At 53.8% G+C, this 42,408-nt stretch carries 45 protein-coding genes, 1 tRNA gene and 1 other annotated feature; of the genes, 24 read left to right on the forward strand and 22 right to left on the reverse strand.

The annotated features are described in order from the left end of the window. Positions 1–94: 94 nt before the first annotated feature. The 10 genes from DXB44_RS14830 to DXB44_RS12700 all read left to right on the forward strand — a co-directional run bounded on the left by DXB44_RS14830 (position 95) and on the right by DXB44_RS12700 (position 6,197). Positions 95–451 carry a hypothetical protein gene (locus DXB44_RS14830; protein WP_243111158.1) on the forward strand — a complete coding sequence of 119 codons (357 nt, stop codon included), beginning with the start codon at positions 95–97 and terminating at the stop codon, positions 449–451. Beyond that, positions 439–627, forward strand: a complete 189-nt coding sequence (locus DXB44_RS12660) for a helix-turn-helix domain-containing protein (protein WP_118658958.1) — start codon at positions 439–441, stop codon at positions 625–627. The genes DXB44_RS14830 and DXB44_RS12660 overlap by 13 nt, the downstream gene beginning before the upstream one ends. Next, positions 620–1,312, forward strand: a complete 693-nt coding sequence (locus DXB44_RS12665; RefSeq protein ID WP_069423988.1) for a response regulator transcription factor — start codon at positions 620–622, stop codon at positions 1,310–1,312. The genes DXB44_RS12660 and DXB44_RS12665 overlap by 8 nt, the downstream gene beginning before the upstream one ends. Before the next feature lie 5 nt (positions 1,313–1,317). Then, positions 1,318–2,235 (forward strand): HAMP domain-containing sensor histidine kinase, encoded by a 918-nt coding sequence (locus DXB44_RS12670; RefSeq protein WP_117930518.1) that lies wholly within the window; start codon positions 1,318–1,320, stop codon positions 2,233–2,235. 134 nt (positions 2,236–2,369) lie between these two features. Then, positions 2,370–3,296 (forward strand): ABC transporter ATP-binding protein, encoded by a 927-nt coding sequence (locus DXB44_RS12675; RefSeq protein ID WP_055186326.1) that lies wholly within the window; start codon positions 2,370–2,372, stop codon positions 3,294–3,296. Next, positions 3,289–4,074 carry an ABC transporter permease gene (locus DXB44_RS12680; protein ID WP_007882992.1) on the forward strand — a complete coding sequence of 262 codons (786 nt, stop codon included), beginning with the start codon at positions 3,289–3,291 and terminating at the stop codon, positions 4,072–4,074. The genes DXB44_RS12675 and DXB44_RS12680 overlap by 8 nt, the downstream gene beginning before the upstream one ends. Before the next feature lie 2 nt (positions 4,075–4,076). Next, positions 4,077–4,856 carry an ABC transporter permease gene (locus DXB44_RS12685; protein WP_055186327.1) on the forward strand — a complete coding sequence of 260 codons (780 nt, stop codon included), beginning with the start codon at positions 4,077–4,079 and terminating at the stop codon, positions 4,854–4,856. A gap of 7 nt (positions 4,857–4,863) precedes the next feature. Next, entirely contained in the window at positions 4,864–5,325 is a 462-nt protein-coding gene (locus DXB44_RS12690) for a hypothetical protein (RefSeq protein ID WP_055186328.1), read from the forward strand. Between the two features lie 83 nt (positions 5,326–5,408). Next, positions 5,409–5,840 carry a response regulator transcription factor gene (locus DXB44_RS12695; protein WP_055186329.1) on the forward strand — a complete coding sequence of 144 codons (432 nt, stop codon included), beginning with the start codon at positions 5,409–5,411 and terminating at the stop codon, positions 5,838–5,840. Between the two features lie 138 nt (positions 5,841–5,978). Continuing rightward, entirely contained in the window at positions 5,979–6,197 is a 219-nt protein-coding gene (locus DXB44_RS12700) for a hypothetical protein (RefSeq protein ID WP_005930900.1), read from the forward strand. An 87-nt stretch (positions 6,198–6,284) separates the two neighbouring features. Here DXB44_RS12700 and DXB44_RS12705 read toward each other — a convergent pair whose 3' ends face one another. Next, positions 6,285–6,644 carry a helix-turn-helix transcriptional regulator gene (locus tag DXB44_RS12705; RefSeq protein WP_005930902.1) on the reverse strand — a complete coding sequence of 120 codons (360 nt, stop codon included), beginning with the start codon at positions 6,642–6,644 and terminating at the stop codon, positions 6,285–6,287. Between the two features lie 891 nt (positions 6,645–7,535). Here DXB44_RS12705 and DXB44_RS12710 point away from each other — a divergent pair. The 6 genes from DXB44_RS12710 (at position 7,536) to DXB44_RS12735 (ending at position 11,668) form a co-directional block, all read left to right on the forward strand. Further along, entirely contained in the window at positions 7,536–8,024 is a 489-nt protein-coding gene (locus tag DXB44_RS12710) for a hypothetical protein (RefSeq protein WP_005930914.1), read from the forward strand. 364 nt (positions 8,025–8,388) lie between these two features. After that, positions 8,389–8,616, forward strand: coding sequence for a hypothetical protein (locus tag DXB44_RS12715; protein ID WP_015538297.1), 228 nt, complete (start codon positions 8,389–8,391; stop codon positions 8,614–8,616). 68 nt (positions 8,617–8,684) lie between these two features. Continuing rightward, positions 8,685–9,359, forward strand: coding sequence for a type II toxin-antitoxin system PemK/MazF family toxin (locus tag DXB44_RS12720; RefSeq protein WP_005930921.1), 675 nt, complete (start codon positions 8,685–8,687; stop codon positions 9,357–9,359). Then, positions 9,350–10,162, forward strand: coding sequence for a DUF6551 family protein (locus DXB44_RS12725; protein WP_005930924.1), 813 nt, complete (start codon positions 9,350–9,352; stop codon positions 10,160–10,162). Before DXB44_RS12720 ends, DXB44_RS12725 begins: the two co-directional genes overlap by 10 nt. Before the next feature lie 132 nt (positions 10,163–10,294). Next, entirely contained in the window at positions 10,295–10,495 is a 201-nt protein-coding gene (locus DXB44_RS12730) for a helix-turn-helix domain-containing protein (RefSeq protein ID WP_005927005.1), read from the forward strand. A 75-nt stretch (positions 10,496–10,570) separates the two neighbouring features. Continuing rightward, positions 10,571–11,668 carry a site-specific integrase gene (locus tag DXB44_RS12735; RefSeq protein ID WP_242651551.1) on the forward strand — a complete coding sequence of 366 codons (1,098 nt, stop codon included), beginning with the start codon at positions 10,571–10,573 and terminating at the stop codon, positions 11,666–11,668. A 134-nt stretch (positions 11,669–11,802) separates the two neighbouring features. Here the strand turns inward: DXB44_RS12735 and DXB44_RS12740 are convergent. The 4 genes from DXB44_RS12740 to DXB44_RS12755 form a co-directional block, all read right to left on the reverse strand. Then, a tRNA-Pro gene (locus tag DXB44_RS12740) sits at positions 11,803–11,880 on the reverse strand. Positions 11,881–12,037: 157 nt separating this feature from the next. Next, the gene (gene uvrA / locus DXB44_RS12745) at positions 12,038–14,905 is read right to left on the reverse strand and encodes an excinuclease ABC subunit UvrA (RefSeq protein WP_118658959.1); all 2,868 of its coding nucleotides are present in this window, start codon (positions 14,903–14,905) and stop codon (positions 12,038–12,040) included. Further along, positions 14,892–16,949 (reverse strand): excinuclease ABC subunit UvrB, encoded by a 2,058-nt coding sequence (gene uvrB, locus DXB44_RS12750; protein ID WP_118658960.1) that lies wholly within the window; start codon positions 16,947–16,949, stop codon positions 14,892–14,894. Before uvrB ends, uvrA begins: the two co-directional genes overlap by 14 nt. 94 nt (positions 16,950–17,043) lie before the next feature. Next, a complete protein-coding gene (locus DXB44_RS12755; RefSeq protein ID WP_055186335.1) occupies positions 17,044–17,763 on the reverse strand; it encodes a JAB domain-containing protein in 720 nt (239 codons plus the stop codon). Positions 17,764–17,932: 169 nt separating this feature from the next. Here DXB44_RS12755 and DXB44_RS12760 point away from each other — a divergent pair, with 169 nt between their 5' ends. Beyond that, positions 17,933–18,922, forward strand: coding sequence for an RluA family pseudouridine synthase (locus DXB44_RS12760; protein ID WP_097779991.1), 990 nt, complete (start codon positions 17,933–17,935; stop codon positions 18,920–18,922). 72 nt (positions 18,923–18,994) lie between these two features. Here the strand turns inward: DXB44_RS12760 and DXB44_RS12765 are convergent, their stop codons facing one another. Together DXB44_RS12765 and DXB44_RS12770 are read right to left on the reverse strand one after the other, a co-directional pair. After that, positions 18,995–20,362: a HAMP domain-containing sensor histidine kinase gene (locus DXB44_RS12765; RefSeq protein WP_118658961.1), complete on the reverse strand. Its 1,368-nt coding sequence runs from the start codon at positions 20,360–20,362 to the stop codon at positions 18,995–18,997. Beyond that, a complete protein-coding gene (locus DXB44_RS12770) occupies positions 20,359–21,078 on the reverse strand; it encodes a response regulator transcription factor (RefSeq protein ID WP_118658962.1) in 720 nt (239 codons plus the stop codon). Before DXB44_RS12770 ends, DXB44_RS12765 begins: the two co-directional genes overlap by 4 nt. A 165-nt stretch (positions 21,079–21,243) precedes the next feature. On the opposite strand from DXB44_RS12770, the gene DXB44_RS12775 reads away from it, so the two are divergent. Genes DXB44_RS12775 through DXB44_RS12785 form a run of 3 tightly spaced genes read left to right on the forward strand, consistent with a single transcriptional unit; the run spans position 21,244 to position 23,660 of the window. Continuing rightward, positions 21,244–22,170, forward strand: a complete 927-nt coding sequence (locus DXB44_RS12775; RefSeq protein ID WP_118658963.1) for an ABC transporter ATP-binding protein — start codon at positions 21,244–21,246, stop codon at positions 22,168–22,170. 1 nt (position 22,171) lies between these two features. Beyond that, positions 22,172–22,921 (forward strand): ABC transporter permease, encoded by a 750-nt coding sequence (locus DXB44_RS12780; RefSeq protein ID WP_118658964.1) that lies wholly within the window; start codon positions 22,172–22,174, stop codon positions 22,919–22,921. A gap of 4 nt (positions 22,922–22,925) precedes the next feature. After that, positions 22,926–23,660, forward strand: a complete 735-nt coding sequence (locus DXB44_RS12785) for an ABC transporter permease (RefSeq protein WP_118658965.1) — start codon at positions 22,926–22,928, stop codon at positions 23,658–23,660. 137 nt (positions 23,661–23,797) lie between these two features. On the opposite strand, the gene atpC is transcribed toward DXB44_RS12785, so the two are convergent. The 8 genes from atpC to DXB44_RS12830 all read right to left on the reverse strand — a co-directional run bounded on the left by atpC (position 23,798) and on the right by DXB44_RS12830 (position 30,883). Continuing rightward, entirely contained in the window at positions 23,798–24,205 is a 408-nt protein-coding gene (gene atpC, locus DXB44_RS12790; RefSeq protein ID WP_005922235.1) for an ATP synthase F1 subunit epsilon, read from the reverse strand. Further along, positions 24,205–25,617: a F0F1 ATP synthase subunit beta gene (atpD, locus tag DXB44_RS12795; RefSeq protein WP_005922238.1), complete on the reverse strand. Its 1,413-nt coding sequence runs from the start codon at positions 25,615–25,617 to the stop codon at positions 24,205–24,207. Before atpD ends, atpC begins: the two co-directional genes overlap by 1 nt. A gap of 176 nt (positions 25,618–25,793) precedes the next feature. Beyond that, positions 25,794–26,672 carry an ATP synthase F1 subunit gamma gene (atpG, locus tag DXB44_RS12800; protein ID WP_015538222.1) on the reverse strand — a complete coding sequence of 293 codons (879 nt, stop codon included), beginning with the start codon at positions 26,670–26,672 and terminating at the stop codon, positions 25,794–25,796. After that, positions 26,659–28,413 (reverse strand): F0F1 ATP synthase subunit alpha, encoded by a 1,755-nt coding sequence (atpA, locus tag DXB44_RS12805; protein ID WP_005922243.1) that lies wholly within the window; start codon positions 28,411–28,413, stop codon positions 26,659–26,661. The genes atpG and atpA overlap by 14 nt, the downstream gene beginning before the upstream one ends. Further along, entirely contained in the window at positions 28,403–28,894 is a 492-nt protein-coding gene (locus DXB44_RS12810; protein ID WP_005922244.1) for an ATP synthase F0 subunit B, read from the reverse strand. The genes atpA and DXB44_RS12810 overlap by 11 nt, the downstream gene beginning before the upstream one ends. A gap of 15 nt (positions 28,895–28,909) precedes the next feature. Then, on the reverse strand, positions 28,910–29,137 hold the full coding sequence (gene atpE, locus DXB44_RS12815; RefSeq protein ID WP_005922245.1) for an ATP synthase F0 subunit C: 228 nt from the start codon (positions 29,135–29,137) through the stop codon (positions 28,910–28,912). A gap of 40 nt (positions 29,138–29,177) precedes the next feature. After that, positions 29,178–29,861, reverse strand: a complete 684-nt coding sequence (locus DXB44_RS12820; RefSeq protein WP_015538221.1) for a F0F1 ATP synthase subunit A — start codon at positions 29,859–29,861, stop codon at positions 29,178–29,180. 557 nt (positions 29,862–30,418) lie between these two features. Continuing rightward, a complete protein-coding gene (locus DXB44_RS12830) occupies positions 30,419–30,883 on the reverse strand; it encodes a DUF2798 domain-containing protein (protein WP_097783753.1) in 465 nt (154 codons plus the stop codon). Positions 30,884–31,954: 1,071 nt separating this feature from the next. Between DXB44_RS12830 and DXB44_RS12835 the strand changes: the two genes are divergently transcribed. From DXB44_RS12835 to DXB44_RS12850, 4 genes are all read left to right on the forward strand, one after another. Further along, positions 31,955–32,272: a hypothetical protein gene (locus DXB44_RS12835; protein WP_118658966.1), complete on the forward strand. Its 318-nt coding sequence runs from the start codon at positions 31,955–31,957 to the stop codon at positions 32,270–32,272. 25 nt (positions 32,273–32,297) lie between these two features. Then, the gene (locus tag DXB44_RS12840; RefSeq protein ID WP_118658967.1) at positions 32,298–32,609 is read left to right on the forward strand and encodes an SdpI family protein; all 312 of its coding nucleotides are present in this window, start codon (positions 32,298–32,300) and stop codon (positions 32,607–32,609) included. Positions 32,610–32,618: 9 nt separating this feature from the next. Next, positions 32,619–32,840 (forward strand): hypothetical protein, encoded by a 222-nt coding sequence (locus DXB44_RS12845; RefSeq protein ID WP_118658968.1) that lies wholly within the window; start codon positions 32,619–32,621, stop codon positions 32,838–32,840. A 74-nt stretch (positions 32,841–32,914) separates the two neighbouring features. Next, positions 32,915–33,217 (forward strand): Dabb family protein, encoded by a 303-nt coding sequence (locus DXB44_RS12850; protein WP_117554078.1) that lies wholly within the window; start codon positions 32,915–32,917, stop codon positions 33,215–33,217. A 111-nt stretch (positions 33,218–33,328) separates the two neighbouring features. Here DXB44_RS12850 and DXB44_RS12855 read toward each other — a convergent pair whose 3' ends face one another. The 7 genes from DXB44_RS12855 to DXB44_RS14835 all read right to left on the reverse strand — a co-directional run bounded on the left by DXB44_RS12855 (position 33,329) and on the right by DXB44_RS14835 (position 42,286). Next, entirely contained in the window at positions 33,329–33,562 is a 234-nt protein-coding gene (locus DXB44_RS12855) for a hypothetical protein (protein WP_005922262.1), read from the reverse strand. A gap of 90 nt (positions 33,563–33,652) precedes the next feature. Further along, positions 33,653–34,468, reverse strand: coding sequence for a TatD family hydrolase (locus DXB44_RS12860; protein WP_118658969.1), 816 nt, complete (start codon positions 34,466–34,468; stop codon positions 33,653–33,655). Then, positions 34,465–35,424 (reverse strand): DMT family transporter, encoded by a 960-nt coding sequence (locus DXB44_RS12865; RefSeq protein ID WP_118658970.1) that lies wholly within the window; start codon positions 35,422–35,424, stop codon positions 34,465–34,467. Before DXB44_RS12865 ends, DXB44_RS12860 begins: the two co-directional genes overlap by 4 nt. 12 nt (positions 35,425–35,436) lie before the next feature. Continuing rightward, complete coding sequence (gene metG, locus DXB44_RS12870; protein WP_118658971.1) at positions 35,437–37,434, reverse strand: methionine--tRNA ligase; 1,998 nt, start codon at positions 37,432–37,434, stop codon at positions 35,437–35,439. A 67-nt stretch (positions 37,435–37,501) separates the two neighbouring features. Continuing rightward, positions 37,502–37,741: a binding site (T-box leader), on the reverse strand. 136 nt (positions 37,742–37,877) lie between these two features. Next, positions 37,878–39,263, reverse strand: coding sequence for a phosphoglucosamine mutase (gene glmM / locus DXB44_RS12875; protein ID WP_118658972.1), 1,386 nt, complete (start codon positions 39,261–39,263; stop codon positions 37,878–37,880). Between the two features lie 1,018 nt (positions 39,264–40,281). Next, positions 40,282–41,457, reverse strand: a complete 1,176-nt coding sequence (locus DXB44_RS12880; protein ID WP_118658973.1) for a hypothetical protein — start codon at positions 41,455–41,457, stop codon at positions 40,282–40,284. Positions 41,458–41,572: 115 nt separating this feature from the next. Next, positions 41,573–42,286, reverse strand: coding sequence for a hypothetical protein (locus DXB44_RS14835; RefSeq protein ID WP_243111160.1), 714 nt, complete (start codon positions 42,284–42,286; stop codon positions 41,573–41,575). Between the last annotated feature and the right edge of the window lie 122 nt (positions 42,287–42,408).

Consider the following 42,408-nt stretch of genomic DNA (forward strand, 5'->3'; position numbering starts at 1 on the left):
AAAAATGGCGTTTGTATAGACAAAAGCCCTGCTTGCTACAACAATGCGTCCTTTTTGTCCGCAGTTTGAAATTTTTAGATTGGAGAAAAACGCCATGCTAACCTTGGAATGGATCGGTAAAAATAAAGTCGTGAACCATCATCAGGAAGTTCCCTTCCGGGTGCTGGAGCGGCAATACAGTTTTGGTGAGCAGAGGCAGCACACCGAGAACAACGACAGTGAGAACATGATCATCCACGGCGATAATCTTGAAGCACTGAAAGCCCTGTTGCCGCAGTATGAGGGCAAGGTGAAGTGCATCTATATCGTTATCTTAACCCCCATTCTAATGAGTATCCTAAGTTCAGAGAATGCAGTAAGATTAAACTTTATAATTCATATTATGTTTCTTGCATTATTCGAGATGAGGAACTATAATGTACTTTGTGGAGGTGCGAAATGGACTATATGACATTGAAAGAGGCCGCCGAGAAGTGGGGCGTGACACCTCGTAGAGTAAATTACTATTGCGCTGCTGGGCGTATCCCCGGCGCTGTAAAGATGGCTGGTGTTTGGCTGATCCCAAAGAACGCAGAAAAGCCGATTGACGGAAGGACAAAACGAGGGAAGGAGTTGCGCCATGAATAAAATCCTGATTATAGATGATGACAGAGAGCTGTGCGCTTTGATTAAACGTAGCGTACAAGCAGAAAACATAGAAGCTGATTTTTGTAATACCGGGAAAGAAGGCTTGCAAAAATTAAGAGAGCAGGAATACCAGCTTGTAGTGCTGGATGTGATGATGCCCGGTATGGATGGCTTTGAAACGCTGGAAGAAATCCGCAAAGAGAACAGTCTGCCGATTTTGATGTTCACATCTAAAAATGACAGCATTTCTAAAGTACGGGGCTTACGGGCCGGAGCGGACGATTATCTGACAAAACCGTTTGATATGGACGAACTGATTGCCCGTATTGCGTCCCTCATTCGCCGCTACACCCGTTTTAATCATCAAGCCGGAGCTGTGCAAAAACTGGATTTTGATGGATTGCAAATTGACCTTGAAAATCGTTCTGTTACGACGGAAAATGGCACTTTTGAACTTCCACCAAAGGAATTTGATCTGCTCCTGTACTGTGCAAAGCATCAAGGGAAAATTTTGACAAAACAGCAGATTTATGAGGAAGTTTGGGGCGAAGAATATTTCTATGATGACAGTAACATTATGGCGATTATCAGTCGGCTTCGTAAAAAATTAGAAGTCAATCCTTCAAGCCCAAAGTATATACAAACGGTCAAAGGGATTGGCTACCGGTTTAATAAGGAGGTGTAGTCAGCATGGAAATTATCGTATTCTTGTCCATTGTGATTGCTGTTGTGGCTGTATTGACTTCCATCGTTCTCGTTCGGCGTGTAAAAAAACAAATAGCAGAAATGACCGATGTGCTGGTTGATGTGAAAAACGGAAATGGCAACCGGCGTATTCTATCTGCAACAAATGAACTGACAGCACCTCTTGCCTATGAAATCAATGAGATCGTTGTGGCCTATGAAAGCAGACTTTCAACTGTACGGCAGACAGAAGAAACCAACCGCCAGCTTATGACGAGCCTTTCCCATGATGTGCGAACGCCCCTTACTACTCTGATTGGGTATCTTGACGCTGCACACAAAGGACTGGTCACAGGAAAAGACCGGGATGATTATATTGAAACCGCCCGCCGGAAAGCCCATGATCTGAAAGAATATATTGATGTACTCTTTGACTGGTTCAAGTTAAATTCTAACGAGTTTGCTTTGGAGATCCAGAGTGTTGAGGCCGCAGAGCTGACAAGAAATATCCTCATTGACTGGATACCGATTTTTGAGGATAAACAGGTTGAGTATGACATTGATATTCCCGAACATCCTGTCCGGGTAAGATTGGATATGGACAGCTATATGAGGATTGTCAATAATCTCATTCAAAATGTAATCGCTCACAGCCATGCAGACAAAATCAAAATTGCCCTGTCAAAGAAGGAAAATAACATGGAGCTGCTGCTGGCGGATAATGGAGTGGGAATTGAGAAGGAAGATTTGAAACACATTTTTGAACGGCTCTATAAGTGTGACAAAGGACGGTCTGAAAAAGGAAGCGGTCTTGGTCTTTCTATTGTCCATCAGCTTGTAGAAAAGATGGGTGGGAGTATAACAGTTGAAAGTTTGCCGGGAAAAGGAACCGAATTTATGTTGCTTTTTCCTTTGGAGAGTTAAGCGGGCTCCCGTCTTTATGGCGGGAGCCTTTGTCATTTTACTGGATTTCAAATTGCAAGGTTAATGCAAGGTTGCGGCAAGGTTAATGCAAGGTTGGCATGATAGAATACCTTACAGAACAGGAGGTTTTGAATATGGATACAAATTATATCATTGAAACAAAAAATCTGACGAAGCAATACGGCTCACAAAAGAGTGTGGCTGACTTAAATATCCATGTGAAGTTTGGGAGAATTTACGGTCTGCTGGGCAGAAACGGAGCCGGAAAAACCACTACCATGAAAATGCTGTTGGGCTTAACGAAGCCGACTTCCGGGGAGGTCAAAATCTGGGGAACGTCTTTGCAAGGGAACGAAAAGAAGCTGTTGCCCCGTATCGGAAGCCTGATTGAGTCCCCCGGTTTTTATCCCAATCTGACCGGCACAGAGAACCTGCGTATCTTTGCTACTCTGCGGGGCGTACCAAACAATCATGCTATCAAAGATGCTCTGGATCTGGTAGAACTGCCCTACAAAGATAAAAAGCTCTTTTCACAGTATTCTCTTGGTATGAAGCAGCGGCTTGCCATCGCCCTTGCCGTTATGCACGATCCGGAGCTTTTGATTTTGGATGAGCCGATCAACGGTCTCGATCCCATCGGTATTGCAGAAGTACGCTCCTTTATTCGGGAGCTTTGCGACGCAAGAGGAAAAACTATTTTGATTTCCAGTCACATTCTTTCGGAGATTTCCTTGCTGGCTGACGATATTGGAATTATTGACCACGGTGCATTGCTGGAAGAAGAAAGCCTTGCTGAGTTGGAGCAAAAAAGCAGTAAACATATCCGGTTTACGCTCTCTGATACTGCACAGGCGGCAAGAATTTTGGAACGCAATTTCCATGAAACCCATTTTTCCATACAAGACGACCACAATCTGCGTCTACACAATATGGAGCTACCCGTGGGGAAAATTGTAACTGCTTTTGTAGAAAACGGATTGGAGGTATCAGAAGCACATACCTGTGAAGAAAGTCTTGAAGATTACTTCAAGCGTGTGACAGGGGGCGAAGGAATTGCTTAAACTAATCAAATGCGAATTTTTGAAATTGAAACGGAAGAAATTTATTCCGCTGATTATTTTGGCTGCGTTCCTGTTTCCAATCCCGCTGACTTATCTGATGACAACGCCCTCTATGATGGAGCGATATACGGATCGGGCAGATGCTTTCGACGGACTATTTAACATGGTGTTGGGATATGGTATCCAGTTTTTACTGCCCTGCATTATCGGTGTGATTGCCGCTATCCTGTTTTTTATGGAACGCGACAACGACACATTCAAAAATCTGCGTACAATTCCCGTAACCAGCACGCAAATGGTGCTTGCAAAAATTATTGTCCTGTTTCTCTTTGGAATTGTTTTTTGTGTGGCTTCTACCATTGCAACAATTCTTTGCGGATTTGGAACATTGGAAGTTTATGGAATAGGCTATAAATTGTTTTTAGCGGTTGAAACAGGAATTTTCATTACGGCAGGAACACTCCCGTTGATCGTTCTTGTTGTCTTTTTCAGTAAGACCTACGTTTTTTCCATTTTGCTGTGTGTCTTTTACAGTGTTCTGAACATGAGTGCTACGGCATTGTTTGACACGCTGCCTAAAACCATGTTATGGCTTCTGCCCACGCCACTGACTACATTTTGGAGTGCAGGAGATATGGCGGCTCATGGAATAAAAATGGACTTGGAGCAAATGACAGGGCTAATTCCTTCAACATTTCAAGTTGTATTCATTCTTGGGATCATGGCATTGGTTTCGTTCTTACTAATTGACAGATTATATAAGCAGAGGGGGGAATAAACATGGTTCGCATTGTAAAAACAGAATTTTATAAATTGAAAAGGTATCATATCCTTTGGGCGGGCGTTGCACTCATGCTCCTATCCGTCCTGCTGACCTTGTTTACCTCTATGGCGAATGATGGTTCCGTTTGGGATTTCGCCTATCTTACAGAACAGGTCATCAAAAACAATATGTCCATGATTTTTCCGATGTGTATCAGCCTAATTGCTGGATATATGATTTCTCGTGAGCAGACGGATGATACATTGAAAAATATTCTGACTGTGCCGATTTCTTTTAAGAAACTGCTGACCGGAAAATTGATTGTGTGCGGCGTATTGTCTATTATTTTCGGGCTGATATGCAGTCTGTTTACAATCATAGCAGAAATGATTGTGGGATTTCCCGGCTTTGAGATTTCCTTAGCTCTAAAAGCAACCTTGCAGATTACTGCGGTTAATTTCTTTTTATATCTTGCGGTTCTGCCGATTATCGCTCTTACTTGTCGGAGGGCAGGCAGCTTTTTAGTCGGTGTAATCATTGCTTTTGTCTATGGATATGGAGGGATGTTTGCCGCAGGAAATATGACATTAGCAAACCTTTATCCGATTACCGCAAGTCTTGGAATGGTAGGCTACCGTAGCTATGATACCGCAGTCAACTGGAATATCGGAACCTGTTCTTGCAGTCTTGCGCTTGCTGTCGTTATTTCTGCCATCTTGATTTTGTGCATGAAAGAACGAGAAGCAACCCAAACAAAGAAAAAGGCCAAAAAGGTAGCTCCAAAGAAAGGCTGGTGATGATTTTATGAAGAAAATAGTTTTAGCATTGGCATTTGTCCTTTTGGGAAGTTTTATGCTTTCTGACTGTTCAAAAGATGAAATTCTCGATCATTATAATAATATCGTTCAGTCGGCTGGAGCCATAGAGCTTACAGGAAAGTCATCTTTGGAAGGAACAAAAGAAAAAGGAATCGATGATTATACAGGAACTTATACGGCTGATTATGAGGATTTTTCAGATACAGAGTATTTGTTCGGAGGAACTTCCATAAAAAGAGAAGCCGGTAAGGAACTGTCTATTGACTGCACTTTGGAGGTTACGGAAGGTACTGCAAAAGTATTTTGGATTTCTGGATCTGATAAAGCAGTCACTTTGATTGAAACAACCGGAACTTATAGTGACACAATTACACTTCCTGATGGTGGAAATTATATCGGAATTGAATGCGAGAGTTTCACAGGAAGCATTGAATTAAATATTGAATAACATTCTGCCGGACGACGGCAAAAGAAAAAAAGCCGTCGTATCGAGTGATATAGATTTGGCTTTGGGGGAGGATTGTCTATTGTATGCAAAGAATCGAAGTTGTTGTTCGCATCACGAAGGATCACTGCCCACCGCAAGAGCAGACGATTTTTGAATGGTTCGATTTGATGCGGAATCCCACAGACGCTCTGAGCCGTCCCGATCTGGAAATCAACTTGGAACACCACCGTGTTTTCAAACATGGAACAGAGGTGTACATGAGTCGTTATGAATACGGTGTTTTGAGTTTGATGGCACAGCATCCGGGCAAACTGTTTACAAAGGAGCAGATCTTTGAAGCAGTCTGGCATAAGGACAGCGAAAGCTATTTGAGAGCCGTCACCAGCACGATCGGTCGAATCCGTCAGAAAATAGAGGATGACAAAGATCACCCCCGTTATATTAAAACGGTTTCCAACATTGGATATCAATTTGTCCCATCATCGGAATTGGTGCGGTCGAATCGCAATCTGTAATAAAAGCCATACCGTAAGATCCTAGTAGGATTCTTCGGTATGGCTTTATCGTTTTCTACGCTGTACGAAATCGGCATCCTTGCATAGATGACCAAGAATATTCTAAAATAGAGATGACTTAATTCAGGAGGTCAAACCATGCAAACATTTGAAGAAGTATTGACCCAATTCCATAGCTTTTTAGAGTCTGCGACCTATTTGGACGTTGTTCCATGCCGCTGGGGATATGTAAGGCTTTTCAATGAGGGCGACCCTATCAATTTCAATGCAATTCTTTGCCGCACACCACAAGAACTATATACGGCATTGGCAAATGATTTGGAAACAGAGATTCAGGTCAGCTTGGGAATCGACTGAATTGGTATAAAATTGGTTTGCTTTTGGGTTCGTTTTGGTATAGTGACTTTGAAAAATATGCTATACTGTACCACAAGCAAAACATTTTCAGGGATTTTCAATTTTACTGTAAAACTCTGTCAGGTGCTTTGCCAGTGTGCGGGTCGAGTCCATTAAGGTTTCCCGCACTGCTTCTGGACAGGAAAGATAGATTCGATTGAACTCTTTTAACTCTATTTCCGTTTTGCCCATCCCCGGAGTAATCAGCGCATCAAGCGAAACCGGCAAAATACGAGCAATCGCCAAAAGAATTTCGTAAGATGGATTCATGCTGCCTTTTTCAATGTTGGCGATATGCTTCGTTGAAACATGGCAGCGTTCAGCAAGTTGTTCTTGTGTTAAACCTGCCAGCTTGCGCTCTTTGCGAACCTTTTCTCCAAGTACCTTCAAGTCAGAATTCGGCATCATCGTTCACCTCAATAGTATTGTATCGTTCTGGTGAATGACGCGGTATAACCTTGTATTTCCTGTGAGCAGGAAGTATAATGCCGATTTTTGTATTTCCCGGTCGAGTTATAAAAAAACGGTAACTCGTCCGGGCGATTTCACGCGCTATCCAATCACAGTTGCCGTTTGTGGAGGTAACTGTGATTTTTTATTGGGGTAACGCATCAAAAAAAGCCTGTCTGCTGCCGTAGACCAGAATGTCAACAAACCGGCACAATCGTTCCGTTTCACCGCCTATAATCATGCCGATGTGCAATGCTGCGCCAGCTTCCCGCCATGGGAGGCTGGCGTTTTTGCGCTTTTGGAGCCAAAGTGCCGCAGTCCACCGTTTCTCCTATGATATAGCAGCAAACTTTATATTTGGGAGGGAAAGTCATGCTTGATCATAAGAAGAAAGCAATTACGGAACACTGGCAGTTTTGCCCCAAGTGCAACTTAAAACTTTATCGAATGACCGCCGACTGCACTGGATTCATCCATATAAAATGCTGGCGTTGCCGGAAAATGTTATGGCTCGACCTTTCCATTCGGGCCAAGTAAACATCAGATTTATAAAACAATCGGGTGCACTGCACTCTGAATATGGACTGTTAGCACCGAGCAACGGGCCATTGCCATAAGGCAATGTATGAAACGTAGCACCAAATGGCCGGGCAGCAGCTTGACTGAAAGATCTCCAATCTTTCGGTCGGCTGTTGTCCGGCTATTTTTTATAGCTTCAGATGGCCTGCTCCCGAAAAGGAGCAGGTTTTATGTTTGCCCTCTTTTCATGGCTGCCCCAGATGGCGAAATATCCGTAGCGTTTCCAAATTTTCGACATTTCACGTTTTATCGAAAATTTGGAGGTTACACATGGGCTTTAATTATGGTTTGGAAAAGAAGAACTTTGACCGTCAGTGGGCTATCATGCGCAAGCAGTATGAGGACGCTGGCATGAGCATCGAAGCGATTCAGGCAATGTATGAGTATGACTGGTCTGTTTTCAATGCTGCGCGTTCTTACCAGAACCACACACAGGAAATCGCTGCCCCGTCCTTTGAGCAGGGTGAAGAAGCCTACTCGCCCCTTATGAACAAGTATCAGGAAGCCATTTCTATTACCGAACACTACCGTGAAACCAAGAGCCGCTTCACATGGATCGGCGAGATTGAGGACGAGCGGCTGCTGTCTGCGCTTGAAAATTTGTCGGATGCAGATCTTGAGCTGATTACTCTATACGCCTATGAAGAATATGACACCGTTGAAATTTCTAAAGTATTTGGCACAACAAAGCAGAATATTAGTAAGAAAATCCGCAGAATCACTAATTTTATCAAAAACTTTCAAATTAAGGTTGTCTGAAAGGCGTTTTCGATGCCTACCAAGTGAGAGGACAATTCACCAGATGGCGAAAGCCACTGAGCGAAATGTCTGCACTCATGTTCTTTGAAAACTGAATAGTTCCGTTATCTGGTACTCCGATAATGATACTTCCGTAATTCGCGGCCCGGTCACAAAGCAGACGGGGTGGCTGAAATGCCAATGAAGCGGTACAAGTCCGCTGCCAGATGTTTATGCCCCACTCGCAGGGAGCCGAGGGCGAATATGCGAGACCTTAACTTATTAAATCAGGCGTGGCCGAATGCTGTTTTCGGTCTTCGTCCACGTCTGTTCTTTTTACTTATTCCATATATCCACATTTTCGTCCTACATAATAGGAGGCTTTATGAACGAAAACGACCGTACCACCTTAGAGCAAGCGATCTACGAGGAAATGGAACTGACCCCGGAGATGATTCGGTCCATCCGCACGCTCTGCGGTGTCTGCCTTTGTAGTTTTGTAGAATCCAAGGCGTTCAAAATCGCCATTGTTCCCAGCGCAGACCGGAGCATGGACACTTGCACTGTCTGCCAGACCCGGCGCGGTCATGACTACGTTGTGATGAACCGCTGAACAAACACACCGCCCACTGCCAAGTAGGTGCAGCGGGCGGTGTACATATTGCAAAAGGAGGACAGCTATTGATTCAAAACTGGAAATTCCAGCGTGGAGACATTTTCTTCACCCGTTTCGACAACGCCATCGGTTCAGAGCAAAGCGGGAATCGTCCGGCAGTCGTTCTTCAGAACGATGTGGGAAATTTTTACTCGCCCACGCTGATCGTGGCCACATTGACAAGCAAGGCGGCAAAAAAGTATACCCAGCCGACCCACTGCCTGCTGGTGAACGAGTTTCTCTCCGTTCCGTCCATCGTTCAGGCAGAGCAGATTTTTACCGTAGACAAGAGCAGGGTTCTGAAATATCTCGGACACCTCACCCCGGAAGAAATGAGCCGGGTGGATGATGCGGTCCGTGCCAGCCTTGCCCTGAACCCGATGGGGAGTATTCAGCGGCTTCCGCCCATCATCCGTTCTACGGCGGCTTACGCGCCGCCTGAGGTGGTTGACGGTAAGCCGCCCCTCTATCCCTACACGCCCATCAAATCGTCCTTTGAGGATGCTGGGAGTGTCGAGGACATGATGCTGTACACCGAACTGGAAGCTGCGGTACACGCAATGATCCAGCGACTGGAATACAGCTTCACATTCAACCCAAGTCTGCTCACCATCCCGAAGCGTAAGCAGCAGGTTGCTGAAATCCTGAAAGAAGCCGAAACGTACATCTGGAGAATCAAGGAGGAAATGCGATGCGCCTGAAAGACAACACCAATCCCTTCATCCATGTCAACCCGCCGTACCAGCTCATGGTCATCCACAGCAGCAAGCTGGTCTACCCCCGCGAACTGTATCAGCGCGGTGTGGAGCGCAAGCGTGTGGAACTGATTGCCGCCCACTTCAACGAATATGTGGCAAATGAGCCGAAGGTCAGTTTCCGCAACGGTCAGTTCATCGTAACGGATGGGCAGCACACCATCGAGGGGCGCATCCTCCGCAACGGCGGCAAAGATCTGCCGATTCTCTGCAAGGTGTACACAGGCATGACCGTGGAGCAGGAAGCCCTGCTCTTTGCCGAGCAGAACGGCTTCTCTGCGCCGCTGACGGCAGGCATCAAGCTCCGTGCCAAGGTGGTGGGCGGCGATGCCATCTCCAAAGCCTTTCTCGCAGCCACCAACCGGGTGGGATTGAGCCTCAATTATGACAGCCAGCAGCTGACCGATTACCGCATCGGCTGCGTTGGTACGGCTTTCCGGCTCTACAAGCAGATGGGCGAACCGCTCTACTGTGAAACGATGCGGCTGATCGTGGCAGCATGGGAGGGCAAGCCCGATTCGTTCCGGGCATCTGTTCTGAAAGGCATGATGCACTTTGTGGAGCTGTACCACGGCGAGTTCAGTGAAGAACGGCTGCTCCGTGCGCTGCGCAACATCCACCCGGTCGATATTTACCGCATCGGGCAGGACGACCCCGCAAAGCTGCGCGGATGGAAAAAATACGTTTTTCCCATCTACACCGCCTACAACGGCAAGTGCAGAAAAGACGCACTGCCGATGAAATTCTGACATTTTCAGGCATACCTCCCATATACACAAGGGGCATCCGCAAACCGCAGATGCCCCTTGTTACATATCAAAGTGCAATATATAGTGTTCCTGTATTCGTTTAACACAACATATAGAGAAAAGAGGTATTCTATGCGCTCTCAGTTCACTTCGTATGAGCAGCTTCCCATCACCCTGACAGCCGATCATGTTGCTGCTGCGCTGGGCATCTCCCGCGCCAACGCTTACATCCTGCTCCGTTCGGACGGCTTTCCCACGCTCCACATCGGTAAGCGGATGGTCGTACCCAAAGACCGTTTTCTTCAGTGGATCACGGACAGCGTAAATGGCTGATTTGACATCCTTGATTCAAGAGGTTTCTTTTTCTATACTATTCCCGAAACGACTTGACATCAGGAAGGAGGCAATATGCCAAGCAAACGTTCACACGGCGAGGGTACGCTTCGCCACCGCAGCGATGGTCGCTGGGAATTACGTATGATGGACGGCTACCAGAAAGATGGTTCGCCGCGCTTCAAGACCTTCTATGGCAAGACTCAGAAGGAGGTCAAGCTCAAACTGAAAGAGTATCAGGATGCGCTTATCAGCGGTGTCCAGCTGGACACGATCCTGTACTTCGAGGATTGGGCAGATACATGGTTCGAGGGTCACAAGGATAATATCGCTCCCACGACACAGGAAAGCTATAAATACTGCCTGAAAATGCTCAAAGAGGGATTTTATCATCGCCCCTTGACCGTCATACGCCCGATCGACATTGAAAACTTTCTGAAAGGGATGCGGCGCGATGGCCGCTCGGATTCTTACATCAGCAAGGCACGAGGAATGCTCTACCAGATTTTCCAAAAGGCAGAAGCCAATGACCTTGTGCGCCGTAACCCGGTCCGGCTTGCTGAAAAGATGCGGGCAACCGGCACCGCAAAGCGCAAGGAAGCCTTTACCACAGCGGAAGTCGCCCACTTAATGAAAGTTCTCCCCGATGACCGCATGGGCTTGAGCATCCGGCTTTTGCTCGGCACTGGAATGAGAATGCAGGAACTTCTGGCTTTGGAGCCGCAGTTTATTGAAGAAGATGGCTCTGTCATTCACATCCGGCAGGCAGTAAAGGTCGTAAAAGGTACAGTCAGCATCGGCAGTCCGAAATCCAAAGACAGTATCCGGGATATTCCGGTGCCGCTGAATGTTCGCCCGTGCGCCATCAAGCTGCGGGATACCACCGACCAGTTCATCTGGGAAAGCCCCAAGACCGGCTTGCCCTGCAATCCCACCCATTTCCGGGATGTATTCCGCAAATCTCTGGAAGAAGCGGGCGATGTCCGCTTGCTCACGCCGCACAGTTGCCGCCACACCTATGTGTCGCAGATGCAGGCGTTGGGCGTGGATATTCAGACCATCCAGAGCATCGTAGGCCATGCCGATACCGAAATGACTGAGCATTATCTCCATGTTCAGGAATCCATTCGGCAGAGTGCGATCCAGTTGTTCAATGAGGCGTTTTCGGCCTGAAAATTGGACGGAACGGCACTAATTAGACCAGATAAAATCGTTGGCATTGTGGTCAAAATTGTGGTCAAAACCAAATGAGGTCAGCCCACAAACAAAAAAATCCAACGATTTCTAACGTGAAATCGTTGGATTTTTGGTCCGAGTGGCGAGAATCGAACTCACGGCCTCTTGAACCCCATTCAAGCGCGCTACCAAAACTGCGCTACACCCGGATATCGACCGCCGCTTCCCTACCGAAGCGTGGCGACAAGAGATATTATACTCAGGCAAGGCCGTTTTGTCAACAGATTTTTCGATTATTTTTGGTTTTTTCTGAGAAAAGTCTGATTTTTACACGGATACGCGCTTTTTCGTTTTTGCTGTTTTTTGTCAGTGCTTTTCCGCTTCTGCGGCGCGCTGCGCGCGGTCGCGTTCCAGCAGCGGGCGCAGGTACTGGCCGGTAAAGCTGCCGGGCACGGCAGCCACCTGCTCCGGGGTGCCCTCGGCCACGATCAAACCGCCGGCGCTGCCGCCCTCGGGGCCAAGGTCGATGATGTGATCCGCGCACTTAATCAGATCCAGATTGTGCTCGATGACGATGACCGTATTGCCCACGTCCACCAGCTTTTGCAGCACCTCGATCAGACGGTGCACGTCTGCAATGTGCAGACCGGTGGTGGGCTCGTCCAGAATATACACCGTTTTGCCGGTGCCGCGGCGCGCCAGTTCGTTGGCCAGCTTCACACGCTGTGCCTCACCGCCGGACAGGGTGGTGGCGCTCTGCCCCAAGGTAACATAGCCAAGACCCACGTCCAGCAGCGTTTGCAGCTTGCGGGCGATCTTGGGCTGGTTGGCAAAAAACACCACCGCTTCCTCCACGGTCATGTTCAGCACGTCCGCAATGGTCTTTTCCTTATACTTCACTTCCAGCGTTTCGCGGTTGTAGCGTGCGCCCTTGCACACCTCGCAGGGCACATATACGTCCGGCAGAAAGTGCATTTCGATCTGCAAAATGCCGTTGCCCTCGCAGGCTTCGCAGCGACCGCCCTTGACGTTAAAGCTGAACCGTCCCGGGCCGTAGCCGCGCATCTTGGCGTCCTGCGTCTGGGAGAACACGGTGCGGATATCGTTGAACACGCCGGTATAGGTGGCGGGGTTGGAGCGCGGGGTACGGCCGATGGGCTGCTGGTCGATGCCAATGACCTTATCCACAAATTCCAGCCCCTCTACCCCATCGCACTTGCCGGCGCGAGAGCGGGCACCGTTCAGCTCGCTGGCCAGCGTTTTGTACAGGATCTCGTTGATCAGGCTGGACTTGCCCGAGCCGGAAATGCCGGTGACACAGATGAACTCCCCCAGAGGGAAGCTGACGTCGATGTTACGCAGGTTATTTTCCCGTGCGCCCTTTACGGTCAGGCAGTGGCCGTTGCCGGTGCGGCGGGTCTGGGGCACTGCAATGCGCTTGCGGCCGGAGAGGTAGTCGCCGGTAATGCTTCGCTTGGCCTTGCAGATATCCTTTACGCTGCCTGCGGCCACGATCTCGCCGCCGTGCACACCGGCACCGGGGCCTACGTCCACGATATAATCCGCGCTGCGCATGGTGTCCTCGTCGTGCTCTACCACGATGACCGTGTTGCCGAGGTCCCGCAGGTTTTTCAGGGTGGCGATAAGCTTATCGTTATCCCGCTGGTGCAGACCGATGGAGGGCTCGTCCAGCACATAGAGCACGCCGGACAGAGCGCTGCCGATCTGGGTGGTCAGGCGGATGCGCTGGCTCTCGCCGCCGGACAGCGTACCCGCCGCCCGGGCCAGCGTGAGGTAATCCAGACCCACACTCTGCAAAAATTGCAGGCGGTTTTTGATCTCCTTCATGATCTGGCCGCCGATCTGCTGCTGCTTTTCGGTGAGGTTCGGCTCGTTTTGCCGGATAAATTCCAGCTCGTCCCGGATAGACATTTCACAGAACTGGCTGATGTTCTTGTCCCCGATGGTCACGGCAAGCACCACCGGTTTCAGGCGCTGACCGTGGCAGTCCGGGCACTCCACGCCGGACATAAAGCTGCCGATCTCTTCCTTCATCCACTCGCTGCTCGTCTCGCGGAAGCGGCGCTCCAGATTTTCCACGATGCCCTCAAAGGTGTTGTAGTACACCCCGCTGCCGAACTCGTTGGTGCGGTGCATCTCGATCTTTTCGCCGTTGGTGCCGTAGAGCAGGGCGTTCACCGCCTCGGTGCTCATCTCCTTGATGGGCGTATCCAGCGTAAAGCCGTATTTTTTGCCAAGGCCGAGGTAGTACATCTCGCTCACAGAGCCTTCAGCGTAGTACCAGCCGCTGGCCTTGATGGCACCCTCCCGGATGGAAAGGCTGCGGTTGGGCAGGATGCGATCCTCGTCCACCCGCATAAAGGTGCCAAGGCCGGTGCATTTTTCGCAGGCACCCAGCGGGTTATTGAAGGAGAAGAGCCTGGGCGACAGGTCGCTGATGGAAATGCCGTGCTCCGGGCAGGCAAAGTTCTGGCTAAAGGTCATGCACTCGCCGCCGATGACGTCCACCTCGGCCACGCCGCCGGTGAGCGCCAGCGCAGTTTCCAGCGAGTCTGCCAGACGGCTGCGGATGCCCTTGCGCAAGGCAAGACGGTCCACCACGATTTCCACCGTATGCTTGATGTTCTTTTCCAGACTGATCTCCTCGTCCAGATCATACAGGTTGCCGTCGATTTTTACGCGGGCGTAACCGGCGCGGCGGGCGGCGTCCAACTCCTTCTGCTGAGTGCCCTTGCGCTGACGTACCACGGGGGCTAAAATCTGGAACTTTGTACCCTCCTCCAGCTTGAGGACGGCATCTACCATCTCGTCCACGGTCTGCTGGCTGATGACCCGCCCGCACACCGGGCAGTGCGGCACGCCGATGCGGGCGTACAACAGGCGCAAATAATCGTAGATTTCAGTCACAGTACCCACAGTGGAGCGGGGGTTGTGGCTGGTGGTCTTTTGGTCGATGGAAATGGCCGGTGAAAGACCGGTGATCTCGTCCACGTCCGGTTTATCCATCCGGCCCAGAAACATCCGGGCATAGCTGGAAAGGCTTTCCACATAGCGGCGCTGACCGTCGGCGTAGATGGTATCGAAGGCCAGACTGGACTTGCCCGAACCGGAAAGGCCGGTCATAACGATCAGCTTTTCCCGCGGGAGGGTCAGGTTGATATTTTTCAGGTTGTGCTCGCGGGCACCTTTGATAATAATTTTATCGTTTGCCAAGGTATTTTCTCCCTTTTCGTTGTGTCTGTGCATGGTTCTGCTTGCGCTCGGTCTCGGCGGCAGAGTCCACAGTGGGGTTCTCGCCCCGGCGCAGCCGGTCGATCTGATCCCGCAGGAAGGCTGCGTGCTCAAATTCCAGCAGCTTCGCGGCCTCCTTCATCTCGCGGGTCAGGCGCTCAATGGCAGCCTCCCGCTCCAGCTTGCCCATGCGGCGGGTGTTGCGCTTGGCGTTTTCGGCCTTATCGCTGATCTCGATGCTGTCCGCAATGGCCTTAACGATGGTCTTAGGCACGATGCCGTGCTCTTCATTATAGGCCATCTGAATGGCGCGACGGCGCTCAGTCTCGGTGATGGCACGCTCCATGCTGTCAGTCACTACATCGGCATACATGATGACCATGCCCTCCGCGTTGCGGGCGGCGCGGCCGATGGTCTGGATCAGGCTGGTCTCGCTGCGTAGAAAGCCCTCCTTGTCGGCATCCAGAATGGCCACAAGGCTCACCTCCGGCAGATCCAGACCCTCGCGCAGCAGGTTGATGCCCACCACCACGTCGATGCTGCCCAAGCGCAGATCCTTGATGATCTCCATGCGCTCGAAGGTATCCACCTCATGGTGCATATACTTGACCTTGATCCCCTGCTCGGTGAGGTAATCGGTGAGATCCTCGGCCATCTTTTTGGTCAGGGTGGTCACCAGCACCCGCTCCTGCCGCTGGATGCGGGCGTTGATCTCGCCCAGCAGGTCCACCACCTGCCCTTCCACCGGGCGCACCGAGATGACCGGGTCCAATAGACCCGTGGGACGGATGACCTGCTGCGCCACCTGTGAGCTGTTCCGGCGCTCATACTCGCCGGGGGTGGCAGAGACAAAGATCATCTGGTTGAGCTTGGACTCCACCTCCTCAAATTTCAGGGGGCGGTTATCAAAGGCGGACGGCAGGCGGAAACCGTATTCCACCAGCGTTTTTTTGCGGGCGTAGTCGCCGCCGTACATGGCGCGCACCTGCGGCAGGGTGACGTGGCTTTCGTCCACGAAGAGCAGAAAATCCTCCGGGAAATAATCCAGCAGAGTGGTGGGCATACTGCCCGGCGCGCGGCCGGACAGCACCGCCGAATAGTTTTCGATGCCCTTGCAGATGCCCACCTCGTTCAGCATCTCGATATCGTAGTTGGTGCGCTGGGCAATGCGCTGTGCTTCGATCAGCTTGCCCTCGGCGGTGAACTGCTTGACCTGCGCATCGCACTCGGCGCGGATCTTTTCCAGCGCAGCGGCCTTTTTTTCGGCACTGACGATATAGTGGCTGGCCGGAAAGATGGCAACGTGCCTGACCACGTTCTGCTTGGAGCCGGTCAGGGGGTTGAACTCGGTAATGCGGTCGATCTCGTCCCCGAAGAACTCCACCCGGATGGCAAGCTCGCTCATATAAGCCAGATAAATGTCCACCGTGTCGCCGTGCACCCGGAACTTATTGCGCACAAAATTCACGTCGTTGCGCTCGTATTGCAGGGTGACCAGCTTTTTGCACAGCTCGTCCCGCTCCATCTGCATCCCGGGGCGCAGACTGATGACCATGCTGCGGTAGTCGATGGGGTCACCCAGCGAGTAGATGCAGGACACCGATGCCACAATAATAACGTCCCGCCGCTCAGAAAGCGCCGCCGTAGCCGAGTGGCGCAGGCGGTCGATCTCATCGTTGATGGCGCTGTCCTTTTCAATATAGGTATCGGTGCTGGGGATGTAGGCCTCCGGCTGGTAGTAGTCGTAGTAGCTGACGAAGTACTCCACCGCGTTGTTGGGGAAAAACGAGCGGAACTCGGTGCACAGCTGCGCCGCCAGCGTTTTGTTGTGCGCCAGCACCAGCGTGGGACGGTTGCACTGGGCAATGACGTTGGCCATGGTAAAGGTTTTGCCGCTGCCGGTCACGCCCAGCAGGGTCTGGCAGCGGTCGCCCCGCTGCACCCCCTCCACCAGCTGTGCGATCGCCTGAGGCTGGTCGCCGGTGGGGGCATAGTTCGACACCAGTTCAAATTTTTCCTCTGCCATCGTTTTTCTCCCTTCCGCGCGCATAACCACAATCCGTTGTTGTTTCAAGTTGTATTATAGCACGCATATTTTATAATGTAAACAGTTTTTTGTTTTACGGCCAGAAAAGCGTCCCAGTCTTGAAATCGTAGATGGGCAGGCGGTTGGCATCCCGCATGGAAAAATACTCGGTGTCGGTCAGGATAAAGTGATCCAGCAGATGCACATTTACCAGCCCCAGCGCCCTGGCAATGCTGCCGGTAGCGTCCATGTCCTCCAGCGAGGGCAGCGCCACCCCGTTGGGGTGGTTGTGGCAGAGCACCACGGCATCCGTACCGCCCTTGATGGCGGCAGCCACCACGTTCTTGATATCCAGACTGACCCGGTCGGAGGTACCCTCCCGCAGCCAGACGGCGGCACGCACCCGCTTGCGGCTGTCCAGACTGACCAGCATGGCGCGCTCGTAGTCCGACCACGCAAACTTTGCCATCAGATAGCTGCCCATCTGCTCGGTAGTCTTGATGCAGCGGGTGGTGCTGGTGCGGCTGCGGCCATAGTACCGGCTGATCTGGGGCAGCAGATGCAGCATCCGGGCGGTAGAGGGGCCTACGCCCTCTACAGTGCACAGCTCTTCCTCGCTGGCTTCCAGCACCGCCGCAAAATCCCCGAACCGGTCGATCAGGTCGTGGGCGATGCCGTTGGTATCCTTCTGGGCGTTGGTCAGGTAAAGCACATATTCCAGCGCCTCGTGCTCGGCCAGACTGTCCAGCCCGTAGCTTTGCACCCGCTCCCGCATCCGCTGGCGATGTCCCTTGTGCCGTTTATTCTCTGCCATGGCGGTACTCCTTTTTCTATGTTCTCTCCTTATAGTACCCATTTTGCGACGCAAACACAAGCGTTCTGCAAAAATAACCCGGATTTTGCACCGGAATGCGCGTTGACATCCCGCCCCGCCTGTATTACTATAAAAGCATGATTCTGACAAAAACGATGAGGATAACTTTATGAAACAATTTACTGCCACCGCCAACGATGACGGCGTGCGTCTTTCGCGCTTTGTGCAGAGCGTGACCCGCGATTTTCCCACCAGCCTGCTGTACAAAAGTTTCCGCAACAAGCGGGTGAAGGTGAACGGCAAAAAGGCCGCGCCGGAGTACCGTTTGCAGGCGGGGGATCTGATCGAACTGTACATCAACGACGAGTTTTTCCCGCCCGAGGGTGCAAAGCCGGTGCAGAAAACTGCCCCCAAAAAGCAGCCCAATCAGCCCAAGGTGACCGTCATCTACGAGGACGAGAACCTTGCAGTGCTGTACAAACCCACCCATCTGCTGTGCCACAGCGACCGCACCGGCGATGCCAATCTGGTGGACGCGTTTACCCAGTACCTGACCCAGAAGGGCGAATATGACCCCCACGGTGAGAACCGCTTCAAACCCGGCATCTGCAACCGGCTGGACCGCGGCACCGAGGGGCTGGTGATCGCCGCCAAGAACTACGCCGCCCTGCGGGACATGAACGAGATCATCCGCACCGACCTGCTGAAAAAGGAGTACTACACCATCACGGTGGGTATTCCCCAGTCCGGGCGGTTCACCGCATGGTGGGAGCACGACGAGAAGAACAACAAGGTCAGCATCCACGCCCATCAATCGCAGGACGAGCGCCGCAAGCAGATCATCACGGATGTGGACGTGCTGCGCACCGCAGGTCCCTTTGCCCTGTGCAAAATTGGCCTTGTCACCGGACGCACTCACCAGATCCGCGCCCATCTGGCCTATCTGGGCAAGCCGGTGCTGGGTGATATCAAATACGGCAACCGCAAAATGAACGAGCGCACCGGCACCAAGACGCAGGCACTGTGCGCGGTGCGCATCAGCTTTCTGGATGTGCCAGAGGAAAACACCCTGCACTACCTCTCCGGCAAGGTCATCAAACTGAAAGACCCTCAGATCTTACAGCAGTTCGATGCACTGGATAAAAACAAAGAAGCATAACAATAAGACCGCTGTTTGCAACAACTGCAAGCAGCGGCCTGTTTTTTGCGCTATTTTCTTTTTTTGCCCCGTTCACGCCCGGCCGGGCAGCCAGACCGTTGTTTTTGCCCCGCAGGGGGTGTTCTGCCCAAACACTGCCATACCGCCATGGGCGGCGGCGATCTGCTGCACTACATACAGGCCAAGGATATGGGGCGCATTTTCGGCAGGCTCCGCAGCGTTCAGCGCCGCCAGAACGGCAGCCGGATAGCCAGTACCATCATCTGCCACGGTCAGGCAGAAGCGCTCCCCTACCTGCCGGGTGTGCACGGTAATGTTCACCGGCTTTGGGTTATGCCGGACGCTGTTGTTCATCAGGTTTTCCAGCAGCCGTGCCAGCAGCGCCTCATCCACCGAAAGCACTGTCTGCTCTGCTGGTTCTTCCTGTTCCAGCGTAATCTCGCAGCGCTCTGCCAGTGGGCTTTCGCAGAACTGCGCCACCAGCTGCCGGAACAGCGGCCCTGCCCGGAGGTCTTTCCGGCGCAGGGGCTGGGCACCGTATTCCAGCTTACTGGTCAGGTTCAGGTCATCAATGAGGGTGCGCAGCTTTTCGCACTGGGTACGGATGCCGACCGCTTTCTGCCGGGAGCTGTCCGGCAAAAGTGCATCCTGTTCCAGCTGCTCCGCCCAGCCTAAGATCAGCGCCAGCGGGGTGCGCACGTCATGGCTGACCCCTGCGATCCACTGGGTGCGGGCGTTGTCCCGCCGGGAAAGCATCTCATTTTTGGCTTGCAGCTGCGCCCCGGTCTGGTTCAGCTTTTCTGCCAGTTCCCCGGCAAAACCATCCGTAGGCAGTTGAACGGTCTGCCCTTGCGCCAGAGTATCCAGACCGTTTGCCACGGTCTCCAGCCGCTTTGCCCCCCGCCAACTCAGCCAGAAGCAGAGAATCAGACCCAGCAGCAGCATTCCCAGCGCTGCTGCCGGGAGCACCCGCACCATGCTCAGGACAAAGTCCGGTGAGCTGTAAATGCTGTACTTCCACAGGCTCCCCTTTGGCAGCCCGATGACGAACAGTCCGTAGGGTTCTGTCCAGCAGAACACCGGGTAATCCGCCAGATACCAGCGGGCAAATTTGGCGATATCGCCGGGAGTGTAGGCATGGTTCAGATCCTGCGGCAGGCCGTAGCTCCAGCGGATGTTTCCCACATCGTCCAGCACCATCGCCCACTCGTAGCCGTTCATCCATTCCTGCGGGGTGCGTTCTGCCCCAAAGGCAAGCCCTTCGGCGGTCTCCACCATGGAATCCGCGATCTCGCTGGAGGAGTACTCCCGCTGCGGCAGGCGGCAGCCCTCCTGCCAACCCAGCCAGCCCAGCACTGCAACACCGGAAAACAGCAGCAGCAAAACAATGCCCACCGCCGCCAGCACATACCGCCGGATCAGACGCACAAAGGTTTTCATGCTTCTTCCCCCTTTGTCAGCTTATAGCCAATGCCCCGCACCGTCCGCAGAAACTGCGGCGCACCGGGTTCAGCTTCCAGCTTCTCCCGCAGATGCCGGATATGTACACCCAGACTGTTCTCGTAGCCATAGTAATCTGCGCCCCAGACCGCCGCACAAAGGGCATCGTAGGTAACGATGTGTCCCCGGTTCTCTGCCAATTTCCGCAGCAGCGCCAGCTCGGTAGCGGTCAGCGCCAGTGTTTTGCCCTCTGGCAGGGTAACAATGGCATCATTCAGATCTACGCACCGCTCCCCCAGCTGCAAAGGTGCCGGTTTTGTACGGGACAGCTCTGCCCGGTACGCCCGCTGCAAAATATGCTGCACCCGCAGCAGCAGTTCCTGCATCAGAAAAGGCTTGGTCAGGTAGTCATCTGCGCCAAGACCCAGCCCGAACAAACGGTCGGCATCCGCATCCCGTGCGGAGAGGAACAGCGCCGGGACATCCGCTTTTGCCCGCAGCGCCCGGAACAGCGAAAAGCCGTCCCCATCCGGCAGGTTGATATCCAAGATCATCAGCTCCGGCTGCTCTGCCGCAAAGCAGGCGCGGGCAGCGGCGCAGCTTTGGGCGGTTCTGATATGGCCATATCCTGCGCCCCGCAGCTGCTCACATAGCAGTGCCAGCAGCTCGGCGTTGTCATCCACAACGAGAAACTTTGCATCATAAATGGTATCCATAAGGGCAGTTCTCCTTTCCCGCCTTTACTATACCACACTTTTTGCGCCGCAGCGGAAAACACCTGCAAATTTAAGGGTAAATTAAGCTGCGCTTCCGGTCAGTTTAAGGCAGCGGGTGTATTCTGGCATCGTTCCGAAATCCATGAATGCGAAAGGAGACCATTTATGAAACCTGTGATTGAGACCCATGCCCTTTGCAAAAGCTACCATGGCCGTCCGGTGGTGGATCATTTGAACCTGACTGTCCCGGAGGACTGTGTTTACGGCTTTTTAGGCCCCAACGGTGCGGGCAAATCCACCACTATGAAGATGCTGCTGGGGCTTGTACACCCCACCGGTGGCAGTGTGGAACTGCTGGGGCACACCCTGAACGAAGCAAACCGCATTGCCCTGCTGCGGCAGACCGGCAGCCTGATCGAATCCCCCTCCGGTTACCTGCACCTGACCGCCCGGGAAAACCTTTCCATCGTGGCTGACTTGAAAGACGTGGACCGGAAGGACATCAGCCGGGTGCTGGAGATCGTGCACCTGACCAAAGACGCTGACCGGAAGGTGGGGCAGTATTCCCTTGGCATGAAGCAGCGGCTGGGCATTGCCATGGCGCTGCTGGGCAGCCCCAAACTGCTGATTTTAGATGAACCCACCAACGGTCTGGACCCGGCGGGCATTCAGGAGATGCGCAGTCTGATTGCTTCCATGCCCCAGACCACCGGAGCCACCGTGCTGATTTCCAGCCACCTGCTGGGCGAGATCGAGCAGATGGTGGATCAGGTGGGTATCCTGAACCACGGCAGGCTACTGTTCGAGGGTTCTTTGCAGCAGCTGCAAAAGCACAGCCGGGGCGGCATTCTGCTGCGGGTGCTGGACGCCCCCAAAGCCGCAGCCGTCCTGCAGCAGCAGGGAGTAAAAGCCGCTGCACCGGCAGACCAGCCGGACACCCTGCAGCTGCCCCCGCTGCCGGACGAAGCGTTGGCGGCGCTGGTCTGTACCCTTGCCGAAAGCGGCGTGGGCGTAGTTGGACTGACTGCGCAGACAAAGAGCCTTGAGGATATCTTCCTCAGCCTGACCCAGACCAGCGGGGAGGTGGCGTAAGATGGCAGCTTTCCGTGCAGAACTGCAAAAAGCCCACCGTCGGCACGACCTTGCTCTCTGCCTGTTCATCCCCGGCATTGTCGTGCTGTGGGTGGGCGGCCTTGCCCCGGCAGACCCGGAGGAGCTCGCTAACGGTTACAGCGCCCTGCTTTACAGCCTGCCCGTCATTGAGGCTATTCTGATGCCGGTGATGATGGCAGTGCTGGCCTCCCGGTTGTGGGATATGGAGATTAAAGGCAACACCGCCAAGCTGCTCTACACCCTGCAAAGCCGCCGAAGCCTGTTTGCTGGCAAAGCTGTCTTTGGGGTGCTGGAAGTGCTGCTGGTCACGGTGCTGGAGCTGGCCTGTGTTCCGGTGCTGGGGCGTGTCCATGGTTATACCGAAGCCTTTCCCACTGGGCAGCTATGCTATCTGTTCGTCTGCACGCTGGCTGTGGACGCAATGCTCTTCTTTGGAGAATTTCTGCTGATGCTGTGGATAGGCAATCCCCTGCCGGCGCTCTGCGTGGGCATCGTAGGGGCACTGGTGGGGCTGTTCTCTGCTTTTATGCCGCCGCTTGCCAGTTATTTTGTGCCCTTTGGGTACTACATCCCTCTGAGCGCCTACGAAGTGGCGAACTGGGACAAGGCCACCCACACCGTCACCTACGGCACCCGCCCCTTCAACTGGGGGCTGCTGGCCTTCACCCTTGCGCTGAGCGCTGTGCTGTTTGCCCTTGCGTGGCGCAAGGTACAGAACGAGGAGGTATAAAACCATGATGAAACGCTGTATTCTTGCGGAGAACCGCAAACTCCACGCATCCCCCATCTGGGCAATGTTCTTTGTGCTGCCCATTCTTTCGGCCACCTACGGTACTTTCAATTATCTGCAAAATCTTGAGATCCTCACCGACGGCTGGTATAGCCTGTGGACCCAGCACACCCTGTTTTATTCCATGCTCTTCTTCCCTGCCATGGTAGCCACCTATGCTGCCTACTTGTGGCGGCTGGAACATCTGGGGCACAACTGGAACCTGATCATGGCAAGCCCCGTACCGCCGCTGGACCTGTTTGCCGCAAAGTTTGCTGTGGTGACAAAGCTGGCGCTTCTGACCCACGGTTTTGTGTTTGCGCTGTTCGTGTTCTGTGGCAAGGTATTTGCCCACCTGCCCGGGCTGCCGCCGGTCACCTTACCTCTGTTTTTACTGCGGGGACTGCTGGGTGCGTTGGCTGTCATTGCCGCACAGCTGGTGCTGGCCATGGTCATCCGCAGCTTTGCCGTGCCCATTTTTCTGGGGCTGCTGGGCGGCATTACCGGCATCTTTATCAGTTCCAAGGGTCATGGGCTGTTGTGGCCCTATTCCCTGATGCAACTCGGAATGAACTCCAACAAAAGTGCGGATGCTCTGGCGGGCAGCTACGGGCTGTTTGCCTTCAGCTGCATCTTCTGGCTGGGGACGATGTTCCTTCTGGCATGGCTGCTTTTACGCCGGGAGGATGTGCGGGCGTAAGGCACAGCAGCGCACATGACGATTCCCAAAAAATGACCCTGTGGCACAATTTTCGCATCGTTGACAGACAGAAAAAACCTCCCTATGCAGTTTTCCTGCACGGGGAGGTTTTGTTATATGGGAATAGGGATGCTGCCTTAGCGCTTATACTTTGCGGCGGTCTGCAAACGCTGCATGGCACGATCCAGCGCGATCTTGCTCTGGTAATATTCGTGCATGCTCTGCTTATGCTGCAAGCGTTCCTCGGCGCGGATGCGGGCGGCCTCGGCACGGTTCTTGTCGATGTCCTCCGGGTTCTCGGCGCTGTCCACCAGCACCATCACATAGGCGGGGGTCACCTCGGCAATGCCATCGCCCACCAGCACATCCCGGGCCTTGCCGTCCACCACAAAGTGGAGGATGCCCATGTGCAGCGCCACCAGCACCGGGTTATGCCCGGCCTGTACGCCGTAGATGCCATCGCTGATGGGCAGGGTCAGATCCTCGCAGTCACCCTGATAGAACTCGCCGCTGGACGCTGTGATGCTCAGCATGAACTTGTTCATCAGACGGCACCGCCCTTTTCCTCAGCCAGCTTCTTTTCTGCCTTTTCGCGCGCTTCTTCCAGCGTACCTACGTTGAAGAATGCCCACTCCGGCAGATCGTCAGCCTTGCCGTCCACGATGGCGGCAAAGCTGCGCACGGTGTCCTTCAGGGGCACATACTTACCCTTGAGGCCGGTAAAGTTCTCGGCCACGGCAAAGGGCTGGGACAGGAACTTCTGCAGCTTGCGGGCGCGCATGACGGTCAGCTTGTCGTTCTCGTCCAGCTCGTCCATGCCCAGAATGGCAATGATGTCCTGCAGCTCCTGATAGCGCTGCAAAATGGACTGCACCTTGCGGGCTACGCGGTAGTGCTCCTCGCCCACGATGTCCGCTTCCAGAATACGGGAAGTGGAAGCCAGCGGGTCCACAGCCGGATAGATGCCCTGCTCCACGATCTTACGGGACAGCACGGTGGTGGCGTCCAGATGGGCAAAGGTAGTGGCAGGAGCGGGGTCGGTCAGGTCATCGGCAGGCACATAGACGGCCTGCACCGAGGTGATGGAACCGTCCTTGGTGGAGGTGATGCGCTCCTGCAGAGCGCCCAGCTCGTTGGCCAGCGTGGGCTGGTAGCCCACGGCAGAGGGCATACGGCCCATCAGAGCGGAGACCTCACTGCCGGCCTGCACGAAACGGAAGATGTTATCAATGAACAGCAGCACGTCCTTGTGAGTCTCCTCACGGAAGTACTCTGCCATGGTCAAGCCGGTCTCGGCCACGCGCATACGGGCTCCCGGGGGCTCGTTCATCTGGCCAAAGACCAGTGCGGTCTTGTCCAGCACGCCGGAGGCGTTCATTTCGCCCCACAGGTCGCAGCCCTCGCGGGAGCGCTCGCCTACGCCGGTGAAGATGGAGTAGCCGCCGTGCTCGGTGGCCACGTTATGGATCAGCTCCTGGATCAGCACGGTCTTGCCCACGCCGGCGCCGCCGAACAGGCCGATCTTGCCGCCCTTGGCGTAAGGAGCCAGCAGGTCGATGACCTTGATGCCGGTCTCCAGAATCTCAGTTGCGGGCTTCTGCTCTGCAAAGCCGGGTGCCTTGCGGTGGATGGGCCAGTGCGGCAGCTCGTCCACAGCGCCCTTGCCGTCAATGGGGCGGCCCAGCGGGTCGAACATACGGCCCAGTGTGCCCTCGCCCACAGGGGCGGTCAGGCCGTGGCCGGTAGCTTCCACCGGCATACCCTTGCCCAGACCCTCGCTGGCAGAAAGCATGATGCAGCGCACCGTGGTCTCGTTGACGTGCTGCGTCACCTCCATGGTGCGCTCGGTGCCCTCTGCGGTCACGGTAAGCGCCTCCTGCAGGGCAGGCAGCCTGCCGGCGGTGAACTGCACATCCACCACGGGGCCTGCTACGCGAATAATAGTTCCCTGTATCATTTGGATTGCCTCTTGTCAAATCTTGTTTGTCCAACGAACCCTCTCAGTCATCGCTGCGCGATGCCAGCTCCCCCAAAGGGGGAGCTTTTATTCTGCGTCACTGTCAGCGCCCTGAAACCTCCCCCCTTCGGGGGAGGTGGCACGCCGTCAGGCGTGACGGAGAGGGTTTTCCTTTATTATGTCCGATCCTGCACGGCAGCTGCGCCGCCGATGATCTCGGTGATCTCCTGCGTGATGGAGCCCTGACGGGTGCGGTTGTATTCCAGCTGCAAGTCCCGGATCATATCATTGGCGCTCTTGGTAGCAGAATCCATGGCGGTCATGCGGGCGCTCTGCTCGGCGCAGAAGCTCTCGGTCATGGCACCAAAGATCATGCCGTGCATATAGATAGGTGCGATCTGCTCGAACACCGTCCATGCGTCCGGCACCAGTTCCACCTCACCCTTGGGGTCGCCCAGACCCTTGGGAGCAGGCTGCAAAAACCGCCGGTCCAGCGGCAGCAGACGCTCCATGACAGGCTCGCTGGTAAGGGCGTTCTGGATCTTGGTGTAGACGATGTAGATCTCGTCCAGCTTGCCGGACTTGAAATCATCAATAGCGTCCACCGTGATGTCGCGGGCACGCTGCAACGTGGGTGCGGTTGCGCTGTAACGGAACTCCTCCACAAGGCGGGGGTCCCGGTGGCGCAGGGCGCGGTAGCCCACCTGACCGATGACATAAAAGCGGTCGTTGGGGTCTGCGTGCTCCCGCAAAAACTTGAGCAGGTTCTGGTTATAAGCACCTGCCATGCCCTTATCGGCAGTAAGCACCAGATACGCCCGCCGGGGGTTTTCCAGATTCCGCTCGTGGAAGAAGGGGTGCTCCGGCTCCTCCGGCAGATGCGGCACAACACGGGAGATGGTGTCCCGCATACGGTTGAAGTAGGGGGACACATTCTGGTAGTTCTGCCGTGCCTTGCGCAGCTTGGACGAAGAGATCAGGTACATGGCATTGGTGATCTTCATGGTATCCTGAATACTCTCGATGCGCTCCTTCAGCAGCTTACTGGACGACATGGTCATTGCCTCCCGCATAAGCTTTCCAAGCGTTCAGGATGGCATCCACCCGGTCGGGCTCCAGCTTGCCGTCAGCATCGATCTTCTGCATGGTACCGGAGACGTCTGCACGGAACTGCCGCACAAAGGCAGCGGTCTTTTCCCGCTGCTCTGCGGTGGGCAGGGTGTCCAGCAGGCCGTGGGAGGCCAGCACCAGAATGACCACCTGCTCTGCATCGGATTTAGGCTGGCACAGCGGCTGCTTGAGCATTTCCATCAGTGCCTTGCCGTGCTCCAGCTGACGGCGGGTCTCGGCGTCCAGATCGGAGCTGAACTGTGCAAAGGATTCCATCTCCTTATACTGTGCCAACTCGATACGCAGGTTTGCGTTGGCCTTTTTCATGGCCTTGGTCTGGGCAGCGCCGCCCACACGGGACACCGACAGACCCACGTTGACAGCCGGACGGTTGCCGGCGTTGAACAGGGCGCTCTCCAAGAAGATCTGACCGTCGGTGATGGAGATGACGTTGGTGGGGATGTAGGCCGAAACATCGCCGGCCTGCGTCTCTACGATGGGCAGTGCGGTGATAGAGCCGCCGCCCAGATCATCCCGCATACGGCAGGAGCGCTCCAGCAGACGGGAGTGCAGATAGAACACATCGCCGGGGTAGGCTTCACGGCCCGGGGAGCGGCGCAGCAGCAGCGAGATGGCACGGTAGGCCACCGCGTGCTTGGACAGATCATCGTAAACGATGAGCACGCTCTTGCCCTTGGCCATGAAGTACTCGGCCAGTGCAGTGCCCGCATAGGGAGCGATGTACTGCAGCGGGGCAGAATCCGACGCGGTAGCTGCCACGATGGTGGTATAGCTCATAGCGCCGTGCTTTTTCAGATCCTCGGCCACGCGGGCGATGGAGGAAGCCTTCTGACCGATGGCAACATAGATGCACAGCACATCCTTGTCCTTCTGGTTCAGGATGGCGTCGGTGGCAATGGAGGTCTTGCCGGTCTGGCGGTCGCCGATGATCAGCTCACGCTGACCGCGGCCGATGGGGAACATGGAGTCGATGGCCAGAATACCGGTGTGCAGCGGGGTGTCCACGCTCTGGCGCTCCAGAATACTGGGTGCCTGCTTCTCAATGGGGTTGTAACCCTCAGCCTCGATGGGGCCTTTGCCGTCGATGGGCTCGCCCAGCGGGCTGATAACACGACCCAGAAAAGCATCGCCCACCGGGATACCGGCGCGCTTGCCACTGCGGGTGACCATAGTGCCCACACCAACGGTCTCGGCACCATCGAACAGCATAACGCCCAGCTGCTCGGGCTCCACGCTTTCCACCATGCCCTTGGCACCGTTTTCAAAGGTGACGATCTCGCCGTACACAGCGCGGTTCATGCCATCAATGTGCACGATGCCATCGGCAGAGGAGATGACCACACCGCCCTCTGCGGAGGTCTCGGCGGGCTTGTAGTCCTCGATGCGGGTCTTGAGGGTAGCCAGTGAAGGCTTGCCCTCCATCATTTTATCCAGCTGATGACGGCCGGAATTGTCGAACACGCGGTCGCCCACCTGCAGGACATAGCCGGAAAGCAGGCTCTCGTCCACGGTGATGTTCAGGATGACTTCCGTGGCGTCATACAGCTTTTTGATCTCCGACTTGATGCGGTCCAGATCTTTTTCGCGGAGTTTATGGGCGCAGCGCAGGCTGGCCTTGACGATGCGGTTATCCGCAAAAAATTCACGACTGAATTCAGTTGCCATTGCCTGCACCTGCTTTCTGCAGCAGATCGTCCAGCAGCTGATCATCATCCTGGGCGGTCAAATTATGTTTCAAAAGCTTTTCGCACATGGAGCGTGCCAGTGCCGTAGCCTGTGCATCTGCTTCCCGCAGCTTGTTCTGGCGCTCGATCTCCACAGCAGCCTTACCGGCAGCCACGATCTCGTCGGCCTGCTTCTGTGCGTCGGCCAGCAGCTGCTGCTTTTCCACCTCGGCCTGCTTCTCGTAGGCTTCGCGGCGGGCTGCGGCTTCGTTGTCCACATTACGCAGCTTGTCCTGCGCGGTCGTAAGTGCTGCGGCGGCCTCGGTCTTGGAGGTCTGTGCCGCTGCAATATCTGCCTCGATCGTCTTCTGGCGCTGATCCAGCACGTTCTGGATGGGCTTGAACAAAAACTTGCGCAGCAGCACATACAGGATCAGGACATCCACCACGGTCCACAGCAGGTTCAAATCCAACTTCAGCATTCGTCCACGCCTCCGTTACTGGCCCAGGAACAGGATGATCAGCAGTGCAACGACGAAGCCGAAAATTGCGGTACCTTCTGCCAGAGCAGCACCCAGCAGCAGGTTCGTCTGGATCTTGCCGGAAGCCTCCGGCTGGCGGGAGATGGCCTCCGTTGCCTTACCCGTTGCAATACCAATGCCAATACCGCCGCCAATGCCGGTCAGCGCTGCAATGCCAGCGCCCAGAGCTACCAAACCACTCATAGTTCTATCTCCTTTGTAATTACAGTTTTAAATGTGTTGTTTATTCCTCGCCGCCGATGCTCTCTTTCATAAACAGTGCGGTCAGGAACACGAAAACATAGGTCTGGATCAGACCATCGAACAGGTCAAAATACAGGCTGAACACCGCCGGGACGAACACCGGCACCACCAGCTTGAGCAGTTCCATGATAACGAACGCGCCCAGCACGTTGCCGAACAGTCGCATACACAAACTGGTAGGGCGAATGGCGATCTCGAGGATGTTCATAGGGGTCATGATGGGGGTAGGGGCTGCAAGGCTCTTGAGAAAGCCCGCGCCGCCCCGGGCGCGAACGCCTGCATACTCGATAAGCACGATGCTCATCAGCGCCAGCGCAGCGGTCACATCCAGATCCTTTGTGGGGGGCTTTACGCCGAACACACCGATCACGTTGGAGCAGGCAATGTACAGCGCCACGGTCATCAGGTAGGGCACATAGCGGCTGCCCTCCTTGCCCAGCAACCCTTCAAAGAAGTTTTTGCCAAGGGAATACAGCGCTTCCAGTGCTGCCTGACGCTTGCTGATGTGATCCACCTTCAGGTTGCGGGTAAGCAGGATGGAGCCCACCACCAACAGCAGCATGATCACCCAGCTGATGACCACCGATTCCGGGATCTGCAGCGAGCCGACCTTGACATACTCCACGGTGAGCTCTTCCATCAGAGCCTGCGTCAATTTGTTCATTTGCTTTTCCTCCTTCCTGCAGGGATAGGGGTCTGCGGGCGGGAGCCGGATGTGTGGCAGATCCCCGGCCGAGGATCTGCCGCACGCCTTTGCTCCGCGCCCCTTCACACCTTCTTATCGCGCGAAGAAAAGACTGTGTACCGTGAAAAAAGCAAGGAAGGCGCTGCTTGAATGCTGTCTGCGCCCTCCCCTTTCTCTGTCGGTTTCGTCTTTTTTCGTTGTGTATAATAGTACGATTGCACAAAATTGGCAAGGGTATTTGTGCACATTCTACATTTTACCCGGTAGCATTGCACCGATAAAACAAAACTGTTGTACAGAGTGCACAGTTGAAGCATTCAAAAGTGTACACTCTGTACAATTCGTTTTGTTTTATCCAAGGCTTTGCAGGCGTATTCTGTCGGTTTTGGGAAATATTTCCGCAAAAATAGCCGTACCGTATAGCTTTTATATATCAGGTATATAAAAAACGTATAGGTATCTTCCCCGGTATGTTCCGGCAGCATCTTATGTATATTTCTTATACATATTTATTATAGAATCGCAGGCAAACCGCCTTACGCGGCCTGCTTTTCCCCGCGGCGGAACACCAGCCGGAAGATGGCACGGGCCAGCGGGCCGCAGTACAGCATCTGCCAGCACAGCGCCATGGGCATATTGCAGCCCCAAGTATGTACCCACATCCCAAAGCTCGGCTCTTTGAACAGCAGCGTTGCGACCAGGCTCATCACCGGGCACATGATGCACACGATCATCAGCGAGATGGCGTAGGTGATGAACTGCGGGCGGTCTGTGGGGCGCATAAACAGGAATGCCAGTTTAGTGGCCAGCTTTTCCACCACAAAAAATTCCAGCACGAAGGCCACCGGCACCATGATCGGCATTTCGTGCAGAGCCATAACAAAGGTGGCGTTGGTCACGCCGTTTGTGTTCAACGCCACATTGTAGACGATCATGCCATAGACCATGATAGCGGCCATGACAATGGTAAAGAAGATGCGTTCCGGTAAAGTTTTAGGCATTTTGATTGATTCTCCGTTTCTTTTTATGCAAATTTTCGCCGCAAAAAAAGCCGCCCCGCGAAACTTTCATCTCGCGGGGCGGCGGCGACTACCATTCATTGGCGCTATTGTAGCACAAATAGAACCGGCGCATAATACCTTGCGGGCACTTTCTCCCCTTTTGTGGAAAATCCTTCACGAACGACCCAGAACTTCTGGGCAATTTTTCCGCACCGCCGCAGGTTTTAACATTGCACAAAAACAAAATTTATTCTTTGTGCGGTATGCCAATAGACAAATCGTGCTTCTTCCTGTATAATTAAGCCAGAAACCAGAGAAGTACAGCAGAAGCTCAAAAGAGAGTTACTCCCGCTGACTTTAAGAAGAAAGGAGCGAAGACCGATGGTTGATATGGAACCCGCACAGCAGGGACAGGCTGTCGGGGTTCGCTGAGAAGCAAAATAGAGGCTCACCACAAACGGGATGTTTCCCCCGTATAAAAACACAAAAACAGAGCCGGTCTTGAGCATCAATAAAGCGATAACACGACAACCTGTCGATTCAATTCTTCCCCAGAGCGTTCAGATAGATCCGCTGGAGATGATTCTTATGAAAGTATCAATGATCCGGAGAACCTTATTTGAATAGCTGAAAAGGAGTTCTACCAATGTACTAAGTAAGACGTTTCCCTTGCAAATCTAACTCGAAAGAATGTGGTAATATGAAATTCATCCTCATGAACCGTTTGCCGCAGTCCAACAGTTGAGAAAAGGGTCAGTCCAATGTACAGTTGATTTTCATCCCCTTGCAAAGTACCTAAATTCTGAAGAAACGTTTCTAAGGAGAGTCACCCTATGAAACCCGTATTCCGAAAATGAGGTCACCAAGGAGAAGAGGCTTATGACTCCGAAGAAGTAAGTATCCAGCCGGACGAGGGCTTGCAACCGCCTCGTCCGGCTGGTTTTATTTTATGTTGTTTCAACAAATAGTTGATGCGCAATTTATGCAAAATTTACGCAGGAAGGTTGAATAGCGTCCTTGTGTTTTCGCCCCCCTATGTTATAATATGGTAAAAGATGGGAGGTGCATTTTATGCAGCTGGCGTTTGGCTGGTACAACATCCTTGAGCTTTTGTTCTGCCTTGTGGCGCTGTGGATGGGCATCCGCGACCTGCAGGGCAAAGACCCGCTGATCCACACCTTTTTCAACCAATATGACCGCGACCCGGAATACCGGGCCATGTGGCAGAAGAAAAACGGCGTGTGGGAGATCTTCAACGCAATGGTTCTTGCTTCTTCGCAGTTTCTGGGCAACTTCCCTACCCTGAGCAACGGGGTACGCACCATTACAGTCATCGTTGATGTGATCTACCTGATCCTGTATGAAGTCTGGGAGCACAGCGCGGATTGAGCCACCGGGAGGTAAGTACAAATATATGAACCTGAACCTTTCCACTTCAGACTGGCTGAACGCTGCACTGGGCGTGCTATTTTTATACCGCGGCATCCGGGATCTTTACAATGGCACCGGCACCGGTTGGAGCAGCGAGGATGAAAAGAAGCATTTCCACAAATTTTACGGCATTCTGTTGATTCTCTGTGGTGCGCTCTGGCTGGTCAACATTTTTCTGCCCAGAGTCGAGCCGCTGCACTCCATTTTGATGGTGGCGGCGCTTGTGTTCAGTGTTGCTCTGCTGATCTCACATTTGTGCTATACCCTGAGCAGGGACGACAAAAACAAAAAGTGAGGGGTTTCCATGGAAGTCATCTTATCGATCTTGGTCGCGCTTTTCGGCATCGGGTTCGGCATTTTTATGGCACTGCAACCGGAGAACGTCATTGCCTTGCGTTCCCGCAGGTGGTACACGCAGGTGCCAGAGCCTACGGAAGAGTATATCCGGCTGACCCGGCTGGAGGGCATCGTAGTTTCGGTGCTCTGTGCTGTGCTTTTGGTGGTACTGCTGTTCGCACCCAAATAAGACTTTGCAGCTTCCCTCTTGCGGATTCTTTCTCGCCCTGTTACAATGAGAAAAAACGCAGGAGGTTTTTTGTTATGGTCAAGCACGTTATTCTCTGGCAGCTGAAGGACGAGCTGTCCGCCGAGGAAAAATCCGCCGTCAAGGCTGGCATCAAAGAGGGTCTGGAAAGCCTTTCCGGCAAGATTCCGGGGCTTGTGGACATCCATGTCAACATTGATGCTCTCCCCTCCTCCAACGCCGACCTGATGCTGGATACCACCTTTGAGAGCGCCGAGGCGCTCAAGGGCTACTCCACCCACCCGGCGCATGTGGCAGTGGCAAACAGCAAGGTACGCCCCTACTACAAAAACCGCGTCTGTCTGGACTACGAGGTGTAATACGGCACATCTGCGGACGCTCTGGGATGCCATTTTATGAGATGGGCTTACGCAAAAAGGGTCATTGCACGGTTTGTGCAATGACCCTTTTACTATCAGGCGATGCTGAACTTACTGAACGAACTCCACGGTGTACTCAAAACCGTACTCTTCCTGCAGCTTCTTGACCTCGGGCTCGCAGTCCTCGATGAAGGTGGGAGCGTAAACAGAAGCGCCGTTGTGTGCCTTCTTGTAGTCCTCCACGATCTGCTGCAGCTTTGCCCAACCCTCGTTGGCCTTGTTCTGGTCGATGCTGTCGGGGAAGTTGATGATGAACTCGCGGTGTTTGGGAATACGTGCCTTCATAATAGTGATCTCCTTATTCTTATCGTTTTCAATAAATCAGCTTTTTATTCAGAAGCGGAGCGCTTTGCCCCGCGACCTGCGGAAAAACGGTTACAGCCCGAACACCCGGCGGGCGTTTGCGGCGGTGGTGCGGAACACCTCTTCCGGCTCCAATGCCTTGCGCCGGGCGATATACGCGCCCACATAGCGGATGAGAGAGCTGTCGCAGCGGGTGCCGCGCACCGGCTCCGGTGCCATGTAGGGGCAGTCGGTCTCCAGCACGATGGCATCCAGCGGCAGGGCTTCGATAGCCTTGGCTGCGCTCTTGGCACCGTTAAAGGTGCAGGCACCGCCAAACCCGATATATAGCCCCTGCGCCGCCAGCTGCACGGCATCCTCGGCGCTGCCGGAATAGCAGTGCACGATGCCCTTGGGGCGATACTTTTTGAGCAGCGCGTAGACGTCTGCGTGCGCCTGCCGGTCGTGCACGATGATAGGCTTGTCCAGTTCCAGCGCCAGCCGGATCTCGGCTTCAAACAGCGCCAGCTGGGCGTCCTTGGGCACTGGCCAGTGATAGTCCAGCCCGCACTCCCCTACCGCTACCACTTTAGGGTCGTTGTAGTAGGGCATCAGCGCCCGCATCTCGGCGGCCCAATCGCCGCCGTACACCGACACCGTGGGCGCAGGGCCTTCCTCGCCGCAGTCGGCAGCGGGCAACAGGCTTTCCGGGTGGATGCCAATAGCTGCCACCACCCACGGGTAGCGGTGCGCCAGCTCCAGCACCCGGGGCGCATCCCCGGAGTGGGTGGCCTGCTCGCACACACCTACCACACCCTTGTCGGGCAGGCTGTCCAGCAGTGCAATGCGGTCGGCGTCAAAGGCGCGGGAACTGTAATGGGCGTGGGTGTCAAAAATAGGTCCGGTCATACCTTCTCCTTTTTGGCGGGGGCTTTATTCACCAGCCAGATGCCCACGCACACGAACACCAGCGCCGCCAGATACTGCCAGCGGAACAGCGGCTCGCCGTTGAGCACGGCGCTCAGCAGCACATTGACCACCGGGTTGACGAAGCCAAAGATGGCGATGCGGCTGACCGGGTTGTTCTTCATCAGCAGCGCCCACAAGATATAGCCTGCGCCGCAGATGAAGGCCAGATACAGCATGACCACCGCAGCCAGTGCGCTTTGCACATGGAGACGGCCGCCCATGACAGTGCCCAGCACAAACAGTGCCAGCCCACCCACAAACAGGTTCAGGAAGCAGACAGCAAAGCTGTCGGCCTTTTTGGTGACCGACTTGTTCCACGGGCCGGACAGAGTGAAGATGACGGTCGCCGCCATCATGCAGAACACGCCCCAGCCGCTGCCGCTGCCGTGGTTGCCAAGGGTACCGATGAGCACGCCCGCAAAGCCCACCGCGCAGCCCAGCGTTTTTGCCGGGGTCATGCGGTCCGCATTGCCGTAGATAAAGTGGGCAAAGATGACGCCCAGAAAGCTCTGAGTGCTGTTCAGGATGCCGCCAAACGCGCCGGTGAGCATGGCCACAGCGATATAGTAGAACGCATACTGTGCCGTGGTCTGCCACAAGCCCAGCGCGCAGCACTCGGCTGCTACCCTGCCCCGGGGCAAGCGGGGTGCTTTTCCCTGCAGCAGAATGCTGCCCAGCAGCACCAGCACGCTGCCCAGCATGAACCGCACCCCTGCAAAACAGAAGATGGAGGCGGTGTTGCCGGAGTCGATGGAGAACAGGCGGTAGCCCAGCTTGATGAACGGAAAGGCCGAGCCCCACAGGACATTGCAGAAGATGGCCAGCAGCACGGCGCACACCGGCGTGCCGAAGATCTTATCCAACTTTGCCGCACGGACGGCTGTATTGTCAGACATGATACTCCTCACTTAGTGGATGCGGCTGCCCACGGGGGTATCGTCACCGTAGAAAGCAATGGAGCAGCCGCCGTCGGCGGTATCGGCAGCGAAGATCATACCCTCGCTGACGTACTTGCCCTTGAGCATGGGACGGGGTGCCAGATTGCACACGATGCCCAGCTTTTTGCCAATGAGATCCTCCGGCTTGAACCACTTGGCAATGCCGGACAGGATGCAGCGCTCCCGCTCGCCGTCAAAAACGGTGAGGTGCAGCAGCTTCTTGCTCTCCTTCAGGTTCTCGCAGGCGCGCACCTCGGCCACGCGCAGCTCCACCTTGCAGAAGGTGTCAAAGTCGATCTCTTCCTCATGGGTGAAGTCCACGGTGCTCTCCTCTGCGGGGGCGGCAGCCTTCTTCTCGGCTTCCTCCTTGGCCTTGTTGGCAGCAGCGGCAGCGGCCTTGCGCTTTTCGTCCTCTTCTTTCAGGTGGGCGATTTCCTTAGCCACGTCAATGCGGGGGAACAGTGCCTCGCCCTTATGCACGGTATAGGTCTGCTGTGCGCCGTAGGTGGTCTTGGTCAGATCCAATGCAGAAGCGTCCAGACCCAGCTGCTCCATCATCTTGGGAGCAGTGGTGGGCAGGTAGGCGTTCAGCAGGATGCCGCACACGCGCAGTGCCTCACACAGGTGGTACAGCACGCTCTCCAGACGCTGCTTGTTTGCTTCGTCCTTTGCCAGTGCCCAGGGTGCGGTCTCGTCGATATACTTGTTGGCGCGCTGGATGACCGCAAAGATCTCCATCAGTGCCTGCGGGATGGTCAGGTCATCCATATCGGCAGTGACCTTGGCGGTCAACTCGCTGACCATGGTCTCCAGCTCGGTGTCGATGGCCTCGGTACCGGCCACGTTATGCACAGTGCCGCCGAAGTACTTTTCGCACATGGCCACGGTGCGGCTGAGCAAGTTACCCAGATCGTTCGCCAGATCACTGTTGATGCGGTTGATCAGTGCCTCGTTGGTGAACATACCATCGTTGCCAAAGGGGATCTCGCGCAGCAGGAAGTAGCGGATGGCGTCCACGCCGTAGCGGTTGCACAGGATAACAGGGTCTACCACGTTGCCCACAGACTTGGACATCTTGCCGCCGTTCATCAGCAGCCAGCCGTGGCCGAACACCCGCTTGGGCAGCGGCAGATCCAGTGCCATCAGCATGGCAGGCCACAAGATGGTGTGGAAGCGCAGGATCTCCTTGCCCACCATGTGCAGATCGGCCGGCCAGAACTTATCGTAATCGTGATAGGTCTCGTTGCCATAGCCCAGTGCGGAGATATAGTTGCTCAGAGCATCGACCCAGACGTACATGGTGTGCTTGGGGTCGAAGGGCACGGGAATGCCCCACTTGACCGAGGTACGGGAAACGCAGGTGTCCTGCAGACCCTGCTTGATGAAGGCGATCATCTCGTTCTTGCGGCTCTCAGGCTGGATGAACTGGGGATTCTCCTCGTAGAGCTTCAGCAGGCGGTCGGCGTACTTGCTGGTCTTGAAGAAATAGGCCTCCTCGTGGGCATCGTAGACTTCGCGGCCGCAGTCCGGGCACTTGCCGTCCACCAACTGGCTGTCCGTCCAGAAGCTCTCGCAGGGCTTGCAGTAGTGGCCGATGTACTCGCCCTTGTAGATATCGCCCTGCTCGTACAGCTTGGTGAAAATCTTCTGGCAGCTTTCCATGTGGTAGTCATCGGTGGTGCGGATAAAGCGGTCGTAGCTGACGTCCAGCAGCTTCCACAGATCCTTGACAGTGGCCACGATCTTGTCCACATACTCCTTGGGGGTGACGCCTGCATCGGCAGCCTTATCCTGGATCTTCTGGCCGTGCTCATCGGTGCCGGTCAGGAACATGACGTCGTAGCCCTGCATCCGCTTGAAGCGGGCCAGCGCATCACATGCCACGGTGGTGTAGCTGTGGCCGATGTGCAGCTTATCGCTGGGGTAATAGATGGGGGTGGTGATATAAAATGTCTTGTGTTCGCTCATGGGGTTCTATCTTCCTTTCTTTTGGTTCTGCAAGCAAAAAGCGCTCCCGCCCTGCCGGGTATAACCGGACAAGGACGAGAGCGCTGAACCTTCGTGGTACCACCTTGCTTCGCTGCGCCCTTGCGGACGCAGCCTTTAGCCGGCAAAAACCGGCCTTTGCGCGGTAACGGGCGCACCCCGTCGCAGGCTCATTGTTCACCTGCGCGGCTCCAAGACCATCTTCGGCACCGCGCGGCCTGCCCGGTTCCATCCTTCGGGCTTTCTGTCAGGCGCAGACGGTGCGTACTCTTCTCTTCACAGCCAATTTGACACAATTTTCAGTGTTACCTTTATCATACGCAAAAAGTGCGGATTTGTCAACAAAAAGATGCAGGATCACGCCACACAGAGCATCTGCCGCCCGCATTTTGGTGCACGGGCAACATCTGCCGCAGTGTTCCGTCTCAGACGGCGTAACCCTTGCCCTTGATGACCTCCACCACCTGAGAAACGTACTTCTGGCAGGTATCGTGGTCGGGAGCTTCCACCATCACGCGGACTACCGGCTCGGTGCCGGACTCGCGCACCAGAATGCGGCCGGTATCGCCCAGTGCTTCTGCCACAGCCTTGACGGCCGCCTGCACCGCCGGGTCGTTCTGCGCGGCCTTTTTATCGGTCACGCGGACATTTTCCAGCACCTGCGGGTAGATCTTCAGCGGCTCGGCCAGCTTGCTCATGGGCATCTTCTTCGCCAGCATAACTTCCATCATCTTCAGGCTGGTCAGGATGCCGTCACCGGTGCTGGCGTACTTGCTGAAGATGATGTGGCCGCTCTGCTCGCCGCCGATCCGGCAGCTGTTCTTAGCCATGTATTCGTAGACGTACTTGTCGCCCACGGCGGTCTTTGCGTAGCCGATGCCCTGCTCGTCAAAGGCCTTGTACAGGCCAAAGTTGGACATGACCGTGGTGACCACGGTGTTGTTCATCAGCTCGCCGTGCTCCTTCATGTAGCAGCCGTAGATGTACAGGATGTGGTCACCGGTAATGACGTTGCCCTTCTCGTCCACGCACAGGCAGCGGTCAGCATCGCCATCAAAGGCAAAGCCAACGTCCAGACCGTTCTCTACCACGAACTTCTGCAAGCCCTCGATATGGGTAGAACCAGCATTATTGTTGATGTTCAGACCATTGGGCTTGTTGTTGATGACGTAGGTGTCAGCGCCCAGAGCGTCAAACACGGACTTAGCGATATTCCAGCTAGAGCCGTTGGCGCAGTCCAGACCGACCTTAATGCCCTTGAAGGAGTAGATACCCAGAGAGATCAGGTAGCCCATGTAGCGGTTGCGGCCTGCCACATAGTCCACGGTGCAGCCGATGTGCTCCCGGTGTGCAAAGGGCAGTTCCGGCCAGTCCTTGTCAAACACATGGAGTTTGCCGTCAAGGTAGTCCTCCACCAATAGCAGGGTCGCCTCGGGCATCTTCTCACCGTAGCAGTCGATGAGCTTGATGCCGTTATCATAGAACGGATTGTGGCTGGCAGAGATCATAATGCCGCAGTCGAAGTCATCCACACGGGCGATGTAGGCCACAGACGGGGTGGTGGTGACGTGCAGCAGGTAGGCGTCTGCGCCGGAAGCAGTCAGACCAGCCACCAGACTGTACTCGAACATATAGGAGCTGCGACGGGTGTCCTTGCCAATGACGATGCGGGCAGGCTCGTTGTTGCCGTTGCGCTCGCGCAGAGCGTTATAATACCAGCCCAGAAAACGGCCAACCTTGTAGGCATGGTCAGCGGTCAGATCAATGCCCGCTTCCCCACGGAAGCCATCGGTTCCAAAATACTTTCCCATTCTTGATTACCTCGTTTCCAAAAGCGAACTTTTTATAGTGTATATGCTTTTCCCTGTTGCCTGATGCTCCCTGCAAAGAGAAGCAATGTCGTCCGCATGGTACATCGGCTCCGGGACGCTGTAAGTTCAGTATAGCACAATTCTCAGAGCAAATCATCCTTTCTTTGGATTTTCTCCCTGCAAGCAGATAAAAAACACCCTTCCTCTCACGGAATCCCGCAAAAGAAAGGGTGTTGAACTCAATATCCTGTTGTCGCGCCGATCACAGCATATTCGTACCGGCAAAGCCGTTATCAGCCGTCATTCGGCACAGCACCTCAAGCACTTTTGAGCGTAGGAACGCAATTAGCAGTTCTCAGCGAAGTACTTAATGGTACGGACCATCTGAGAGGTGTAGGAGTTCTCGTTGTCGTACCAAGACACGACCTGAACCTGATAGGTGTCATCGTAGCTACGCTAAATTTTCACGATTTTTTTGTGATCGTTCATAATTTCGAAACAACAGTTACAGTACCACAGCATACCGTTGTCGTACCAAAACCGGCTTGTTCGTACCAAAATTATACCACGTTTCAACGTTGTTTTCAAGTTCTTTCGTAATTTTTTGTTTTGGGATTTTTTTGCATTTCCGCACTTTTTTGCGTATGGATTTTCATGTGATATCGTGCTCACTCTTCGGAGCGTCCGGGGCCCGGGGCTCCCGCCGGGGCGTTCGCCCTGCCCAGATGCACTCCTCAGGGTGGGTGTGATGAGGTGGATAATGATTTTGTTGGTGCATTGATGGACGGAATTGAGTGATGGGTTATTGCTAATTTTTGAAGAATAAATTTTGAAGCGATTGAAGGTGTCTTGATGTGCAGATTGCCTTAATCGTTTCTGATTTACGCTATTTAGTTGCTCAGCTTCTGCTCTTCCCTGCGCTTCTTTTACTATAATTTCACCGGAAGTGATTTTGAAAGCTGTGGTTGGAGAAGGGAGGCATTTGTTCGATATAGAACAACTTATGAAATTCCTTCATTCACTCCATCTCTGTTTCCAACGAGGCCGGGCTCAGCGATATCTTTATTTTCCCTGGCATCATTCGCCCCCACAGCACTCGGGCCATCATAGAATATACCTTCTTATAGTCAGGCCTTGATGTGTTCGGAAAACGCACAAATATCTCGCTATCCTCTGTCAGTTTCTCGATGTTATTCTGAAGTTTTTCTACCAAAACAGCAATTCCACTGTATGTTGCAAACAATTCACCTCTTTGTCCCGTTGGTATTTCGCCAATATCGATGAAGTAATATCGAAACTTGCCCTCAGGGTACTTCAGTTGAACTTCTCCTCTCATGTAGTATAAATCTGGTATCACAATTTCGCTCATCTGGTTTACATCAAAAACCTCATTCGGGAATATCATTTCAAAGCGGTTCAGTCCATTGGCATAGGTGCTTTTCAACACGATTTCCGGATAGTTCTCCATCACGTCCTGCAATGCCATTGCACCGCCATGGCATTCTTCACGCTGCTTCATCTCCTGAGGATCAAATTCCGTTCCATCGTCGAAAACAGCAATGGAGTTTTTTGTGATTTGTACGAAGCACTTCTGCGCTTTTCCGTGCTCCTTCGCATTAAATACGATTTCATAAATCAGGACCTTGATGGTATACCAACACGTTTTGTCCAGTTCTACTCCGATGTCGTCAAACAACGGCGGTAATTTTTGTAATTTCTCGCATTGGATCTTGCAGAAGTTTTCCTCCATGCACTCTGTCATCCATTCGTAGTTTCTATCGTTTAATTTGGCGATTTCAAAATTTGCCGAGAGTTTGTTGTAGAGCCATTGATATTTTGGTTTTGAGCACACTTCTACAAAAATAGCGTTCCATCGTTTTAGTTGCTCATTGCCGATTGAAACGTTTAATGTATCCGATAATACCTTAGCCTGGTTTCCAAAGTCCTCTGTATTGTTTATGTTATGCAGAAAGGAGTCCATGACGAGCTGCTCGTCATATTCAAGCTTCATACAGTCAGCAAATCGTTCAAATGTTTCTGATAGCACCCCATACAGTTGATTTTCAAGCGTATCATCACCCTTTTTTCCAAGAAGTTTCATTGCATCCCAAGAGGCACTCGCCCCACAACTAATGAGGTAGCTCTGAATGATGGGATCGTTCAGTAACGCCTTAATTATATAGAGAACTGTCATTACTATATCACCTATTACGTTTTAAGTTTTCTGGCAGCGAAGCCATTATTCTGACCCAGTATACCACATACCGCCAGCTGCGTCACCTTTCCAGAAGGAAATTTTCGCTTTTCAACTATTTTCCGTTCTCTGAATCTCCCCCAGCAACTCGCTTCCTGCGCCTTTCCTTCGCCATTTCTGGAATATCGATCAGTCCAAACCGATAGAACATTCCGTATATGTAGGTTATGCCCCGGATATCACCCAGCGCTTTCGGACGGTCTACCACTGCTCCGACCTCTTTTACATTGCCCAGCGCCAGCAACACCGAGCTCCACGCCAGACTTTTGCTGTTTTCCCGGCGGTCGATCCAGAGCTCCTTTGTGTATTCGCCGCTTCTGCCTTTTCGTATTTCATAAGAGAATGGCAGGCCGGAATAGGTTTTAAAACGCACTTTTTGATACATCAGGACAACTTCCCACAACTGTTCCTCTGTCGGCGTTGCTCGCAACTTTTTCGTTGCCCGATATCTCCGCTGCCGCTCTGCTCCTACACTGATCTTCTCTGTTGAGGTTGTGCCCGGAAAATACACGCCCTTTTTATATGGCAGGTACGAGGTGACGGAGGCTTTGGACAGCTTGAGCTCTGATGCGGTGGAGAGGACTGCATCCTTATAGCTTTGGGTTTCTATATATTTATAAAAGCAGTGCTTCACCCTCTCCGCTATATCCGACTCGTACACCCCGGCCGTGATGAGCAGTTTGCGAACCTTGATAGGGTTGAGGGACAGTGCGTCCGCGATGGCTTGCAGGCTCATTTTGTCCGTATAAAGGTCGGCAGCCGCTTTCATCTGCTGTGCTAGGTTCTTGGCTGCACTATACTCCGGTTTTGATGGTTTTCTCCCTCCGCCGGGCTTGCGCGCGCGTGTATCGCTTGAATGAAATACTCATTGCAGTCCATTGAACCTCATCT

Origin of the sequence: Faecalibacterium sp. OM04-11BH (assembly GCF_003482185.1) — a bacterium.
GTDB classification, from domain to species: Bacteria; Bacillota; Clostridia; order Oscillospirales; family Ruminococcaceae; genus Faecalibacterium; species Faecalibacterium tardum.

Bases quoted from the DNA above. Each gene is read 5' to 3' on its own strand.
- DXB44_RS14830 (WP_243111158.1), top strand. From the start codon at position 95: ATGCTAACCTTGGAATGGATCGGTAAAAATAAAGTCGTGAACCATCAT.
- DXB44_RS12660 (WP_118658958.1), top strand. From the start codon at position 439: ATGGACTATATGACATTGAAAGAGGCCGCCGAGAAGTGGGGCGTGACA.
- DXB44_RS12665 (WP_069423988.1), top strand. From the start codon at position 620: ATGAATAAAATCCTGATTATAGATGATGACAGAGAGCTGTGCGCTTTG.
- DXB44_RS12670 (WP_117930518.1), top strand. From the start codon at position 1,318: ATGGAAATTATCGTATTCTTGTCCATTGTGATTGCTGTTGTGGCTGTA.
- DXB44_RS12675 (WP_055186326.1), top strand. From the start codon at position 2,370: ATGGATACAAATTATATCATTGAAACAAAAAATCTGACGAAGCAATAC.
- DXB44_RS12685 (WP_055186327.1), top strand. From the start codon at position 4,077: ATGGTTCGCATTGTAAAAACAGAATTTTATAAATTGAAAAGGTATCAT.
- DXB44_RS12690 (WP_055186328.1), top strand. From the start codon at position 4,864: ATGAAGAAAATAGTTTTAGCATTGGCATTTGTCCTTTTGGGAAGTTTT.
- DXB44_RS12695 (WP_055186329.1), top strand. From the start codon at position 5,409: ATGCAAAGAATCGAAGTTGTTGTTCGCATCACGAAGGATCACTGCCCA.
- DXB44_RS12700 (WP_005930900.1), top strand. From the start codon at position 5,979: ATGCAAACATTTGAAGAAGTATTGACCCAATTCCATAGCTTTTTAGAG.
- DXB44_RS12705 (WP_005930902.1), bottom strand. From the start codon at position 6,644: ATGATGCCGAATTCTGACTTGAAGGTACTTGGAGAAAAGGTTCGCAAA.
- DXB44_RS12710 (WP_005930914.1), top strand. From the start codon at position 7,536: ATGGGCTTTAATTATGGTTTGGAAAAGAAGAACTTTGACCGTCAGTGG.
- DXB44_RS12715 (WP_015538297.1), top strand. From the start codon at position 8,389: ATGAACGAAAACGACCGTACCACCTTAGAGCAAGCGATCTACGAGGAA.
- DXB44_RS12725 (WP_005930924.1), top strand. From the start codon at position 9,350: ATGCGCCTGAAAGACAACACCAATCCCTTCATCCATGTCAACCCGCCG.
- DXB44_RS12730 (WP_005927005.1), top strand. From the start codon at position 10,295: ATGCGCTCTCAGTTCACTTCGTATGAGCAGCTTCCCATCACCCTGACA.
- DXB44_RS12735 (WP_242651551.1), top strand. From the start codon at position 10,571: ATGCCAAGCAAACGTTCACACGGCGAGGGTACGCTTCGCCACCGCAGC.
- uvrB (WP_118658960.1), bottom strand. From the start codon at position 16,949: ATGGCAGAGGAAAAATTTGAACTGGTGTCGAACTATGCCCCCACCGGC.
- DXB44_RS12755 (WP_055186335.1), bottom strand. From the start codon at position 17,763: ATGGCAGAGAATAAACGGCACAAGGGACATCGCCAGCGGATGCGGGAG.
- DXB44_RS12760 (WP_097779991.1), top strand. From the start codon at position 17,933: ATGAAACAATTTACTGCCACCGCCAACGATGACGGCGTGCGTCTTTCG.
- DXB44_RS12765 (WP_118658961.1), bottom strand. From the start codon at position 20,362: ATGAAAACCTTTGTGCGTCTGATCCGGCGGTATGTGCTGGCGGCGGTG.
- DXB44_RS12770 (WP_118658962.1), bottom strand. From the start codon at position 21,078: ATGGATACCATTTATGATGCAAAGTTTCTCGTTGTGGATGACAACGCC.
- DXB44_RS12775 (WP_118658963.1), top strand. From the start codon at position 21,244: ATGAAACCTGTGATTGAGACCCATGCCCTTTGCAAAAGCTACCATGGC.
- DXB44_RS12780 (WP_118658964.1), top strand. From the start codon at position 22,172: ATGGCAGCTTTCCGTGCAGAACTGCAAAAAGCCCACCGTCGGCACGAC.
- DXB44_RS12785 (WP_118658965.1), top strand. From the start codon at position 22,926: ATGATGAAACGCTGTATTCTTGCGGAGAACCGCAAACTCCACGCATCC.
- atpC (WP_005922235.1), bottom strand. From the start codon at position 24,205: ATGAACAAGTTCATGCTGAGCATCACAGCGTCCAGCGGCGAGTTCTAT.
- atpD (WP_005922238.1), bottom strand. From the start codon at position 25,617: ATGATACAGGGAACTATTATTCGCGTAGCAGGCCCCGTGGTGGATGTG.
- atpG (WP_015538222.1), bottom strand. From the start codon at position 26,672: ATGTCGTCCAGTAAGCTGCTGAAGGAGCGCATCGAGAGTATTCAGGAT.
- atpA (WP_005922243.1), bottom strand. From the start codon at position 28,413: ATGGCAACTGAATTCAGTCGTGAATTTTTTGCGGATAACCGCATCGTC.
- DXB44_RS12810 (WP_005922244.1), bottom strand. From the start codon at position 28,894: ATGCTGAAGTTGGATTTGAACCTGCTGTGGACCGTGGTGGATGTCCTG.
- atpE (WP_005922245.1), bottom strand. From the start codon at position 29,137: ATGAGTGGTTTGGTAGCTCTGGGCGCTGGCATTGCAGCGCTGACCGGC.
- DXB44_RS12820 (WP_015538221.1), bottom strand. From the start codon at position 29,861: ATGAACAAATTGACGCAGGCTCTGATGGAAGAGCTCACCGTGGAGTAT.
- DXB44_RS12830 (WP_097783753.1), bottom strand. From the start codon at position 30,883: ATGCCTAAAACTTTACCGGAACGCATCTTCTTTACCATTGTCATGGCC.
- DXB44_RS12835 (WP_118658966.1), top strand. From the start codon at position 31,955: ATGCAGCTGGCGTTTGGCTGGTACAACATCCTTGAGCTTTTGTTCTGC.
- DXB44_RS12840 (WP_118658967.1), top strand. From the start codon at position 32,298: ATGAACCTGAACCTTTCCACTTCAGACTGGCTGAACGCTGCACTGGGC.
- DXB44_RS12845 (WP_118658968.1), top strand. From the start codon at position 32,619: ATGGAAGTCATCTTATCGATCTTGGTCGCGCTTTTCGGCATCGGGTTC.
- DXB44_RS12850 (WP_117554078.1), top strand. From the start codon at position 32,915: ATGGTCAAGCACGTTATTCTCTGGCAGCTGAAGGACGAGCTGTCCGCC.
- DXB44_RS12855 (WP_005922262.1), bottom strand. From the start codon at position 33,562: ATGAAGGCACGTATTCCCAAACACCGCGAGTTCATCATCAACTTCCCC.
- DXB44_RS12860 (WP_118658969.1), bottom strand. From the start codon at position 34,468: ATGACCGGACCTATTTTTGACACCCACGCCCATTACAGTTCCCGCGCC.
- DXB44_RS12865 (WP_118658970.1), bottom strand. From the start codon at position 35,424: ATGTCTGACAATACAGCCGTCCGTGCGGCAAAGTTGGATAAGATCTTC.
- metG (WP_118658971.1), bottom strand. From the start codon at position 37,434: ATGAGCGAACACAAGACATTTTATATCACCACCCCCATCTATTACCCC.
- glmM (WP_118658972.1), bottom strand. From the start codon at position 39,263: ATGGGAAAGTATTTTGGAACCGATGGCTTCCGTGGGGAAGCGGGCATT.
- DXB44_RS12880 (WP_118658973.1), bottom strand. From the start codon at position 41,457: ATGACAGTTCTCTATATAATTAAGGCGTTACTGAACGATCCCATCATT.
- DXB44_RS14835 (WP_243111160.1), bottom strand. From the start codon at position 42,286: ATGAAAGCGGCTGCCGACCTTTATACGGACAAAATGAGCCTGCAAGCC.